The 55825-nt window shown below is 72.3% G+C and carries 53 protein-coding genes (1 of these 53 cut by a window edge); 25 read left to right on the plus strand and 28 right to left on the minus strand.

Going from position 1 to position 55825, the window contains the following annotated elements; translation table 11 throughout:
- Positions 1-82: 82 nt before the first annotated feature.
- Genes ACFWY5_RS47465 through ACFWY5_RS47475 form a run of 3 tightly spaced genes read right to left on the minus strand, consistent with a single transcriptional unit; the run spans position 83 to position 3437 of the window.
- Positions 83-1024 carry an ABC transporter permease gene (locus ACFWY5_RS47465; protein WP_379638832.1) on the minus strand — a complete coding sequence of 314 codons (942 nt, stop codon included), beginning with the start codon at positions 1022-1024 and terminating at the stop codon, positions 83-85.
- A 6-nt stretch (positions 1025-1030) separates the two neighbouring features.
- The gene (locus ACFWY5_RS47470; protein WP_379638833.1) at positions 1031-2563 is read right to left on the minus strand and encodes an ABC transporter substrate-binding protein; all 1533 of its coding nucleotides are present in this window, start codon (positions 2561-2563) and stop codon (positions 1031-1033) included.
- 10 nt (positions 2564-2573) lie between these two features.
- Positions 2574-3437 (minus strand): serine hydrolase, encoded by an 864-nt coding sequence (locus ACFWY5_RS47475; protein ID WP_379624882.1) that lies wholly within the window; start codon positions 3435-3437, stop codon positions 2574-2576.
- 82 nt (positions 3438-3519) lie between these two features.
- Here ACFWY5_RS47475 and ACFWY5_RS47480 point away from each other — a divergent pair, with 82 nt between their 5' ends.
- The 4 genes from ACFWY5_RS47480 to ppk2 all read left to right on the plus strand — a co-directional run bounded on the left by ACFWY5_RS47480 (position 3520) and on the right by ppk2 (position 7617).
- Entirely contained in the window at positions 3520-4560 is a 1041-nt protein-coding gene (locus tag ACFWY5_RS47480) for a LacI family DNA-binding transcriptional regulator (protein WP_379638834.1), read from the plus strand.
- Positions 4561-4648: 88 nt separating this feature from the next.
- Positions 4649-6067, plus strand: coding sequence for an LCP family protein (locus ACFWY5_RS47485; RefSeq protein ID WP_379638835.1), 1419 nt, complete (start codon positions 4649-4651; stop codon positions 6065-6067).
- Between the two features lie 49 nt (positions 6068-6116).
- Positions 6117-6596 (plus strand): hypothetical protein, encoded by a 480-nt coding sequence (locus ACFWY5_RS47490; RefSeq protein ID WP_379624888.1) that lies wholly within the window; start codon positions 6117-6119, stop codon positions 6594-6596.
- 67 nt (positions 6597-6663) lie between these two features.
- Positions 6664-7617, plus strand: a complete 954-nt coding sequence (gene ppk2 / locus ACFWY5_RS47495) for a polyphosphate kinase 2 (RefSeq protein WP_379638836.1) — start codon at positions 6664-6666, stop codon at positions 7615-7617.
- Positions 7618-7623: 6 nt separating this feature from the next.
- Here the strand turns inward: ppk2 and ACFWY5_RS47500 are convergent, their stop codons facing one another.
- A complete protein-coding gene (locus tag ACFWY5_RS47500) occupies positions 7624-8658 on the minus strand; it encodes a dipeptidase (RefSeq protein WP_379624892.1) in 1035 nt (344 codons plus the stop codon).
- 171 nt (positions 8659-8829) lie between these two features.
- Between ACFWY5_RS47500 and ACFWY5_RS47505 the strand changes: the two genes are divergently transcribed.
- The 3 genes from ACFWY5_RS47505 to ACFWY5_RS47515 are packed head-to-tail and all read left to right on the plus strand — an operon-like array spanning position 8830 to position 12200.
- Entirely contained in the window at positions 8830-10359 is a 1530-nt protein-coding gene (locus ACFWY5_RS47505) for a gamma-glutamyltransferase (protein ID WP_379638837.1), read from the plus strand.
- A gap of 16 nt (positions 10360-10375) precedes the next feature.
- Positions 10376-11047, plus strand: a complete 672-nt coding sequence (locus tag ACFWY5_RS47510; protein WP_379624896.1) for a pyridoxamine 5'-phosphate oxidase family protein — start codon at positions 10376-10378, stop codon at positions 11045-11047.
- Complete coding sequence (locus ACFWY5_RS47515) at positions 11037-12200, plus strand: dipeptidase (RefSeq protein WP_379638838.1); 1164 nt, start codon at positions 11037-11039, stop codon at positions 12198-12200. Before ACFWY5_RS47510 ends, ACFWY5_RS47515 begins: the two co-directional genes overlap by 11 nt.
- Here the strand turns inward: ACFWY5_RS47515 and ACFWY5_RS47520 are convergent.
- A complete protein-coding gene (locus ACFWY5_RS47520; protein ID WP_379638839.1) occupies positions 12190-13053 on the minus strand; it encodes a proline racemase family protein in 864 nt (287 codons plus the stop codon). The genes ACFWY5_RS47515 and ACFWY5_RS47520 overlap by 11 nt on opposite strands.
- Positions 13054-13273: 220 nt before the next feature.
- Here ACFWY5_RS47520 and ACFWY5_RS47525 point away from each other — a divergent pair, with 220 nt between their 5' ends.
- From ACFWY5_RS47525 to ACFWY5_RS47550, 6 genes are all read left to right on the plus strand, one after another.
- Positions 13274-14503: a PucR family transcriptional regulator gene (locus ACFWY5_RS47525; protein ID WP_379638841.1), complete on the plus strand. Its 1230-nt coding sequence runs from the start codon at positions 13274-13276 to the stop codon at positions 14501-14503.
- Positions 14504-14633: 130 nt separating this feature from the next.
- Positions 14634-16217, plus strand: a complete 1584-nt coding sequence (locus ACFWY5_RS47530) for an ABC transporter substrate-binding protein (protein ID WP_379638842.1) — start codon at positions 14634-14636, stop codon at positions 16215-16217.
- A complete protein-coding gene (locus ACFWY5_RS47535) occupies positions 16214-17164 on the plus strand; it encodes an ABC transporter permease (RefSeq protein ID WP_379624906.1) in 951 nt (316 codons plus the stop codon). The genes ACFWY5_RS47530 and ACFWY5_RS47535 overlap by 4 nt, the downstream gene beginning before the upstream one ends.
- Positions 17164-18996, plus strand: coding sequence for a dipeptide/oligopeptide/nickel ABC transporter permease/ATP-binding protein (locus ACFWY5_RS47540; protein WP_379638843.1), 1833 nt, complete (start codon positions 17164-17166; stop codon positions 18994-18996). Before ACFWY5_RS47535 ends, ACFWY5_RS47540 begins: the two co-directional genes overlap by 1 nt.
- A complete protein-coding gene (locus ACFWY5_RS47545) occupies positions 18989-19714 on the plus strand; it encodes an ATP-binding cassette domain-containing protein (RefSeq protein WP_379638844.1) in 726 nt (241 codons plus the stop codon). The genes ACFWY5_RS47540 and ACFWY5_RS47545 overlap by 8 nt, the downstream gene beginning before the upstream one ends.
- 165 nt (positions 19715-19879) lie before the next feature.
- The gene (locus ACFWY5_RS47550) at positions 19880-20254 is read left to right on the plus strand and encodes a thiol-disulfide oxidoreductase DCC family protein (protein ID WP_379624912.1); all 375 of its coding nucleotides are present in this window, start codon (positions 19880-19882) and stop codon (positions 20252-20254) included.
- Here the strand turns inward: ACFWY5_RS47550 and ACFWY5_RS47555 are convergent.
- Entirely contained in the window at positions 20159-21103 is a 945-nt protein-coding gene (locus ACFWY5_RS47555) for a hypothetical protein (protein WP_379638845.1), read from the minus strand. The two genes, ACFWY5_RS47550 and ACFWY5_RS47555, sit on opposite strands and share 96 nt — an antisense overlap.
- On the minus strand, positions 21088-21501 hold the full coding sequence (locus ACFWY5_RS47560; RefSeq protein ID WP_379624916.1) for a hypothetical protein: 414 nt from the start codon (positions 21499-21501) through the stop codon (positions 21088-21090). Before ACFWY5_RS47560 ends, ACFWY5_RS47555 begins: the two co-directional genes overlap by 16 nt.
- A gap of 231 nt (positions 21502-21732) precedes the next feature.
- Here ACFWY5_RS47560 and ACFWY5_RS47565 point away from each other — a divergent pair, with 231 nt between their 5' ends.
- The gene (locus ACFWY5_RS47565) at positions 21733-23982 is read left to right on the plus strand and encodes a LuxR C-terminal-related transcriptional regulator (protein ID WP_379624918.1); all 2250 of its coding nucleotides are present in this window, start codon (positions 21733-21735) and stop codon (positions 23980-23982) included.
- Between the two features lie 40 nt (positions 23983-24022).
- On the opposite strand, the gene ACFWY5_RS47570 is transcribed toward ACFWY5_RS47565, so the two are convergent.
- The 3 genes from ACFWY5_RS47570 to ACFWY5_RS47580 form a co-directional block, all read right to left on the minus strand.
- A complete protein-coding gene (locus ACFWY5_RS47570; RefSeq protein ID WP_379638846.1) occupies positions 24023-25279 on the minus strand; it encodes a hypothetical protein in 1257 nt (418 codons plus the stop codon).
- Positions 25280-25451: 172 nt separating this feature from the next.
- Positions 25452-25997 carry a TetR/AcrR family transcriptional regulator gene (locus ACFWY5_RS47575; protein WP_379624922.1) on the minus strand — a complete coding sequence of 182 codons (546 nt, stop codon included), beginning with the start codon at positions 25995-25997 and terminating at the stop codon, positions 25452-25454.
- A gap of 36 nt (positions 25998-26033) precedes the next feature.
- Positions 26034-27254 (minus strand): MFS transporter, encoded by a 1221-nt coding sequence (locus ACFWY5_RS47580; protein WP_379638847.1) that lies wholly within the window; start codon positions 27252-27254, stop codon positions 26034-26036.
- A gap of 90 nt (positions 27255-27344) precedes the next feature.
- On the opposite strand from ACFWY5_RS47580, the gene ACFWY5_RS47585 reads away from it, so the two are divergent.
- Both ACFWY5_RS47585 and ACFWY5_RS47590 read left to right on the plus strand, forming a co-directional pair.
- Positions 27345-27986, plus strand: a complete 642-nt coding sequence (locus tag ACFWY5_RS47585) for a TetR/AcrR family transcriptional regulator (protein ID WP_379638848.1) — start codon at positions 27345-27347, stop codon at positions 27984-27986.
- A gap of 7 nt (positions 27987-27993) precedes the next feature.
- Positions 27994-28545 carry a hypothetical protein gene (locus tag ACFWY5_RS47590; protein ID WP_379638849.1) on the plus strand — a complete coding sequence of 184 codons (552 nt, stop codon included), beginning with the start codon at positions 27994-27996 and terminating at the stop codon, positions 28543-28545.
- Here the strand turns inward: ACFWY5_RS47590 and ACFWY5_RS47595 are convergent.
- On the minus strand, positions 28520-28906 hold the full coding sequence (locus tag ACFWY5_RS47595; protein ID WP_379638850.1) for an RrF2 family transcriptional regulator: 387 nt from the start codon (positions 28904-28906) through the stop codon (positions 28520-28522). The two genes, ACFWY5_RS47590 and ACFWY5_RS47595, sit on opposite strands and share 26 nt — an antisense overlap.
- Positions 28907-29012: 106 nt before the next feature.
- Complete coding sequence (locus tag ACFWY5_RS47600) at positions 29013-29942, minus strand: sulfite exporter TauE/SafE family protein (protein ID WP_379638851.1); 930 nt, start codon at positions 29940-29942, stop codon at positions 29013-29015.
- A 148-nt stretch (positions 29943-30090) separates the two neighbouring features.
- Here ACFWY5_RS47600 and ACFWY5_RS47605 point away from each other — a divergent pair, with 148 nt between their 5' ends.
- The 3 genes from ACFWY5_RS47605 to ACFWY5_RS47615 are packed head-to-tail and all read left to right on the plus strand — an operon-like array spanning position 30091 to position 31845.
- Positions 30091-30960: an MEDS domain-containing protein gene (locus ACFWY5_RS47605; RefSeq protein ID WP_379624757.1), complete on the plus strand. Its 870-nt coding sequence runs from the start codon at positions 30091-30093 to the stop codon at positions 30958-30960.
- The gene (locus ACFWY5_RS47610) at positions 30950-31672 is read left to right on the plus strand and encodes an ATP-binding protein (RefSeq protein ID WP_379638852.1); all 723 of its coding nucleotides are present in this window, start codon (positions 30950-30952) and stop codon (positions 31670-31672) included. Before ACFWY5_RS47605 ends, ACFWY5_RS47610 begins: the two co-directional genes overlap by 11 nt.
- 29 nt (positions 31673-31701) lie before the next feature.
- Positions 31702-31845, plus strand: coding sequence for a hypothetical protein (locus ACFWY5_RS47615; protein WP_379638853.1), 144 nt, complete (start codon positions 31702-31704; stop codon positions 31843-31845).
- A 54-nt stretch (positions 31846-31899) separates the two neighbouring features.
- Here the strand turns inward: ACFWY5_RS47615 and ACFWY5_RS47620 are convergent, their stop codons facing one another.
- Positions 31900-33057: an alkaline phosphatase PhoX gene (locus tag ACFWY5_RS47620; RefSeq protein WP_379624761.1), complete on the minus strand. Its 1158-nt coding sequence runs from the start codon at positions 33055-33057 to the stop codon at positions 31900-31902.
- 189 nt (positions 33058-33246) lie between these two features.
- Here ACFWY5_RS47620 and ACFWY5_RS47625 point away from each other — a divergent pair, with 189 nt between their 5' ends.
- Positions 33247-33570: a hypothetical protein gene (locus ACFWY5_RS47625; protein WP_379638854.1), complete on the plus strand. Its 324-nt coding sequence runs from the start codon at positions 33247-33249 to the stop codon at positions 33568-33570.
- Positions 33571-33607: 37 nt separating this feature from the next.
- On the opposite strand, the gene ACFWY5_RS47630 is transcribed toward ACFWY5_RS47625, so the two are convergent.
- The gene (locus tag ACFWY5_RS47630) at positions 33608-34210 is read right to left on the minus strand and encodes a DUF998 domain-containing protein (RefSeq protein ID WP_379638855.1); all 603 of its coding nucleotides are present in this window, start codon (positions 34208-34210) and stop codon (positions 33608-33610) included.
- 110 nt (positions 34211-34320) lie between these two features.
- Here ACFWY5_RS47630 and ACFWY5_RS47635 point away from each other — a divergent pair, with 110 nt between their 5' ends.
- Entirely contained in the window at positions 34321-35082 is a 762-nt protein-coding gene (locus ACFWY5_RS47635; protein ID WP_379638856.1) for an SDR family NAD(P)-dependent oxidoreductase, read from the plus strand.
- 6 nt (positions 35083-35088) lie between these two features.
- On the opposite strand, the gene ACFWY5_RS47640 is transcribed toward ACFWY5_RS47635, so the two are convergent.
- The 3 genes from ACFWY5_RS47640 to ACFWY5_RS47650 form a co-directional block, all read right to left on the minus strand.
- Positions 35089-36312 carry an MFS transporter gene (locus ACFWY5_RS47640; RefSeq protein WP_379638857.1) on the minus strand — a complete coding sequence of 408 codons (1224 nt, stop codon included), beginning with the start codon at positions 36310-36312 and terminating at the stop codon, positions 35089-35091.
- Complete coding sequence (locus tag ACFWY5_RS47645; protein WP_379638858.1) at positions 36309-37487, minus strand: cytochrome P450; 1179 nt, start codon at positions 37485-37487, stop codon at positions 36309-36311. The genes ACFWY5_RS47640 and ACFWY5_RS47645 overlap by 4 nt, the downstream gene beginning before the upstream one ends.
- A 111-nt stretch (positions 37488-37598) precedes the next feature.
- Positions 37599-38594 (minus strand): hypothetical protein, encoded by a 996-nt coding sequence (locus ACFWY5_RS47650; protein ID WP_379638859.1) that lies wholly within the window; start codon positions 38592-38594, stop codon positions 37599-37601.
- Between the two features lie 182 nt (positions 38595-38776).
- Here ACFWY5_RS47650 and ACFWY5_RS47655 point away from each other — a divergent pair, with 182 nt between their 5' ends.
- Both ACFWY5_RS47655 and ACFWY5_RS47660 read left to right on the plus strand, forming a co-directional pair.
- A complete protein-coding gene (locus ACFWY5_RS47655) occupies positions 38777-39172 on the plus strand; it encodes a hypothetical protein (protein WP_379638860.1) in 396 nt (131 codons plus the stop codon).
- A 153-nt stretch (positions 39173-39325) separates the two neighbouring features.
- The gene (locus ACFWY5_RS47660) at positions 39326-39850 is read left to right on the plus strand and encodes a choice-of-anchor D domain-containing protein (protein WP_379638861.1); all 525 of its coding nucleotides are present in this window, start codon (positions 39326-39328) and stop codon (positions 39848-39850) included.
- 57 nt (positions 39851-39907) lie between these two features.
- Here ACFWY5_RS47660 and ACFWY5_RS47665 read toward each other — a convergent pair whose 3' ends face one another.
- Genes ACFWY5_RS47665 through ACFWY5_RS47705 form a run of 9 tightly spaced genes read right to left on the minus strand, consistent with a single transcriptional unit; the run spans position 39908 to position 51284 of the window.
- A complete protein-coding gene (locus ACFWY5_RS47665; RefSeq protein WP_379638862.1) occupies positions 39908-41818 on the minus strand; it encodes a S9 family peptidase in 1911 nt (636 codons plus the stop codon).
- Positions 41815-43215: a serine hydrolase domain-containing protein gene (locus tag ACFWY5_RS47670; protein WP_379638863.1), complete on the minus strand. Its 1401-nt coding sequence runs from the start codon at positions 43213-43215 to the stop codon at positions 41815-41817. The genes ACFWY5_RS47665 and ACFWY5_RS47670 overlap by 4 nt, the downstream gene beginning before the upstream one ends.
- On the minus strand, positions 43191-44192 hold the full coding sequence (locus ACFWY5_RS47675) for an ABC transporter ATP-binding protein (RefSeq protein WP_379624782.1): 1002 nt from the start codon (positions 44190-44192) through the stop codon (positions 43191-43193). Before ACFWY5_RS47675 ends, ACFWY5_RS47670 begins: the two co-directional genes overlap by 25 nt.
- The gene (locus tag ACFWY5_RS47680; protein WP_379624784.1) at positions 44189-45133 is read right to left on the minus strand and encodes an ABC transporter ATP-binding protein; all 945 of its coding nucleotides are present in this window, start codon (positions 45131-45133) and stop codon (positions 44189-44191) included. Before ACFWY5_RS47680 ends, ACFWY5_RS47675 begins: the two co-directional genes overlap by 4 nt.
- A complete protein-coding gene (locus tag ACFWY5_RS47685; RefSeq protein ID WP_379638864.1) occupies positions 45133-46011 on the minus strand; it encodes an ABC transporter permease in 879 nt (292 codons plus the stop codon). Before ACFWY5_RS47685 ends, ACFWY5_RS47680 begins: the two co-directional genes overlap by 1 nt.
- Entirely contained in the window at positions 46008-46976 is a 969-nt protein-coding gene (locus tag ACFWY5_RS47690) for an ABC transporter permease (protein WP_379624788.1), read from the minus strand. Before ACFWY5_RS47690 ends, ACFWY5_RS47685 begins: the two co-directional genes overlap by 4 nt.
- Positions 46973-48622: an ABC transporter substrate-binding protein gene (locus tag ACFWY5_RS47695; protein ID WP_379624790.1), complete on the minus strand. Its 1650-nt coding sequence runs from the start codon at positions 48620-48622 to the stop codon at positions 46973-46975. Before ACFWY5_RS47695 ends, ACFWY5_RS47690 begins: the two co-directional genes overlap by 4 nt.
- 30 nt (positions 48623-48652) lie before the next feature.
- Positions 48653-50224, minus strand: a complete 1572-nt coding sequence (locus ACFWY5_RS47700) for a hydantoinase/oxoprolinase N-terminal domain-containing protein (protein ID WP_379624792.1) — start codon at positions 50222-50224, stop codon at positions 48653-48655.
- Entirely contained in the window at positions 50214-51284 is a 1071-nt protein-coding gene (locus ACFWY5_RS47705; RefSeq protein ID WP_379624794.1) for a DUF917 domain-containing protein, read from the minus strand. Before ACFWY5_RS47705 ends, ACFWY5_RS47700 begins: the two co-directional genes overlap by 11 nt.
- A 73-nt stretch (positions 51285-51357) precedes the next feature.
- On the opposite strand from ACFWY5_RS47705, the gene ACFWY5_RS47710 reads away from it, so the two are divergent.
- Positions 51358-52839 (plus strand): helix-turn-helix domain-containing protein, encoded by a 1482-nt coding sequence (locus ACFWY5_RS47710; protein WP_379624796.1) that lies wholly within the window; start codon positions 51358-51360, stop codon positions 52837-52839.
- Positions 52840-52892: 53 nt separating this feature from the next.
- Here the strand turns inward: ACFWY5_RS47710 and ACFWY5_RS47715 are convergent, their stop codons facing one another.
- Together ACFWY5_RS47715 and ACFWY5_RS47720 are read right to left on the minus strand one after the other, a co-directional pair.
- A complete protein-coding gene (locus ACFWY5_RS47715) occupies positions 52893-54389 on the minus strand; it encodes an amidohydrolase (RefSeq protein ID WP_379638865.1) in 1497 nt (498 codons plus the stop codon).
- Positions 54386-54994 carry an FMN-binding negative transcriptional regulator gene (locus tag ACFWY5_RS47720; protein WP_379624800.1) on the minus strand — a complete coding sequence of 203 codons (609 nt, stop codon included), beginning with the start codon at positions 54992-54994 and terminating at the stop codon, positions 54386-54388. Before ACFWY5_RS47720 ends, ACFWY5_RS47715 begins: the two co-directional genes overlap by 4 nt.
- A gap of 167 nt (positions 54995-55161) precedes the next feature.
- Between ACFWY5_RS47720 and ACFWY5_RS47725 the strand changes: the two genes are divergently transcribed.
- Positions 55162-55825, plus strand: partial view of a serine hydrolase domain-containing protein gene (locus tag ACFWY5_RS47725; protein ID WP_379638866.1) — the 5' portion only. It continues 659 nt past the right edge of the window; the window shows 664 of its 1323 coding nt (coding positions 1-664); it begins with the start codon at positions 55162-55164; its stop codon lies beyond the right edge, outside the window.

The following is a 55825-nucleotide window of genomic DNA, read 5'->3' on the forward strand; positions in this document are numbered from 1 at the left end:
TCAACGTCCTGCACGCCATCTTGCGCACCCGCAAGCCCTACGACCCCGGGCACCAGATCCGCACCGCAGCTTGACAGAAGCATTAGGCAGCCTCCCCGGGGGTGAGCCAGCGGTAGGCGAGGTCGACCGCGAGGTTGGCGGCGACCACGACCAGCGTGCTCGCGATCACGATGCCCTGCAGCACGGGCAGGTCCTGGCGGGTCACGGTGGACTCGGCGAGCGTGCCGAGGCCCGGCAGCCCGAACACCGTCTCCACCACGACCGCGCCGCCGAGCAACTGGCCCGTCTCCAGCCCGATCACCGTCACGTACGGCACGGCCGCGTTGCGCAGCGCGTGTTTGCGCAGCACGGTGACCGCGAGCAGCCCCTTGGCCCGCGCGGTCCGCACGTAGTCGGTCTCCAGCACGTCGGCCAGCGCCGCCCGGAGCTGGCGGGTCGGCTCGACCGCGGCGGCCAGCCCCAGCGTCAGCGCGGGCAGCGCCAGATGCGCGGCGAAGGCGCCGATCCCGTCGCCGATCGGCCGGTAGCCCGTGGCGGGGAAGAGCGGATAGGTGATCGCGAGGGCGAGGATCAGCAGCAGCCCCAGCCAGAACGACGGCGTCGCCACGGCCAGCGCGGTGCCGGAGGAGATGACCCGGTCGAGCCGGCCGCCGGGCCGCAGCGCCGCCAGCGTGCCCAGCGGGATGGAGATGAGCACGGCGACGGCCATCGCGGCGAGTGCCAGCGACAGCGTCACCGGCAGCCGCTCGGCGAGGATCTCGGTGACCGGCTGCGAGTTGTACAGCGAGGTGCCGAGGTCGCCGGAGAGCGCCGCCGCGGCCCAGTTCACGTACCGCACCGCCACCGGCTGGTCGAGCCCCAGCCCGGCGCGGACGGCGGCGATCTCCTCGCGCGTGGCGTGCTCACCGGCGATGTGGATGGCCGGATCGCCGGGCACCAGCAGCGACAGGCCGAAGGTGATGATCGAGACCACGAACAGCACCACCGCCGCGCCGGCGAGCCGTTTGAGCAGGAAGACGGGCATCACGGCTCAGCCCATGCCGACGACGCGGATGTCGTCGTATCCGGTCAGCAGCCGCTCGAAGTCGCGCACCTTGTCGTTGGTGGCGAAGTACAGCTTGCGATTGCAGATGGGGACGTTGTAGGCGTGCTCGGACGCCAGCTTGACGATCTCCCGGTAGCCGCTCTCCCGCTCGGCGGGCTCGGTCGCGCTCCGCGCCCGCTCGGCGAGCTCCTCGATGCGCGCGACGCTCAGGTCGCCCGGGTTGTTGAGCCCGCCCTTCAGGTAGTCCTGCTGGGTGATGAGGCCGGGGTCGGGCGCCGCGGCGCCGATCTGGCTGAGCAGGGCGTCGGCCTCGCCGCGGTTCTGGTAGAGGTCGATGGACTGGTCGGCGCTCATCGGCCGCAGCTTCATGTCGACGCCGACCTGCTTGAACTGATCCTGTACGGCCTCGCCCACCTGCACGTACGCGGTGTTGTTCCACACCAGCGCGGTGAAGGAGAAACCGCCGGCCAGGCCCGCTTCGGCCAGCAGCTTCCTGGCCTTGTCCGGGTCGTAGGGGTAGGCGCCGTCGAGCGTCGCCTCGTGCGCCCAGTGGCCGGCGGGGGCGGGCTGCACGGTGGGCAGGCAGGAGTTCAGCAGGAGCTTCTCGGAGATGGTGCGCCGGTCGACGGCGTGGTTGAGCGCCTGCCGTACGCGGGGGTCGGCGAACTTGGAGCGGGCGGTGTTGATGTTGATCTGGTAGACCAGCCCGGTCAGGAACTCGTTCACCTTCAGCCCGGACTCGCGGGCGGTGTCCACCTGTTCCGGGCGGATGAGCGTGGCGTCGTACTGGCCGGAGCGCACGCCGTTCAGCCGGGTGTCGTCCTCGTTGACGAACGACATCTCCAGGCCCTTCATGCGCTGGGCCTTGGGGTCGTAGTAGCCGGTGAACGGCTGGTAGACCACACGGTCGTCGCGCCGGTAGGAGGTGACCCGGTAGGGGCCCGAGCCCACCGGGGCCCGGTCCAGGTCCGGCTTGTCGAAGGCCGCGGGGCTGATGAGCGCGCCGCCGCGATGGGCGAGGGCGTTCAGCAGGGCGCTCTCGGCGCCGGTGAAGGAGACGACCACCTTGGCGTCCGCGACCTCGACAGCGGTGATCATCTTGAGCAGCGCCTTGGCCGTGGAGCCCTGGGCGTTCCTGGCGCGCTCCAGGTTCGCCCGCACGGCCTCGGCGTCCAGGGCGCTCCCGTCGTGGAAGCGGGCGCCGGAGCGGAGCGTGAAGGTCGTCTTCTTGCCCTCGCGGCTCCAGGACTCGGCCACCATGGGGCCGATCCGGCCGTCGGGGCCAACCGTGACCAGGCGGTCGTAGATCGGGAAGAGGTAGAGCTCGTCCCAGGCGGTGGAGGCCTTGTGCGGGTCGAGGGTCGAGGGGAAGGCGGTGTAGGCGAAGCGCAGGACCCCGCCGCCGCCCGCGGCGGAGCGGGCGGGTTCCCCGCCGCCGCGCGCACATCCCGCGCCAAGGGCGCAGGCGGTGAGCACGGCCAGGGAGGCCGCTGCGACGCGGCCGGTCAGACGTGACATCTGAGCCTCCTTACGGATGCAACTCCTCCCAGCACGCACGGCTGAGATTGGCAATGTGGCCCCGTGCCCCCGCGACTCCCGGCAGCCCGCCGGGCAGGATCGCGGGTACCTCGTCGGTGTAGACCGCCAGGACGTAGCGGGGCTCCCCGCCCGCGAAGAAGACACCGGCGTCGCTGACGTCCCGCCAGCCGGCGCCGCTTTTGTGCGCGACCGGCGTGCCGTACGGCAGCAGCGCCGGCAGCGCGTCCCTGAACTGCTGGCGGCGCAGCACGTCGAGCGCGAACGCGCACAGGCCGGGCGGGCACCCGAGGCGCTCGGCGGCCGCCTCCTCCCCGGCGGCACCGCGCGCGATGAGCTCCAGCAGGCGTGCCTGGTCGTCCGGCGTCGTCGCGTTCGTCGCCTCCACCGGATGGTCGGGCGCGAGCGGGGGGATCAGCGCGTGCCGGTGGCGGGTGGCGGTGAGCCCGGCCGTCTCGCACCATTCGTTGACCGCGTCGAGCCCGATCCGGTCCAGGACGTGCGCGGTGGACAGGTTGTCGCTGAGGATGATCATGAGGGTGATCGTGTCGCGCAGCGACAGGGACAGCCCGGTGTCCAGGTGTTGCAGGAGGCCGGTGAACACGCGGTCGCGGTAGCGCCCGTCGATGGTGACGCGGTCCTCCAGGTCCAGCTCGCCCCGGTGGACCGCGCGCAGGACCGTCATCATGACCGCGACCTTGCGGGTGCTGGCCGCGGGGAACGGCCGGGACCCGTGCCGTGAGGCGGCCCCCGCCTCCTCGCCCCGGCCGAGGCCGATGAGCGACCAGCCCGTGACGAAGTCCTGAGCCTCGCACAGCTCGTCGAGACGCCTGGCCGCTCGTTCCAACTGATGCATGACGGGGACTCTAGGCCAAATCGATTTGGCATCACAAGGGTCGATGACAAATCGATTTGGCAGAAGGGCTTAAGGTGGCCCCATGAAGACCTCAAGGGCGCGCCCGAGGATCCGTGACGTCGCCGAGGCGGCCGGTGTGTCGGAGACGACGGTTTCCCACGTGCTCAACAACAAGGGAAGGGTCGACGCCGCGACGCGGGCCAGGGTGGCGGAGGTGGCCGAGCGGCTCGGTTACCGGCCCAACAGCAACGCCAAGAGCCTGCGCTCCGGGCGCACCGACACGATCGCCCTGCTGCTGCCGGTCGGCGTGGACACCACCAACAGCCACCACATCCTCGCCGTGGACTTCTACCTCTCCCTCACCATGAACTGCGTGGAGGCCGCCTTCGACCGCGACCAGGCCCTGCTGCAACTGCCCCCGCTGCGCAAGCTCGGCGACCTGCGCAGGTTCAGCATCGACGGCGGGATCGTCGTGGACCCCGTGCCGCAAGATCCGCGGGTCGCCATGTTCCACCAGCTCAACGTGCCGGTGGTCACCATCGGCAGGGACATCGCCCGCCCCGGGGACCCGTGGTGGGTGGCGGCCGACAGCGCGGCCAGCACCACGGCGGTGCTCGACCATCTCGCCGCCGCCGGGGCCGAGCGCGTCGCGATGCTCTCCGTCGACATCGAGTGGTCGTGGTTCACCGACGCCGAGCGCGCCTACGCCGAGTGGTCGCGGGCGCGCGGGCGCGACCCGCTGCTCGTGCTCGCCAAGCCCGACAAGCTCCCCGGCAGCGCGGCCGAGGCCGCGAACGCGCTGCTCGACCTGCGGCCCGACGCGGTCTACGCGCCGCCGCAATGGCTGGCGACCGGGCTGCTGCGCGCGGCGCGCGAACGCGGCGTACGCGTGCCCGGCGACCTGCTCGTCTCGGTCGGCGTCGACAGCCACCTCGCCCGCACCAGCGAACCGCCGCTGACCGCCGTCGACCTCGACCCCGCCCGCACCGCCAGGGAGGCCGTCGACCTGCTCGTCCGCCGGATCGAGGACGGCGAGCCCGCCGGTCCCCGCCTCATCCCGGCCGGCCTGCGCCCCCGCGCCTCCACCCTCGGGCGGGAAGGAGCCGGAACCGTCGTCTCGTGAGGGGTGAAACCCCTGCTAGCTTATTTGCCCACATATGTACGTTTGTCGGGAAAGCCGAGGCGGCGTGGGCAAGTCGAGCGTTCTGTCAGTGATCGGCTGGACGCTGCTGTCCGTCCTCGTGCCGGGTGCCGCCCATCTGCGCGCCGGCAGGCGGCGCGCCGGAATCGTGATCCTCGTGGTCTACGCCCTGGTGCTGGCGACGCTGACGACGGTCGTCCTGGTCAACGGCAAGCAGCTCGCCGGACTGGTGGCGGACCCGTCGATGCTGACCGGCCTGATCGCCGGCTGCGTGGTCGCGGGACTGGCCTGGTCGGCCGTGGTGGTCGCCTCGTACGTGGCGATGCGGCCGGGGAGCCTGCCGCGCAGGGCGCAGGCCGCCACCGGGGCGGTCGCCGGGGTGCTGGCCGTGGCGGTGGCGGTGCCGTTCACCTTCGTGGCGGCGACCGCGCGCACCTCCAACGAGGCGATCGGCGAGGTGTTCAAGGAGACCGCCACCAAGCCGATCGACCCCAAGGACCCCTTCGACGGGCGGCGGCGCCTCAACATCGCCCTGCTCGGCGGTGACGGCGCCGCCTCCCGGCAGGGCGTGGGCATCAGGACCGACAGCATCAACGTCGTCAGCATCGACGTGAAGACCGGGAACTCGGTCCTGTTCGCGCTGCCCAGGGAGATGGAGAACGCCCCGTTCCCGCCGGGAAGCGCCATGGCCAAGCGGTTCCCGCCGCCCAAGAACTTCTGGCTGCCCCCCGGTCAGGGCCGGGGCAGCGCCGACCTGCTCAACGGCGTGTGGGCGTACGCCGACACCCACCCCGAGGTCGCCGGCCACACGCGCACCCGCGCCGGAGACGCGCTCAAGGGCGCGCTCGGCCAGATCCTCGGCATCAAGGTCGACTACTACATGATGGTCAACATGTGGGGCGTGGCCCGGCTGATCGACGCGCTGGGCGGCGTCACCATCAACGTCGAGCGCGACATCTGCTACGGCGTCGGCCGCAGCGACGGCGGCGTGGTCAAGGCCGGCACCCACAAGCTCAACGGCGAGCAGGCCCTCTGGTACGGCAGGGCCCGCGACCACCCCGGCAGCACCTGCGCCGGAGGCGACAACAGCACCCGGATGAAGCGCCAGCAGTGCGTCATGAACGCGATGCTCAGCCAGCTCCAGCCGGCCAACGTGCTGCTGAAGTTCAACGCGCTGGCCCGCGCCGCCAAGAGCACGTTCGTCACCGACATCCCCCGCGACCTGCTGGGCGAGCTCGTCCCGCTGGCCGACCGGGTCAAGTCGGGGCGGGTCTCGACGATGAACTTCGTGCCTCCCGCCTACAACCCGGCCTACCCGGACTTCCCGCGCATCCGCCGGGCCGTACGGACCGCCACCACCGGCGCGACCACGCCCCGGCCCACACCGTCGTCCACGGGCACGTCCACGCCGTCGCCCTCGGCGGGTGTCACCAAGAAGCCCAAGCCGACCGGCGGGGTGTCCAGGCTGGGCTCCACCTGCGCGGCCTGACCCTCGGGAGGGGGTCGTTTTGTCGCCGCGCCCGGCTACTCTCCGGGTTGTGGATGCTGTCGAACCGCTCCAGATGCCGCCGATGGTTCTGTACCAGGGCAAGACTCCCGCGTTCCTGCTCGCCTGGCGACGGGGCGCCGGCCACTGGGAGGCCCGCCTGGCCGTCCCGCAGTCGCAGGTCGACGTGCGCGGCGAGCCGGTGCACGGGCTCAACTACCGCTGGGCGCCGGCCGCGGAGCTGAACAACCTGCCCCGCGTCGACTACTCGGCCGTGCCGCGCCCCGGTCCCGGCGAGGCGGAGCCGCGGCCGTTGCGGATGCCGCCGATGGTGCTGGTCAAGGGCGGCGACCCGGCCTTCCTGCTGGCCTGGCGGCGCGGGACGGACCACTGGGAGGGCTTCCTGGCGGTGCCGCCCGGCGCCGGAGCCCAGGGTGAGGGCGTCGTCCACGTGCGCGTGGGCGCCGGGGCCATCACCAAGCTGCCGGAGGTCGACTACAGCGAGGTGCCCGCCCCGCCCCGGGAGGCCTGAGCGGTGTTTGCCCAACGTTCGCCTGGTTCGCCGGAAGGTCTTGGGCGTACGCGGGTACCTGGGTGACATGGGAAACACTGAGGCCGGAGAATCTGTCGTCGATCCGCAGGCCGCCGCCGAGGACAGCCACCTGCTGGAGATCACCCCCGGGCTGAGCGTGGACAGCTCCGACGACGACGACCCGGTCCTGATCCGCCCCGACGGCCAGGCGGTGTCCACCTGGCGCGAGCACTATCCGTACGCCGAACGGATGGACCGCGCGCGCTACGACCACGACAAGCGGCTGCTGCAGATCGAGCTGCTCAAGCTCCAGTACTGGATCAAGCACACCGGCGGCCGGCTGGTGATCCTGTTCGAGGGGCGTGACGCCGCGGGCAAGGGCGGCACGATCAAGAGGTTCACCGAGCACCTCAACCCGCGCGGCGCCACGGTCGTCGCCCTGGAGAAACCCAGCGAGCGCGAGCGGACCCAGTGGTACTTCCAGCGCTACGTCGCCCACCTGCCGTCCGCGGGGGAGATCGTGCTGTTCGACCGCTCCTGGTACAACCGCGCCGGGGTGGAGCGGGTGATGGGGTTCTGCACGGATGAGCAGTACCTCGAGTTCGTCGAGCAGGCGCCGCTGTTCGAGCGGATGCTGGTCGAGTCGGGCATTCACCTGGTCAAGCTGTGGTTCTCGGTCTCGCGCGCCGAGCAGCGCACCCGGTTCATCATCCGGCAGGTCGACCCGGTCCGGCAGTGGAAGCTGTCGCCCATGGACCTGGAGTCGCTGGACCGGTGGAACGAGTACACGGCCGCCAAGGAGGACATGTTCCTGCACACCGACACCGAGATCGCCCCCTGGACGGTGATCAAGAGCAACGACAAGAAGCGCGCCAGGACCGAGGCGATGCGCCACGTCCTGAGCCTGTTCGGCTACGAGGACAAGGACGAGAGCGTGGTCAAGACCCCCGACCCGCGCATCGTGATCTCCGCGGCCGACATCGTCGACGAGGACCACACCGGCATGAACGGCTCCCGCTGACCCCGATCAGAGCGGGCGGCCCATCACCTCGCGCAGGACCCGCATGACGTTCCCGCCGAGGATCTTCCTGATGTCGGCCTCGGCGAAGCCCCGGCGCACCATCGTCTCGGTGAGCTTGGGCAGGTCGGCGGGGCGTTCGATCTCGGCGGGGGTGAAGCCGTCCCCGATGCCGGGCGTCTGCGCCGGCCAGCCGCCGAAGACCTGCCGGAAGTAGTCCTCGATGAAGTCGGGGCCGAGGCCGACGTGGTCGGCGCCGGCCACGTTCACCAGGTGTTCGATGTGGTCGACGACCCGCTCGGCGCTGGAGTCGGCGGGGTCGATGAACATGGGGATCGCCGCCGCGACGCTGATGACGCCGCCGCGTCCGGCGATGGCCCGCAGCTGGGAGTCGCCGAGGTTGCGATGGATCTTGGTGATCTCCAGGCAGGCGGAGTGGGTGGCCAGGAACGGGCGCGTGAGCACGTCCAGCACCTCGTCCACGCCGTTGGCGCCGAGGTGGCTGATGTCGAAGACGACGCCGAGCCGTTCCATCTCGCGCAGCACGTCGATGCCCTGCGGGGTCAGTCTGCTGCCGGAGCTGTCGTCGAGACCGCTGCCGTCGGCCAGGAAGGTGCGGCCGTAGTGGGCCAGGGAGACGACGCGTACCCCGGTCCTGGCCAGGGCGTTGATCAGGCGCGGGTCCTGGCCGATGGCGTGCGCGCCCTCCAGCGCGATGATCAGCGCGATCCTGCCCGCGGCCACCGCCGCGTCGACGTCGGCGCCGGTCAGGCAGACGGCGACCTCGTCGCGGTGCTCCTCGGCGAGTTCGTGGATGCGCTCGATCAGCAACAGGGTACGGCGCAGCGCCCCCTCCGACTGGAACTGCTCCTCGATGCAGATGGGCAGCACCTGGACGTTCACCCCGCCGGCCCGCAACTGGGGCAGCCAGTATTCGGCGAAGTGATCCCGGTCGCCGCGCCGGTCGTGGTGGTCGACGAGGAGGATCAGGTCGTTGTGCGTGTCGGCGACGGTGGCGTGCCGGTGCAGGGCCATGGCGTCCATGCGGGGAATCTCCTCGGCCGGTGGGATTTCGACCGAGGCTACGCCGGCGCCCGCCGGGGGCGTCATCGGCAGGTGTAGCAGATCGCGGGCCGTATTTCCGACCACCGTCCATCGGAACCGCACCGGCGCCGAATCAGACTCGGACAGCACCGAGCTTGAGGAGGAGACCAGATGAGTGGGGTTCCGGCGCGTCCCGCGCTACCCGATCCGGAGCACATCTCCGCCACGGGCCGCCACGGGATGATCTCGACGTCGCATCCGGCGGCGACGCGGGCGGGCGTGGCGGCGCTGCGAAGGGGCGGCAGCGCCGTCGACGCCTACCTGGCGGCGGCGGCCGTGCAGACGGTGGTCGAGCCCACGATGACGACGCTCGCGGGCACGATGTTCATCTCGGTCTACGACCCGGCCGACGGCCGCAGCCGCTTCCTCGGCCATCTGGGCACGATCCCGGCGGCCGAGGACGGCGACCTGGACGAGGCGGCCCGCCTGTCGGGCCGCACCGTGGTGGCACCCGGATGGCCCCGCGCCGCGCACGAGGCGTGGTCGCGCTGGGGCCGGCTGCCGTGGGCGGAGCTGTTCGGCGAGGCGCGGGTGGCGGCGCGCGAGGGGTTCGTGGCCGACGAGCTCCTGTGGGGATGGGCCTTCGAGTTCCGGCGGGCGGCGGGCCGCTTCGAGGCCGGGCGCGACATCTGGTTCCCGGGCGGCCGGCTCTTCCGGGTGGGCGAGGTACTGCGTCAGCCCGCGCTGGGCCGTACCATCGAGCAGCTCGCCGAGCAGGGGCCCGGCTACATCTACGAGGGCGAGTTCGCCAGGAGGTACGTGGAGACGGCCAGAAGGGCCGGCGGCCGGATCACGCTCGACGACATGGCCGCGAGCACGGTCACCGAGGGCGACCTGACGCCGCTGCCCGTGGCCGGCGGGCTGGAGCTCCACACCAGCGGCCCGCTGTACGCCCTCCTGCTCAGCCTGTCGGAGCTGGCCGGAACCGACGACCTGTACACGCGGATGCGCATCGTCGAGGAGGCCTGGCACCACGGCCTGGCCGACGTCTCGGCGGGCTACCGCGTACGCGAGCCCGGCGACATGGCCGCGGCGGTCTCACCCGAGACGGCGGAACGGCTGCTGCTCCAGGTGCTCAAGGGAGAGCCGAGGCCGTTCGAGGCCATGAACCTGGGCACCAACGCCATCGTCGCCGTCGACGAGCGCGGCATGATCGCGCACGGCACCCATTCGGCGACCTCGACCCCGTTCGGCGCCGGGCTGACGGTGGACGGGGTGATCGTGCCGCGCCCGATGTTCATGTGCGCGGACCCGGTGGTGCCGATCCCGGACGGCTGGTCGACGTCCCTGCTGGCCCTGCGCGACGGGCGGCCGGTGTACGCGGCGGCCTCGCCCAGCATCTCCGCGCTGCAGAACGTCTTCCAGAACGCGGCGAACGTGCTGCGGCACGGCATGTCGCCGAAGGAGTCGGTGCTGCGGCCGATGTTCGGCGCGTCGATGTACCCGAGCAGGCGGCCGATGGTGGAGGCCACGATCGGCGAGGACGTCATCGCCGAGGTGGAACGGCGAGGGCTCGGCGTCACCCGCGTCTCGCCGTGGGAGGTGGAGATGGGCAGCTGCCAGGCCGTCGCCATCGACGAGGACGGCACCTTGCACGGCGTCGCCGACCCGCGCCGGCTCGGCAGCGCGGCAGGTCACTGATGGGAAAGGAAGGCCCGTGACGAGTAACGACGAGGTTCCAGGACCGGCGAGCCCGAGGGTACGGGTCCGGCGCAAGGCGGATCGGGGATCGTACGATCCGGAGCTGGTGCGGCGGATCCTCGACGAGGCGCTGATGTGCCGGGTCGCCTTCGCCGACGGCGGGCAGCCGTACGTGCTGCCGACCCTGCACACGCGCGTCGGCGACCTGCTCTACTTCCACGGCTCCCAGCGCAACCGGATGCTGGAGCGCATGCTGGGCGAGCCCATCTGCGTCGAGGCGACCGTGGTCGACTCGCTGGTGCTGGGCCGCTCGGTGATGGAGAACTCCATGAACTACCGCTCCGTGGTGGTGCTCGGCGCCGCCCACGAGGTGCTGGAGCGGCAGGAGAAGCTGGAGGCGATGCACGCGCTGGTGGAGCGGATCGCGCCGGGCCGCATCCCGGAGCTGCGCCCGCTGACCGACGCCGAGCTGAACAGCACCCGTGTGCTGGCGGTGCCGCTGACGGAGTGCTCGGCCAAGGTGCGCACCGGCCCGCCGATGGACCGGGCCGGCGACTACGACCTGGACGTGTGGGCGGGCGAGGTGCTCCTGCGGGTGTCCGCGACCACACTGGTGCCCGACCCGCGGCTGAAGGCGGGCATCGAACCCCAGCCGGCTTTGGTGGAGTGGAGGCGTGATGGGCTCTGAGGAACGCGTGTACGGCCGCTTCGACTTCGGCCTGACACCGGAACAGGAGGAGCGGGCACGGCGGCTGCACCACGACGGCGTCGTCATCGACCTGCTCTACCAGGGCCCCTGCTCACCCGACGTGTGGACCGCCGAGCTCGTCGCCGAACTGGACGCGCTCGGCTCCGACGACCTGTTCACGGTCGCCTTCTTCCTGCAGAAGAAGGCGCTGGCCGGGCAGTTCCCGAGGTACAAGGAGGTGATGGACGCCTCCGGGGTCACCGCCCCGGCCACCGGCGGTTACGTGCTCCGTGACAAGGCGTCGATCCTGGACGCCGCGCACCTGGCCGCCCGCGCGCTGGAGGCCTTCCCGTGGATGCGCCGCGCCCGTAGGGCCGGCGACATCCGGGCCGCGCACGCCGCCGGCGGCCAGGCGATCTGGGGCCTGGTCCAGACGAACATGCTCGCCCCCGGCGACCTCGACCTCATCGACATCGCCCACGACCTGGGCGTGCTCAACACCGTCGACTGCGCCTACAACAGCATGAACTTCATCGGCGCGGGCTGCACCGAGCGCTACGACCCCGGGCTGAGCCACTTCGGGCTGCAGTTCGTGCGCCGCTGCGACGACGTCGGCGTGATCGTCGACACCGCGCACTCGGGCCGCCAGACCACCCTCGACGCCTGCGCCGCCTCCCGCAAGCCGGTCATCGCCACCCACACCTCCGCCGCCGCCGTCTTCGCCCACGACCGCGCCAAGAGCGATGACGAGCTGCGCGCGATCGCCGGGACCGGCGGGGTGATCGGCGTCTACGTCGTGCCGTTCTTCCTGGCCGCGCCGGACGACCCGAATCCGACCATCGAGCTGTTCCTCGACCACGTCGACCACATCAGCGACCTCGTCGGCTGGGAGCACGTGGCCATCGGCACGGACTGGCCGCTGGCGCTGCCCCCTCACGTGATGGAGGCGGCCTTCGCCGGGAAGCAGGCCGACTTCGGGTTCCGGCCCGAGCACGGCATCGACAAGGTGACCAGGACGCTGGACGGCTTCCGCGACTACCGCGACCTGGTCAACCTCACCCGCGGCCTGGTCTCGCGCGGCTACGACGACGACCAGGTCCGCGGCATCATCGGGGAGAACTTCCTGCGCGTGTTCGAGGCGGTCAACGGCTGAGGTCCACCCGGCCGCGCAGCAGGATGCTCCAGCCGGAGGCCCGGTCCAGCCGGGCCTCGAAGGCGCTGCCGTACGGGCTGAAGTGGCGCAGTGTCTCGTTCTCGGCCAGCTCGCCGTCGGCGAGCGCGAGGACGAGACGGGCGCAGGTGCCGGTCCCGCACGGTCCGACGTTGACGATCCGCTCGCCCCAGACGACCGCGCTGCGGGTGTCGCCGTCCACGACGGGCTCGGTCAGCAGCAGCAGGCCGGGCCGCTCGCCGGTCCGCGCGGCCAGCTCCGCGCCCGCCTCGCGCAGGAACGCGTCGCCGGGACCCGCCAGCTCGTCCGGGCGGCCCAGGTCCAGGCCCGCCGCGGCGGCGGGCAGCGCGAGGAAGGAGTTGCCCGCGACGCTCACCGCCCGCACCGTGTACGGTCGCCCGCCCACCTCGACCACGTACGCGCCCGGCGGCCGCGCCGCCGCCGGCATGCGCAGCGTCATCGTGCCGTCACCCCGGTCGGTGGCGCGGATCAGCCCGCCCGCGGTGTCGAAGACGACCGTGGCCCCGTCGCCGGGGGAGCGCACCGCACCGGCGAACATCGACGCCTCGCCGCACCCGCCGAGCGGCCCGTCGGCCGCCACGAACAGCAGCCCGTCGTCGGCGTCGGGACGCGGCGGGCGGGTCACCACCGCCACGATCGCGCCCGGATCGCCCGCCATCGCGGTGAAGAACTGCGCCCGCACCTCCTCCAGAGCCGGGCCGAGCGCCGCCCCGACCCCGGCCATCGAGTCGGCCCCGTGGGCGATCGAGGTGAGGTCGGCGCAGGCGACGGGCTGACCGGATGTCGAACCGCTGGCCAGGAACCTGTGAGTCATGCCGCCCATCGTCGGCTCGCGCGGGCCCGCCGCTCGACGGACGGACGCAGGAAAGAGCGGGGCCCGGTTGCGACGGGCGGCGGTTGCTTGGACAGCCGTCGAAAGCGGGTCACGCGGGCTTCGTCCGGGCGCGGAGGAAGCCGGGGCCCGGCGCGCGTATCGTGCGGAAATGAGCGTACTTCCAGCGGGCAGTGGTGTTTCGGGTTATAGGCTCACCGCTGTGACCAGCGAGTTGCAGCGTCTCGTGGACGGCCTGGGCCGGCGGCTGCAGCGCAACGTCACGGTCGACGACCGGCGGCTGCGGCAACTGGCCTTCTCCTCGCACGAGTACGGCGAGATCGACCGGCTGCGCGAGCAGTCCATCTTCCGGCGCGACGTCCCGGACGGGGCGCTGGAGTGGACGTTCGGCGCCGGCGCCCGCTCAGCGCCGGGGCCCTTCCGCCCGCCGGTGGCGCCCGAGATCGGCGCCACGATCCAGCGCCTGTGCGTGCCGATCCGGCAGGAGGGAGCGCTCCTGGGGTTCATCTGGGTCCTGGAAGGCGACGACCCGCTGTCGGAGGAGGAGCTCGGGAGCGTCCTGGCCACGCTCGACACGATCGCCATCGTCATCCAGCGCGACCAGCTCGCCCAGGAGCTGTACCGGAGCCGGGCCAGGGAACTCGTGCGCGACCTGGTCGTGGGCGACGACGCCCGGCTGCGCGAGCACGCCGCCGAAGAGCTGATCGACGCCGACCTCTTCGTGGCCGCCGAGCCCGTCGTGGCCATCGTCGTCACCGTCCACGCCGGCGAGCAGGCGCTGACCGACATCGAGCGCTCCACGCTGGAGGGCTGGCTCGAACGTGTCAGCGGCCGCCTGTCCGACCGCCGCCACATCAGCCTGGTCCGCCGCGACCACGGCCTGCTCCTGCTGTCGGACAAGGACCCGCTGGTCAGCGGTGACGCCAAACGCCACCTCGCGCAAGAGCTCCTGGACCACCTCGACCGCGACCTGTCGGGCGCCGACGTGGCCGCCGGCATCGGCGAGCCCGTGGGCGAGCTGTCGGCCTTCTTCCAGTCCTACGGCCAGGCCCGGCGGGCCGCCCGGGTCACCCGCCTGGTGGAGGGGTTCGGCCGGGTCGCCGGCTTCGACCGGCTGGGCGTCTACGGCCTGCTGGTCCGCATCCCGCTCGACGAGCTCACTCCCCAGGCCCTCCCGCCGGGCCTGCGCCGCCTGCTGGACGCCGGGGCCAAGGGCGAGCAGCTCGCCGACACCCTCGAAGCCTTCCTCGACCACGCGGGCGACGTGCAGGCCGCCGCCGAGCAGCTGTACGTGCACCGCACCACGCTCTACTACCGGCTGCAGCGGATCGAGGAGTACACCGGCGCGCACCTGGCCGACGGCGAGGACCGCCTGGCACTCCACCTCGGCCTGAAGATCGCCCGCCTGATGGGCCTGCGCCACCACCTCTGACAGTTCCGACAATCTGCCGAAGCGCCGGGTTCATTCTTGCGACTGCTGTCGTTAGGACGGCGGCCTCCGCTGTATGAAACTGAGCCGCAACCAGCTCAGACCGGGGGACGCCGGCCGATTGGAACCACCCATGCGCAAACCGCTCACCCTCCTTGTCTCCATCGCCCTGGCCACCGGTTGCGCCGGCGCGTCACCGCCGGGCGGCGGCGGGCTCACCTTGGCCAAGGACGGCACCTTCACCTTCGCCATCCCCGCCGACCAGGGCATCCTCGACCCCTACCGCAACCTGCTCCCGCTCGGCGAGATGGGCAGCCTGGCCTACGACCCGCTCGTCAACGTCACCCCCGAGGGCAAGGTCGTCTCCGGGCTGGCCACGTCCTGGAAGGCCGACGCCGAGACCGCCACCTTCACCCTCAGGAAGGGCATCACCTGCTCCGACGGATCCCCGCTCACCCCGAGCACCGTCGCGCGCGTCTTCGGCTTCCTCAAGGACCCGAAGAACCAGTCGCCCATGTACGGCCTGCTGGTGCCGACCACACCCTTCGAGGTCAGCGCCGACGACGCCGCGGGCACGGTGAAGGTGACGATGAAGAAGCCCTTCGCCCTCCTGGTCGAGACGCTGGGCCGCGTCCCCATCGTCTGCGACAAGGGCCTGGACAACCCCGAACTTCTGGGGACGACCTCGGCCGGCAGCGGCCCCTACGTCCTCACCAAGGTCGTCCGCGGCGACCACTACACCTTCACCCGCCGCGACGGCTACACCTGGGGCCCGGACGGCGCCGCAGGCAACGCCCCCGGCAGCCCGGCCACGATCGTGGTCAAGGTCGTGCCGAACGAGACCACCCGCGCCAACCTGCTGCTGTCCGGCGAGATCAACATGGCCGGCGTCGGCGGCCCGGACCGCGACCGCCTCCAGGCCCGCAAGCTGGAACGTTACGACGTGTCGACCATCCTCGGCGAGCTCTGGTACAACCAGCGCGACGGCCGCCCCGGCGCCGACCCGCTCGTCCGCCAGGCGCTCACCGCCGCCCTCGACCTCGACGAGCTGACCAGGGTCTCCACCACCGGCACCGGCAGACGGGCGGGCAGCCTGGTCGCCAACCTCGCCCAGCCGTGCGCCGCCGACTCCGCGACCGGCCGCCTGCCCGCCGCCGACCCCGTACGGGCCGCCGCCCTGCTCGACCAGGCCGGATGGGCCAAGGGCGCCGACGGCACCCGCGCCAAGAACGGCAGGAAGCTCCTCATGGACCTGCACTACAGCCCCAGCGAGGGCGAGGGCAGCGTGGCCGCCACCGAACTCGTGGCCAAACGCTGGCAGGCGGCCGGCGTCACCGTGAAGCTCACCGCCGACGACCCGGCCGCGCTGTCCAGGACCATGTTCGAGACCGGCGACTTCGACGCCTACTGGGCCGGGTTCAAGTTCGACCTGCCCAGCCACATCCTGCCGTGGGCCTCCGGCGAGGCCCCGCCCAAGGGCCAGAACTTCGCCGGCATCGACAACCCAGACTTCGTCAGGCTGGCCGCCGAGGCCGCCGCCACCCCCGGCGCCGCGGGCTGCAAGCTCTGGAACGAGGCCGAGCGGGCCCTGTTCAAGGCGGCCGACGTCGTCCCGATCTCCATCGCCCAGCAGCCCTACTACTTCCACAAGGCCAAGGCCGCGACGGAGGGCTGGCTGCAGCAGCCGATCCCGACCAGCATCAGGGTGCTGCGGTGAGGAGCCCCTGGGTGGCCTTCGCGCTGCGCAGGACACGCCGGTTCGCCGTCTCGCTCTGGGTCCTCGTCACCGCCGCGTTCCTCATGATCCACCTCATTCCCGGCGACCCGGTGCGCGGCGCGCTCGGGCTGACCGCGCCGGTCGAGCTCATCCGCGAACGCCGCGCCGCCCTCGGCCTGGACGACCCGCTCTGGACGCAGTACCTCGACTTCCTGCGCGGCCTGGTCACCGGCGACCTCGGCACGTCGATGGTGAGCAACATGCCCGTGGCCCAGACCATCGGCGAGCGGCTGCCCGAGACCGTCAAGCTCGCGCTGCCCGCGTTCGCCCTGGTGCTCGCCACGGCCATCCCCATCGGGCTGGTCATGGCCGTCCTCACCAGGGGCGGGCGGCGCCGGGCCGGGGAACTGGCCTTCACCTCCGGCAGCGTCTTCCTGGCCGCCATCCCCGAGTTTCTGCTGGCCGTGGGGCTCGTCTACGCCTTCGCCGTACAGCTGCCGTGGTTTCCCGTGGCCGGGCGGGACGGGCTCATCTCCTACGTCCTGCCCGTACTGGCCCTCGCGATCGCGCCCGCGGCCATCCTGTCCAGGATCGTGCGCGTCGAGCTGCTGTCGGTCCTGGGCGACGACTACATCCGTACGGCCCGCGCCAAGCGCCTGACCGCCCGCCTGGTCTACCTCCGGCACGCATTGCCGAACGCGCTCACCGCCACCCTCACCGTCGCCGGCCTCACGCTGACCGGGATGGTCGTCGGCACCGTGCTCGTGGAGAACGTCTTCGCCTGGCCGGGGATGGGCTCCACGATCGTCGAGTCGATCCTGCAGAAGGACTACCCGATGGTCCAGGGCGTCGTCCTCGTCTACGGGGCCGGCGTGCTGCTGGTGAACCTGCTGGTCGACGTGCTCCTCGCGGTGCTCGACCCCCGATCCGCGATCAAGGAGGGCTGATGGCCCGCAAATGGCTCGCCGCCGCCCGCACCCCGATCGGGGCCTGCTCCGCCGTCCTGCTGGTCCTCGTCGGCGCGCTCGCCGTACTCGCGCCCGTCCTCTGGGGCGAGGCCGCGGAGCTCACCGACACCAACGCCATCCAACAGGGCCCCTCCGCGGCCCACCTGCTGGGCACCGACTCCCTGGGCCGCGACCTGTTCCTGCGCGTCGCCGTCGCCACCCGGCTGTCGGTCTCGCTCGCGCTCGCCTCCACCGCCATCGGCCTGGTCGCCGGCGTCATCCTGGGCCTGGCGCCGTCGGTGCTGCCCCGGCGGGCCGGACGCCTGGTCACCGCCGCCGTCGACATCGCCGTCGCCTTCCCCGCCCTCCTGCTCGCCCTGTTCCTCGCCGTCATCTTCGGGGTCGGCGTCAAGGGCGCCGTGCTCGCCATCGGCCTGGCCGGCGCCCCGGCCTTCGCCCGCCTCACCCAGACCCTCGCCGCCTCCGTCTCCGGCCGCGACTTCGTCTCGGCCGCCAAAGTGGCCGGAGTCGGCAGGATCCGGCTGATGACCCGGCACATCCTGCCGAACATCGGCGAACCCCTCGTCGTCAACGCCACCATCGGCGCCGGCGCCGCCCTGCTCGCCTTCGCCGGGCTCTCCTTCCTCGGCATCGGCGTGCAGGCGCCCGGCTACGACTGGGGCCGGCTGCTCGGCGAAGGACTCGACCGCATCTACACCAACCCCGCCGCCGCCCTGGCGCCCGGGATCGCCGTCGTCGTCATCGGGCTGGCGTTCAACCTCTTCGGCGAGACGGCCGCCGCCGTGATCGGCATCCGCGTGCCCAGGACCCGGGTGCGGGAACGGCCGCCGCCCGCCCCGGCGACCACCGCCCGCGGCAAGGACGAACTGCTCGTGGCCGAGAACCTCGAGGTCGCCTTCCCCGGCGTCACCCCCGTCCGCGGCGTCAGCTTCACCATCGCCCCCGGCGAGGCGGTCGGCATCGTGGGGGAGTCGGGCTCCGGCAAGAGCCTGACCGCGCTGGCCGTCTCCCACCTGATCGAGGCGCCCGGCGTGGTGCGGGCGGACCGCCTCGACTTCCTCGGCGTCCCCCTGCTGTCGGCCCGCCCGGGGGAGTTGCGTACGCTCCTCGGACCCTCGCTGTCCATGGTCTTCCAGGACCCGATGACCTCCTTCAACCCGGCCCAGCGGATCGGCCGCCAGCTCGCCGAGGTGGCCGAGGCCCACCAGGGGCTGTCACGGCGGGCCGCCATGGAACGCGCCGTCGACCGGCTGCGCGCCGTCCACGTGGGGGAGCCGGAACGCCGCGCCCGCCAGTACCCGCACGAGTTCTCCGGCGGGATGCGGCAGCGCGCGATGATCGGCATGGGGCTGATGGCGCGCCCGCGCCTGGTCGTGGCCGACGAACCCACCACCGCGCTGGACGTCAGGGTCCAGCGCGAGGTGCTCCGCCTGCTGTCGCGCATCCGGGCGGACGGCGCCGCCGTTCTGCTGATCAGCCACGACATCTCCGTGGTCAGGAAGACCTGCTCGCGGCTGCTGGTCATGTACGCGGGACGCGTGGTCGAGGACCTGCCCGTCATCGCCACCCCGCGCCACCCCTACACCCGGGCCCTGCTCGCCACCGTCCCCGACCTGGACACCGACCTGGACCGGCCGCTGGCGACCATCCCCGGCCGCCCGCCCGGCCCGCACGAGGTCCCGCCGGGCTGCGCCTTCGCCCCGCGCTGCGCCCTCGCCGCCGAGCGGTGCGTCCGCGAGGATCCCGCCCTGGCGCAGGCGGCGCCCGGCCACCTCCTCGCCTGCTGGAACCCGGAGCCGCCCCATGAGTGACCTGCTCTTCGACGACGTGACCGTCCACTTCGGCGCCGCCCGCGCCGTGCACGGGGTCACGCTCGCGGTGCCGTCCGGCACGACCGTCGGCCTCGTCGGCGAGTCCGGCTCCGGCAAGTCCACCCTCGCCCGCGCCGCCGTGGGCCTGTCACCGATCACCTCCGGCCGCGTCCTCCTGGACGGCGCCGACGTGACGGCCGCCCGCAGGCGCCCGCTGCAGATGGTCTTCCAGGACCCCTACTCCGCGCTCAACCCCCGGATGACCGTCGGCGAGTCCATTGCCGAGCCCATGCCGCGCGAGACCTACAAGGGCGCCGCGGGCAGGCGCGCCGCCGTCGCCGACCTGCTCGCGCGGGTCAGCCTCGACCCCGGCCGCGCGTCCATGCTGCCCGGCCAGCTCTCGGGCGGCCAGCGCCAGCGCGTGGCGCTGGCCCGCGCCCTCGCCGGCCGCCCCAAGGTCGTCATCGCCGACGAGATCACCTCGGCCCTGGACGTCTCGGTGCAGGGCGCGATCCTCAACACGATCAGGGACCTGCGCCAGGAGCTGAAGCTCACGATGCTGTTCATCTCCCACAACCTGGCCGTCGTCCGGTACGTCAGCGACCACATCGCCGTCATGTACCAGGGCGCCATCGTGGAGTCCGGCCCCACCGACCAGATCATCACCGCCCCCGCCCACCCCTACACCCAGGACCTCCTCGACGCCGCCCGCCTGTGACCCACCCGGCCCGCCATCACCACCGCCCCCGCCTGTGACGCGCCCGGTCCCCGTGACCCGCCCGGTCCGGTATCGCCACCGCTCCCGCCGGTGACCCACCCGGCCGGTATCACGACCGCCCCCGCCCGTGACCCACCCGGTCCGGTACGGGGCTAGGTTGGATCCATGACAGCCGTGCTCGTCTACGACGGAGACTGCGGGTTCTGCACGACGTGCGTGCGCTTCATCGAGCGGCGCATGCGCGTCCGGGCGCGGATCACCGCCTGGCAGGCGGCCGACCTGGCCGCCCTCGGCGTCACGGAGCGGCGGGCCCGCTACGAGCTGCTGTGGGTGTCCGGCACCGGCGTGTACGGCGGCGCCCAGGCCGTGGCCAAGCTCCTCCTCCACGCGGGCCTGCCCTGGAGCCCGCTCGGCGCGATCCTGCGGCTGCCGCCGATCCGCTGGCTAGCCCACGGCGTCTACCGGCTTGTCGCCGGCAACCGGCACCGGCTGCCCGGCGGCACCGCGGCGTGCGCGCTGGAAGATCCGCTCAAGAGGTAGGAACGCGGCCAGGCAGATCACGTGCGGCAGGAAGTGGATCGTGATGGCCGCCCAGGTGAAGAAGTGGAAGGCGAGAAAGAACGCCACCCCGGCGTACAGCGCCCTGCCGCGCAGGAACAGCAGGATCGGCGAGGCCGTCTCGGCCAGCAGCACCACCCACTGTCCGATGAGCAGCGCGCCGGGGATGCCCGCCACGAAGTGCCCGAAGAACGTTCCCCGCCGGGTGACCGCCCACTGGAAGGTGGCGCCGTTGGGCCACTCCCACCCGCCGTGCCGGATCTTCGCGTAGGCGGACAGGAAGTAGGTGGCCACGACGGCGATCTGCACGCAGCGCAACGCCCACCCCGCCGCCTGCCCGCTCGGCGCCGCCTCGGCCGTACCCGCCCCGGCCGTACCTGCCCCGGCGGTACCCGCCCCGGCCGTACCTGCCCCGGCGGTACCCGCCCCGGTGGTACGCCCCACGGTGGGCAGGACGAACAGGGTGACGATCAGGGCCAGGTGGTCGTGGTCGACCTTGCCGTACGACATCGCGAGCACGGCCCAGTAGGTGTAGCCGAGCGCGACGACGTACCCCGCCGCCCTCGGCAGCCGGCCGGCGGCGGCGATGAGCGCGCCGAGCACGACGAGCGCGAACAGCGTGTACACCAGCGCCGTACTGGCCCCGGGCAGGTGGAGCAGGCGTGCCACCAGGACCGGCCGGTAGATGGACGAGCCGTGCGCGTGCCCCCACACCCCGCCGGTGAACAGCATCATGTCCACCGGCAGGAACAGGTAGACGATGACCCCCAGGAGACGGACCCGCCGCAGCGGCTCCTGCGGGAACCACCACCTTGTCAGCGGACCTGCCATGTCACCCTCTCCACGTGGTGCGTCGACGCCGGGCGCCGGTCCTTCAGCGTGATGACCTTGGTGATCACGTAGATCTTGGTCAGCCGCGGGTCATCGGGGCGGATCCTGGCGTGGTTGCCGGCCAGTTCCTGCAGCAGCGACGGATCGGCGACGTAGCGCCCGAGCTGGCCTTCGAGCTCGGCGCGGCGGATGCCGACGTAGTACGGCTCGATCGGGATCTCCACGCGCGTGCCCGCGGCGGTGTCGGCCTCCATGATCAGCGATCTGATCTCGCCGTCGGGCGGGATGCTGAACGCGTACTGCACCATAGGCCCGAAAGGGAAAAGGTCGTCGTCACCGGCGACCGTGCCATAACCGAGCGCCACGAGCACGGCAGTAGCCGCGACCAGGCGCCACATTCTTCTCCCCCGGGTAAGAATTGCCCCCATGCGCCCAGGAAACTATCAGGATCAATCGCCGATATCCCGAAAAATACAAATATGTCAACCAAAGGCGACGTTCAGCGGGTGGTTCACCGAAGGTTCAATCGGGAAATTCGGCCTTCCCATTCAGAGCCGTTCGATACCCTATCCGCCCCGTGACCGGCCGGTTACGATCCCGGAGTGATGATTTCGGGGACAGAGCGGCGAATGGGGCGGCTGCCTGCGGAATTCACGAGCTTCATCGGCAGGAATGCCGAGCTGCGCGAGATTCTCCGGCTGTTCGGTCAATCCCGGCTGATTACACTGGCCGGACCGGGTGGCGTCGGCAAAACGCGGCTGGCCGTCCAGGCGGTCGCGCAGACGGCCGACAACTACGCCGACGGCATCTGCTTCATCGACCTCGGCGCCCTGCACGAGGCCGACCTGATCGCCGCCACGGTTTGCGAGTCGCTGGGCCTGAGCGCGCAGAACGTCGGCGCCCCCGGCACGATCCTGGTCGAGTACCTGGCCGGCCGGCACCTGCTCCTGATCCTCGACACCTGCGAGCACCTCGTCGACGCCTGCGCCGACCTCACCGAGCACCTCCTGCGCGCCGCCCCCCGCCTGACCATCCTGACCACCACCCGCATCCCGCTGAACATCCCCGGCGAGCACGTCCTCGGCATCGGCCCGCTGACCTGCGTGCCGCCCGCGGCCGACGACGAGCCCGAGCTGTCGGAGGCGGCCAGGCTGTTCGCCGACCGCGCCACCGCCGTCGCCCACGACTGGCGGCTGACCACCACCAACCTGCAGCCGGTGCACCGGCTCTGCGAGCGCCTCGACGGCATCCCGCTCGCCCTCGAACTGGCCGCCGCCCACGTACGCACCCTGTCGGCCGAGCAGATCCTGGCCAGGCTCGACCACCGGATCCTGGAGGTGCCCGGCAGGCGCGGCCGCCGCGGCCGCCACCAGACCCTCGACGCCACGATCGGCTGGAGCTTCGAGCTGTGCTCGCCCCGCGAGAAGCTCCTGTGGGCCCGGCTGTCCGCGCTGACCGGCGACTTCGACCTCGACATCGTCGAACGTGTCTGCGCCGACGAGCACCTGCCGCTCCACGACGTCGTCGCGACGCTGTCCAGCCTCGTCGACCAGTCCATCGTGCTGCGCACCGGCAGCCAGGACGACGCCCGCTTCCGCCTGCTGGACACCGTCAGGGAGTTCGGCGCCCGCGAGCTCGAACGGCGCGGCGAGCGCGACACGCTGCGCACCAGGATCGCCGGCTGGCTGGTCGAGAACGCCGGACAGGCCCGGCGGGACCTGCCGACCGGCGCGCAGGTGGGCTGGCTGGACTGGTACGCACGCGAGCAGCACCAGATCCGCGAGGCCTGCGACCACCTGCTGCGCGGCGGCCGGCACGAGGAGGTGTTCCTCACCGTCGCCCGGCTCATCGCGATGCACGGGCTCATCGGCGAGGCCCGCTACTGGGCCGGGCGGGCCTTCCCCGGCGCCACCGCCTCCGGCGAGGGCCTGGTGATGCACGCGCTGTTCATCGTCATGCACGACGAGGCCGACGCCGCCCGGCCGCTGCTCGACCGGGCCGCCGCCCTCGCCGAGTCGACCGGCGACGAGCCGCTCAAGGGCTACATCGCCCTGGTCGACGGCATCGCCGGCCTGTTCGCCGGTCAGCTGGCCGAGGCGCGTACCCGGCTGGAGGAAGGCAGCGCGATCCACGCGCGCCTGGACACCCGCGACGTCCTCGTCCCGCTCGGGCCGGTGTTCATCGCGGTGGTCGCCGCCCTGCAGGGCGACTTCGACGGCGCCGTCGAGCGGGCCGCCGCGGTCGTGGCAGCGGGGGCGGAGGCCGGCGAGCTGTGGGCCCGCTCCTACGCCGAGGCGGTGTGGGGCATGACGCTCATGCTCAGCGGCGAACCGTCGGCGGGCCTGCTGCGGCTGCGCGAGGCCCTGCGCGTCAAGCACGACCTCGACGACATGCTCGGCATCGCCCTGGCCCTGGAGTTCTACGGCGGCTGCCTGCTCAACCTCGGCACCCCGGAGGCGGCCGCGCGCCTGATCGGCTCCGTCGAGGACGCGCGCACCGTCAGCGGCGTCTCCATGTTCGGCCCCCAGCACACGCTCATCAGGGAGATCATGGAGCAGCAGTGCAGGGACGCGCTGGGCGAGGAGATCTTCGACGCCCAGCGCCGCATCGGCCACCAGATCGGCCTCGAACGCACCCTGGCCGGCATCCTCGCCGAATCCGACCCGTCCGCACCCGCGCGGAGCGTCCAGGAGCCGCTGACCAAGCGTGAGTACGAGATCGCCCGGCTGGTGTCCGAGGGCCTGACCAACCGGCAGATCGCCGAGCGGCTCGGCATCGCCAAGCGCACCGTGGACACCCACATGGAGAACATCCTCACCAAGCTCGCCATCTCCTCCCGGGTCCAGATCGGCGCCTGGATCCAGCGCGACGCGCCTTGACGGCTCCCGCCGGCGGGAGCCGTACCGGAGAGAAGGGGGGTCAGGCGCAGGTGGCGAGCAGGACGGTGACGACCGTGCAGGGGGCGGCGTCGCTGTCGTTGGCCGGGTCGGGGTCGGCGGGGGACGAGGCGGTGCGGGTCGCGGTGACGGTCACGTTGCCGAGGCTGAGCAGGCCGAGCGGGAGCCGGAAGGTGGCGGTCGCCGAGGCGCCGGCCGCGAGCGCGGTGTAGGAGCAGGTGACGGTGCCGGGGACCGAGGTGCAGCCGGGGGAGAGGTGGGTGGCGGTCCGGCCGGGCGGCAGCGTCGCGGTCAGCGTGGCCGAGGTGAGCGGGCCGGGACCGGCGTTGCGCGCGGTCATGCGGTAGCTCAGGTAGGGGACCAGCAGGCCGAGGCGCGGCTGCGCGGCCAGGTCCACGGCCACGTCGGTGGCGCCGGCGGGGGCCCAGTCGATCGTGAACTGGAAGCCGGGGACGACGGCCAGCGCGCTCTTGCCGGTGCCGTCGGTGTTCATGGTGAACAGGTCGTTGTCGGAGGTGTAGGCGATCTTGGTGCCGTCGGGCGACCAGCGGGGCGCGCCGCTGAAGGTGGCGTCGTTGGAGAGGTTGGCCTGGCCGCTGCCGTCGGCGTTCATCACGTAGATCTGGGCGAGGTTGGGGGCGAAGCGCGTCCAGCCGTAGGTGATCTTGCTGCCGTCGGGCGACCAGTCGGGCAGCCCGGCGCCGTCGTTGCCGCTGTAGGCGGTGAGCTGGGTCTCGCCGGAGCCGTCGGCGTTCATGACGGAGATGTTGCGGGTGGGGTCGCGGAAGGCGATGCGGTCGCCGCCCGGCGACCACGCGGGGGCGTCGCCGTACACGCCGAGCGAGGTACGGCCGGAGCCGTCCGGGCCGATCACGGTCAGGGTGCTGTCGCCCGCCCGGTAGATGATCTTCGTGCCGTCCGGCGACCAGTCGACGGGCGCGTCCACGACGGGGCCGCCGGTGTCGACCTGGGTCTGCCCGGTGCCGTCCGGGTTCATCGTCCAGAGCTGGTGGGAGCCGCCGGCGAAGCGGGTGAAGGCCACGCGCGTGTTGCCGGCATTGGCCGCGGCGTTGGAGTCGGCGACGTCGTTGTCGGTGAGCTTGGTCAGGCCGCCGCCGTCCGGGTTGATCCGGTAGATCTCCTTGTCCGGGTCGGTCGTCTGGTCGACGAAGTAGATGGGGCCGTTGGCGCCGGGGAAGGCGGCCTGGGCGGGCGCGGCCAGCACCGCCGACACCAGCGCGACCACGCCGGCGAGCACCGGTAACGGATGACGGAGCATGCATACCTCCAGGCAGGACGAGACCGTCGGTGGACCCAGCGATGACGGCGGCCTGCTGGAGCACCCGATCCGGGACCGGGGAAGCCCACCCAGCGACCTTTTCCCGTCAGGAGCGCCGGTCAACCGCCGTCACCTGGCCGACAGCGGACACCTCGGCCCCACCGGTGGAGGTCTAGAGCGTGACGAGGGCGCGGCACAGGCGCGCGGCCTCGGCCATCAGCCGGTCCCGGTCCCCGGGGAAGTGGTAGACGTGATCGGCGCTGCCGTGCATCACGTGGTAGAGCACGATCGCCGTCGCCTCCGGATCGGGTACGGCCGCGCCCGCCTCGGCCAGCAGCGCGACGATCGCGTCCACGGCCGGGTTGGGCCCCGGCCGCTCCGGCCGGGCGGAGCTGTGGAACAGCACGTCGTGCAGCCGGAGGTCACCGAGATACTCCGCGATGCCGGCCAGCATCCATCGTTCGATCCGCTCGACCCCGTCCGCCGAGCCCGCGACCTGGCTCTGCCGGGCGGCGAACCGCTCCACGTAGCGGTCCCTGAGCGCGCCGACCAGGTCGTCCTTGCTGGAGAAGTGCAGGTAGAAGGTGCCCTTCGCGACACCGGCCCCGGCGGTGACGTCATCGACGGTCAGCGACCCGACCCCTGCCCTGAGGACCAGCGCCTCCGCCGCGTCGAGTAACTGCGCGCGCCGTTGTCCCGCCGGCCTGGTCCGAGCCACCCGCGTCCCCTCACTCTCGGTCGTCGGCCAGCCACTTTATCCCTGCCGCGCCGCCGCGGGCTCCTCGGGCCGGGCCCCGTCCCTCCGGAAGAGCGGGTGGGTGTAGAGCAGGACGATCACCAGGCACATGATGGCGACGGCGGTGACGAGCGGGACCAGGGGCGACAGCGCGTACAGGGAGGTGGCGAGGGTGGGCGCGAGGACGAACGTGAGCGCGTTGTTCGCGGCCACCACCCCGGCCAGGCCGCCCTGCTCCTCCTTCGTCATCGCGAACGTCGGGCCCGCCGTGTAGCCGGGGATGGCCAGCCCGAGCCCGAGCCCGATGATCAGCACGGCGGCGACGAACACCGGCAGGCCGAGGTCGGGCAGCAGCAGCGCCAGGCCGCCCAGCGCGACCAGGGCGCCGACGCGCATCAGCCGCCGCGCGGGCCAGCCGACCCTGGGCACGATGACCACCTGCGCGAGCAGCATGCCGACCCCGGCGGCGAGCAGGGTGCCGCCCGTGGCGCCCGCGGTCTGGGTGGCCGACAGGCCGTTGCGGTCCTGGAGCAGGAAGCCGATGAGGATGTGCACGAAACCGAGCGCGGTGAACATCCCGAACCCGGTCAGCAGGTACGGCCACACCCGCCGGTCCAGCGGGTGCACGCGGGGCGGCGCGGCCACGAGTTCGCGGGCGCCCTGCGGCTTGACCAGGACCGCGACGAGCACGGCGCCGACGGCGAGGATCAGCGGGACGGCGTAGAGCGGGGTCAGCATGCCGAAACCGCCGAGCAGCCCGCCCACACCCGCTCCGGCGATCATCGCGATGCCCTGGGCGGCCCCGATCGCCGCCATCGCGGCCAGGCGGTCGCGCTCGGTCTCGGTGGCGTCGGCGGCGTACGCCTGGGCGGTGGGCGGCACCGCGGCGAACGCGACGCCGAACAGCACGCCCCTGGTCAGCACGAGCAGGCCGAACAGCAGCGCGCCCGAGAGCAGCGCGGCGATCCCGAGGTGCGCGAGGACGGCGAAGGCCAGCATCGCCACCGTGGCCCCGGTCAGGGCGCCGACCAGCACCGGCTTGCGGCCCCACTGGGCGGACTTGCGGCCCCAGAACTGGCTGGTGAGCACGACGACGACGGCCGAGGTGCTGATCATGACGCCGACCTGCCAGTCGGCCAGGCCGACCTCGCGGGCCAGCGGCGCGATCAGCGGGTTCAGGGTCTGCTGGCCCAGGAAGATGATGAAGACGCTCAGGTAGAGCACGCGTAGCCGCGCCATGACACTCCTCGGGGGACTTAGGTAAGCCTTACCGTAGTGGCGGCTCGCGCTGTTTTGCAACGGCATTCGCAAAACCTTCATACTGGACCCATGCGCGAACCGACCAGAAAGGGCGGCCGCCCCCGGGTGGTCGACCGGGAGGCCGTGGCCAGGGCCGTCGTCGAGCACGGGTTCGTCGAGCTGTCCGTGAGCGCGATCGCCCAGCGGCTCGGGGTCAACCAGGCGACCCTCTACCGTCACATCGGCGGCCAGGACGACCTCGTCGACACCGGCGTGACGCTGCTGATCAGGCAGGCCGCGTGGCCGGCCGGGGGCGCCCACTGGCGCGACCTGCTGGAAGGCGCCGCCTGGACGGTCTGGGGCATCCTGCGCGACAACCCGGGCCTCATGATGGCGGCGGGCCGGCGCCTGCTGGCCAACGACGAGCTCATCGCCGCGTTCAACCGGCTGTGCCTCGACCTGATCAAGCAGGGGCTGCCGCCGGACAAGGCCACGCTCGCCGTCGACTTCGTCCTGGATCTGGCCTGCAACACCGTCCTGTCACGGGACTTCATGCTGGCCGGCGCGCTGGAGGGCGACCGCGAGCCGCCGCGCGCCTGGACCGGCAACTTCGACCCGCGGGTGCTGGAGATCATCACCCGGGCCGCCGGTCCGGGCCACGAGGAGTGGTTCGCCGGCAAGCTGACGATCGCTTTGGATGGGATCGAGCGGATGTTCGTGGATATGAGATAGTCGCCCGGTGAAAGCGATCATCCGGTGGGTCATGCCCGCTCTGGTCCTGCTGGGCTTCGCGATCTTCTTCAACGACCGGGGTGGCAAGAGCGAGCCGGACTTCACCATGGCCGAGGTCAAGGTGGTCGAGGGGATCGTCGCCACCTTCGACGTCTCCAGGACCCAGGCCGGCAGCGGCAACCGCCAGTCCAGCCGCGTCGACTACCTGCTCACGCTGACCGGCCGCCCGCGGAACGTCGCGTTCCGGCTGGACACGACTCCGGCGGGCGGGGTCAAGGCGGGTATGCGCGTACGCCTGGAGATCCTCGAGGACGCCGAGGCGGCCTTCACCTCGGCCACCCGCTACCCGGACGGGAGCAACCGGATCCACGCGGTCGGGGCCGTGGTCGACGGCAGGCCGGTCTACACCGCCGCCGAGTACGTCGCCAGGAGCGAGTCGGCGGCGTCGGGCAACGGCCGGATCGCGCTAATCTTCCTCCTGCTGGCCCTGGCCTGGGGCGCGGTGGTGTACTTCGTCAAGATCCGGCCGTACGTCAGGAGCGGGAAGGCCGCTTGGTGACGTCGGCCAGCGTGACCTCGCCCAGCAGCGCCGTCTCGTAGTCGTGCAGCCGCTCCCACACCTCGGTCAGCGGGGCGGCGGCGCCGGGGAAGCGGGCGGCGGGCGGCTCGGCCCCCTCCGTCACGGCGATCACGTCGGCCAGGGTGATGTCCCCGGCCGGGCGGGCCAGCCAGTAGCCGCCCTCGGGGCCGCGCTGGCTACGGATCAGCCCGGCGCGGCGCAGGTGCAGGAGGATGCTGTCGCAGAAGCGGCGCGGAATGTCCTGGCCGGCGGCGATCTGGTGGGCGTGTACCGGTGCCGGGGCGGTGGCCAGGGCGCACATGGCGCGCAGCGCGTACCGGGTTCTGGCGGAGATCCGCATCAGCGTTCCCCGCGGCGGTGAGCTGATCTCAAGGAGGCACTCCTTCGGAAAAAGCGCGATGCCCCCGGCTCGCGTCCGGGGGCATCGTGGGCGAATCACGGGTGGCTCAGGCCGGGGTGGGCTCGTCCTGCCGCTCCAGCTCGGAGTCCACGGCTTCCACCGACTCGTTCGCCTTGTCGCGGTGGTACTCGCGTACCGAGTAGACGATGGCGCCGACCCAGAGGAGCGCGATGAGGACGTAGGCGATGGCCTGCACGTTGCCGGGCGCGTCGATCCAGTCGCTGCGCAGCAGGGTACGCACGTTCGTCAGGATGATCACACCGCCGACCGCCGAGCCCAGGATGCGCGGTGGGATGTGGCGCACCAGCCAGGCGGCGATGGGTGCGGCGATCACGCCGCCGAGCAGCAGGACGCCGACCCAGGCGAAGTTGATGTTCTCCGAGCCGATGCCGACCAGGAAGCCGACGCTGGCCGCGATGGCCACCAGGAACTCGCTGGCGTCGATCGAGCCGATCACCTTGCGCGGGGGGATGCGGCCGCTGGCCAGGATCGCGGGGGTGCCGACGGGGCCCCAGCCGCCACCGCCGGTGGCGTCCACGAACCCGGCGACCAGGCCGAGCGGGCCGAGGAAGCGCTTGCGCAGCGGCTTGCCCAGGTTGCCGCGCGGCAGCCCGAACGCGGTGAAGCGGATGAGGATGTAGACGCCGAGGGTCAGCAGGATGACCGACATGATCGGGGCGGCGAGCTCGGTGGACAGGCTCGACAGGAACGTGGCTCCGGCGAAGGCGCCGATCGCGCCCGGGACGCCGATCTTGGCGACGACCTTCCAGTCGACGTTGCCGAAGCGCCAGTGGGAGATTCCGGAGGCCAGCGTGGTACCGATCTCGGCCAGGTGGACGGTCGCTGACGCGGCGGCGGCGTTGGTGCCGATGGCCAGCAGCAATGTGGTGGAGGTGACGCCGTAGGCCATGCCCAGGCTGCCGTCGACGAGCTGCGCGGCCAGGCCGACCAGGCCCAGCAGGATGAGTGATCGCACTGCATCCGCCTTTCCCGCTTTTCCTGCTATATCGGTCGGGATTATCATGAATGCTGGGAAGGGGTCAGGTCAAGTCACCGGGCGCAACTCGGCCGTCTCCATCACTAAGCTGTGACAGCGGCACGCCGGAGCGAGAGTGGGTGGGGTCTTGGGGTCGATCGACGCGGACTCGCAGATCACGGATCTGACGCTGGACGACCACGCCTGCCTCACCTTCGGCGAGCGCGAGGAGTACCTCGACCTGACCGCCGCCTACATCCGCGACGGGCTGGCGGAAGGGCTGCGGGTGGTGTGGCTGAGCGAGGAGCCGCAGGCGGCCCGCGCCGAGCTCGACCGGCGCGGCCTCGCGGTCCGGCACGCCGGCGAGAACGGGCGGATGCGGATCGTGGCCTGGCAGGACGGGCTGCTGTCCGGCCGGCAGTTCGCGCTGGAGGACGCCATGCGGTGGCTGCGCGCCCAGCGCGACGAGGCCGAGCAGGCGCACAGCGGACTGCGCGTGGCGATCGACATGGGCTGGGCGCTGAGCCCGGTCCAGGGCGTCGAGCAGCTGCCCGCCTTCGAGCGGCAGATCGCCGAGACGCTGGCGGGCACCCGCGTGTCGGTGCTGTGCCAGTACGACCGCGAGCGCTTCGACCCGGTCACGCTCGCGTCGGTGTCCGCCTTCCACACGCGCTCGGTCGCCGCCGCCACCTACCACGACGATCCGCTGCTGCGCATCTGCCGGCAGTACGCGCCGCCGGGCGTCCGGCTGGCCGGGCAGATCGACTCCACGGCGGCGGAGTCCCTGGCCCTGGCGCTGGCGGAGGTCATCCGCGGCGACGCGGACGTCACCGTCAACATGACCGAGCTGTCCTTCATCGACGTAGCCTGCACGCGGATGATCCTCGACTGCGCGCGCAGCATCTGCCCGGACCGCAAGGTGGTGCTGCGCTGCCACTCCACGATCAGCGCGCGTTTCGTGCTGCTCGGCGCGACCGATATCGCGGGTGTTACGGTGGAAACCGCCGATGAACGGTGACCAGCCCCTTGACCAGCCGGCCGGCGCGGAGCAGACAGGTCCGCCCGGCCGCGACGTCCTGCTCAGACAGGACTTCACCGGCGACTCCCTCTACGCGCTGAGGGCGAGCGCCGAGGCCCACGCCACCGAGGCGGGACTGCCCGCCGGACGGGTCGCCGACCTGGTCATCGCCGTCCACGAACTGGCCATGAACGCGGTGCGACACGGAGGCGGGCACGGCACGATGACCCTCTGGACGCGGGACGGGATGTTGTGGTTCCGGGTCAGCGATCCCGGCCGCGAGGACGCCGGCCCGCCCTCCGAGCCGTGGCCCCGCGCGCACGGTCACGGCCTGTGGATCGTGCGCACGCTGGCCGACGAGCAGACGATGTCCACGGGCCACGGCGGGACGCACACCACCGTCGCCATGGCGCTGCCCGGCGCCGCCGGGCAGCCCGCGAGCATCCGGCCGGACCACGACAACGGGCGTGTGGTGCTGCGCCTGTCCGGCCTGTTCGACCGGAGCGCGGCGCTGGAACTGCTGGAGCGTACGCGGACGCTGCCCAGCCTCGTGCTGGACCTGACCGACGCCGGCCCGTGGGACGCCGACGGTCTGGCCGCCCTGGTCACGTTGCGCCAGCGCAGCGAGCTGAGCCTGACCGGTGTGCCGGCCTACCTTCGCGGACGTCTCGAAACCCTGGACCCCGCACTGTCGGAGTCCATCGACGAGTGAACCCGCGGCGTCTGTCCCCGGGTATGGGCATGACTGAGCAGACCTGGAAGAAACATGCCAACCCCTGGAGCGTGTGGACCGCTTCGCCGCCCCGTCGAGCCCACCACCTGGGCGGCCAAGCCCAGCTGTGGCGGATCGACCGGTACGGGCTGCTGTTCGACCAGCGCGGCTGATGCGCCGGGCGCCCGGCACATCAGCCGCGTCATGGACCTGAGGCGCCGGACCGGTCAGGGACGGAACGGGCCGGTCACGCAGTAGGTGATGCCGCCGGAGGACGAGCCGCTGGTGCCGCGCTGGGAGGAGAAGTACAGGCGGTTGCCCGCGGGGTTGAACGCCGGGCCGGTGATCTCCGACGAGCCCTGGCCGCTGATGCGCAAGAACACCGAGATCTGGTCGTTCGGGGTGATCATGCAGATCTCCATGTTGCCGCCGTCCTCGGCCACGTACAGGTCGCCGCCGGTCGAGCCGGTCACGTTGTCGACGCCGGTCAGGGGCGGGCTGCCGGGGCTGACCAGGCTGTCGTCGTAGGCCAGCTCGTAGGTGTTGTTCGCCAGGTTGAGCTGCCAGAGCCGGTTGTCGCCCTTGGTGGTGAACCAGACGGTGTCGTCGGCGTAGTGGCAGCCCTCGCCGCCGTTGAAGGACTTGGAGCCGGAGACCTGGCTGCGGGTGGCGGTGGGGGAGCCGTCGGGGTCGGGGACGTTCGCCCAGCTGAAGGAGCCCGAGGTGGAAGACCCGGCGACGAGTACCTGCAGGGTGCCGCTGGACAGGTCACCCCAGGTCGTGGGGACGAAGCGGTAGAACCTGCCGTTGCTCTCGTCCTCGGTCAGGTAGATCACCCGGCGGACCGGGTCGGCGGCCGCGGCCTCGTGCTTGAACCGCCCCATGGCGCCCCGCTGTACGGCGGCGCCGCCGAAGGGATAGGACTCGTAGACGAACCCGCGGCTCACCTCCTCGCACGACAGCCAGGTGTTCCACGGCGTCTTGCCGCCCGCGCAGTTCTGCCGGGTGCCGGTGAGGATGCGCTGGGCCGACTGCACGGCTCCGGAGGAGTTGAAGCGGATCGCCGAGGCGCCGCCGCCGGGGTTGATCTCGGAGTTGGAGACGTAGATCCAGCCCGCGCCGTCGGCGAAGCAGGCGCCGCCGTCGGGGGCGTTGTGCCAGGTCAAGGAGGTGCCGGGGACCGTCTGGCCGGAGCGGGCGATCACCTGGCTGGTGAAGCCGGCGGGCAGCAGGATGCCGTTGGCGTCCGCGGAGCCCAGCGGGCCGTAGGGGCTTGGCGCGTTCTGGGCGGGCGCGGCCAGCGCCGTGCCTTCCCAGAGGGTGAAGGGCAGCGCCATGGTGCCGGCGCCGAGTACCGAGGCACGCAGGAAGTTGCGTCTCTTCATCGGTGTGACCCTTTCCTGGCCGGGGGTGTCAAAACCCGAGAGTAGGCACCATCCGTGAACGCCCGGTGTCCCATTCTGGTCGAGGCCGCGCCGATGCGCCGGTGCATCCGGAAAGTCATCTATTGCATAGGAAAGTTTCCTATTTAATACTGCGATCAAGCACCATTCCCCCTGGTCCATGGAGGTTCCATGCTCCGTCGTCTCGCCGTGCTCGCCTCCGCAGCCCTGCTCGCCCTGTCCGCCGCCCCCGCCCAGGCTCATGCCACCGCCGTCGTCGAGGACGTCTTCAGCCCGCTGGCCCTCGGCGGGTACTGCGCCGCCCAGGTCAACCCCACCTCGGGGATCGGCTTCTACAACGGCTGGCTCAACTGTTACCGCTTCGGCACGCCCGGCCTGGTCTTCACGGGCGCGGGCAACCCGGGCCAGGCCTGCGTGTACTTCCACCCGACGTGGAACTTCATCGGCTACTCCCAGGGGGTGAGCCAGGCGCTGCTCTGCAGGTACTCGGTCTGACCCGCGGGGCCCCGCCGTGCCTGTGGCGCGGCGGGGTTCACCGGGCCTCGCGCAGGAAGCGCAGGCCGGTGGCGGCGATCCAGGACCACGACAGCACCACGGCCAGCGCGAAGGCCACGTTGATCAGGGCGGAGGCGTTGCCGGAGGCGATGCCGGCGAAGGCGGCGAGGAACAGCACGCCGGTCAGCGCGGAGAAGAGGGCCCAGCCGGTCCGGCGCTCGGCGGCGTGGCGGCGGGCGTGGAGCAGGCAGGCGGCGATCATACACAGGAAGCCGATGCCGCCGGCGACGAAGTGCAGCATGCCGTGCCAGGTGATGGCGGCGGGCGGGCCGTCGGGGGTGCCGGCGGGGAAGCCGAGCGCGGGGTCGGCGACGAAGACCCCGGCGCCGATGAGGGCGAGGCCGTAGACGCGTATGAGCCAGGGGGCCCAGGGCCGCTTGAGCGCGTACGAGAAGGCGATCACGAGCGCCCCCGTGATCACGAAGTTGGCGATCTGGATCCAGCCGAGGTCGCCGTTGCTCAGCAGGCTGGCGGCGTGGCGGGTGAGGTCGAAGGGCTCACGGGTGAGGGCCTGGGCCAGGGAGACCAGGACGTAGAGGGGGCCGGCGAGGACGCCGCACATCAGAAGGGTTCTGTTCATGCCTCAGAGCATTTCGCCGACAAAAACTTTTGTCAAGACGATTCTGATCGTCGGCGTTCCAGGTGGCTAGGGTGTCGTCAAACGATCTTCTACAGCGGACGGGCGGACACATGGACAGGTTGAAGGGGCGGCGGGCCATCGTCACCGGCGGCGCCAACGGCATCGGGCGGGCCATCGCCGTGGCCTTCGCCCGCGAGGGCTGCGAGGTGTTCCTCACCGCACTGCGCGACGAGGAGGCGGCCCGCGACACCCTCGCCGAGCTACGCGGGTACGGCGTGCGGGCGCACTACATGCTGCTGGACGGCGCCGACCCCGGCGGCGTCCGGAAACTGATGGAGGCCGCGGGCCGGGCCCTGGGAGTCGCCGACGTCCTGGTGAACAACGCCGCCACGACGACCAGGACCGGGTTCCTGGACCTCACGCCGGAGGAGTACGAGCGGGTGATGGCGGTCAACCTGCGCTTCCCCTTCTTCGCCACCCAGGCCTTCGCCGCGCGGCTGCGCGAGGAGGGCGCGCCGGGCAGCGTCATCAACATCAGCTCCATCAGCGCCTTCAAGGCGGTCAGCGCGATGGCCCACTACCAGTCCAGCAAGGCCGGGCTGTCGATGCTGACCCGCAGCGCCGCGTACGAGCTGGCGCGGTACGGCATCCGGGTCAACACGATCTCTCCCGGCCTGACCGCCACCAAGGCCAACTCCCCGCAGTGGCGCGACGACCCCGACCTGTGGCACGAGCGCAGCAAGGACATCCCGCTGGGCCGTCCCGGCCGCCCGGCCGACTTCGCGGGCGCCGCCGTGTTCCTGGCCTCGGACGAGTCGTCCTGGATGACCGGCGCCGACCTGGTGCTCGACGGTGGCGACGCGGCCGTGTGAACGCGCTCAGGCGGCTGACGGCGTGCCGCTCGCCCGCCGCAGCGGCGACAGGATCAGCCACAGCGTCGAGGCGACCGCGCCCAGGACGCCGATCAGGATGGTGGGCCGCACGCCCAGCCAGGTGCCCAGCGCGCCGCCCAGCAGCCCGCCGGCCGGGGCCATGGCGAAGGCCAGGAACCGGTTGGCCGCCTGGACCCGGCCGAGCAGATGATCGGGGCAGGCGCTCTGGCGGTAGCTGACCTGGACGACGTTGTAGAGCGTCCCGCCGTACCCGCAGGCGAACCAGCCGCAGACGAACAACACGACCCCCCAGCCGCGCGAGGACAGCGCCATCAGCACGCCGAGCGGCTCGGTGAGCAGCAGCGACAGCACGATCGTGCGGGTGGGACCGAACGCGCGCGTCCACCTCTTGACGGTCACGGCCGCGAGCACCCCGCCCGCGCCGGACGCGGCGGCCACCAGACCGGTCATCACCGGCGAAAGCCCCAGCTCGCGGGTCAGGAACAGCACCAGCAGCGCCGCGACCATCGACATGAACAGGTTGACGCTGCCGGTGCACAAGCCGATCGCGCGCAGCGCCGGGTCACGCAGCAGATAGCGCAGCCCCTCGCCGATGTCGGCGAGCGTCCCCTGCCCGCTCGCCGCCGCGGGCGCGGGGTCGGGGGTGCGGATACGGCGCAGCAGCCCGGCCGAGGTCAGGAACGTCACCGCGGTGACCGACACCGTCGCGGCCGCCCCGGCCAGCCCCGCGATCAGCCCGCCGAGGCTGGGCCCGGTCACCACGGCGACGGAGTAACTGGCCTGCAGCTTGGCGTTGGCCTCGATCAGCCGCTCACGCTCGACCAGCGCCGGCACGTACGCCAGGTGGGCCACGTCGAAGAAGATCGTCCCGATGCTCACCAGCAGGGCGACGGCCAGGAGCTGCCAGACTGTGAGCACCCCCGCGGCGTACCCGAGGGGGATCGACAGGAGCAGCAGCGCCCGCGTGACGTCGGCGGTGAGCAGGACGCGCCGGCGCCGCATCCGGTCCACCCAGGCGCCCGCGGGCAGCCCGAACAGCAGCGCGCCGACCGTGCCCGCGGCGTTGAGCAGCCCCATCTCCAGGGGCGTGGCCGCCAGCGCGGTGACCGCCACCAGCGGGACGGCGATCGCGCCGGCGCGGCTGCCGAGCTGGCTGACGGTGTTCGCCGACCACAGCCGCACGAAGTCGGCGTGCCGCCAGAGACTCACCACCGCACCGGCAGCCGCACCGGTCCGATCGTGATCGCCGTGGTCAGCCACTCGACCTCCTCCTCCGGTACGGCCAGCCGCAGATCGGGACAGACGCGCACGAGCGCCCGGACCGCCTCCTGCAGTTCCATCCGCACCAGCGAGGCGGCCAGGCAGTGGTGCAGCCCCGGCCCGAACGTCAGGTGCGCGCCTCCTTCACGCTCCACGTCGATCCGATCGGGATCGGGAAAGGCGACGGGATCGCGGTTGGCCGAGGCGAAGGAGACGAGCACCGCCTCGCCCTCGCGGATGGTCCGCCCGCCGATCTCGACGTCCTCGGTGGCGATCCTGGCGATGCCGAGGCCGGGGCTGATGACGAGGTAGCGCAGCAGTTCCTCGACCGCGCCCGGGATCGCGCCGGGCCGTTCGACCAGGTCGCGGTAGAGGCCGGGCTCGGTCAGCAGCGTGTAGGCCATGTTGCCGACCTGCTTGGCCACGTTGTCCTGGCCGGTGGTCAGCGAGCTGCCGAGGAAGGTGACCAGCTCCTGCTCGCTGAGGCTCCGCTCGCTGTCGCGGGCGTGCACGAGCTCGCTCAGCAGGTCGTCCCGCGGTACGGCGCGCCGCCGCTCGACCAGTTCCAGCAGATATTGGGCGAACTCGCCCAGGACGCGCTCGACCTCCTCGGCGGTGTAGGCGGTGGTGGTCACCACGACCTCCGCCCACCCGCCGAACCGGTCGCGCTCGCCGTACGGGACGCCGAGCATGTCGCAGATCGTCATCAGCGCGAGCGGCGTGCCGAAGTCCCGCATGAGGTCGGCGGGCGGGCGCAGGTCGCGCAGGAGCGTCTCGGCGCGGGCGGTCACCGAGGGCCGCAGCTCCTCGATCCGCCGCAGGGAGAACGCCCTGGAGACCAGGCGGCGCATCCGGGTGTGCTCGGGCGCGTCCATCATCGCCATGGAGCCGGCGCCGCCGGGCAGGGGCGTCATACGCGGCACGTCGGCGCCGGCCGCCCGCGCCCGGCTGAAGCGGGGGTCGGAGATGATCGCGCGCACGTCCTCGTAGCGGGTCGCGAGCCAGCCTTCGCGGCCGTAGGGCATCCGGACCCGCGAGAGCGGCTCGCTGTCGCGCAACTGCGCGAAACGGGGATGAAGGCGCAGCAGGTCGGGTGGGCCGAAGGGGTATGAGCCTGCCGTCATGCGTGATCTCCAGGGGGTGACGAGGGGCGGTCGCTCCCCAGCGGCCCGAGGAGCGTCCCGCCGTCGCGCTACTTGCCGGGTTTGACCGTGACAGTGGTCATGATCTTGAATTCAGCGGTCACGATGTGACGCATGGGATTCACCTCCTTCTGCGGCGAGTGTCCGTGCGTGGCCGAGGGCTTCGGCCACGACGTCCTCGGTGAGCACGGGGGTCTCGACCAGCAGGCAGCTGCCGAGCGGGGTGGTGGCGACGTCGCCGCCCGCCCTGCGGTGGACGGTGGCCCGCATCTCGCGGCTCGGCACGGTGTCCAGCGGGAAGCCGAACCGCACCCGCGCGACCCCCGCCCGGCCGGGCCGCCTGCGCGCCTTCTCGGCCTTGGCCGGTGGGCCTAGTTCGTCCAGGGTCGCGCGCCAGCGGCGCGAGAGGGGTGACCAGGGCTCGGTCTTCCTGATGAGCGCGCGCAGCTCGGGGGCGAGCGCGAGCGCCTCGGCGTGCTCGCGGACCACGCTCACCAGCGCGTCGCCCAGACGCCGCTCGGCGAGGCCGGCGAGCACCGAAAAGTCGAGGAGGTCCTTAATCCGGAATTTGCGCTGGAACCTTTCCTCGGCCACGGCGAACAGTCCGCATAAATCATCATGTTCCGGCGGAACGGCCCTTACCGGAACTCCCTTCAGGTCGCCGGTGAACGCACAGGTGGAGACGTCGGCGCCCATCGGTTTGTCGAGATGGGGTTCCTCGGCCGGCCACTTCATGGCCACGCAGATATGCCGTCCGAATTCTCCGTCCATGACGCTCACGCCCTGCGGGACGGCGTCATAACGCGCCGACAGGTCCAGGACGCAGCGCCACAGCGCCTCCTCGCCGGGCGCGACCAGGTCGGCGTCCCCCGACTGGCGCAGCATCCATCCGGGCATGTGGGCGGCGATCCTGCGCCCCTTGAGCACGGTCAGCCCGTGCGCCGCGGCCTGTTCCTCACCCACTCTGGCCAGCTCGGCGACCCGGCGGCGGGCCCGTTCCAGATAGGCCGTCGCCGCGCCGGTGAGCTCGATGTCCCGGGCCTGCGCCGAGGACAACCAGGTGGCCAATATCCCCGCCTTCGCGGCCATATGCGCGACCCGCCATGCCGGATATGCGGGTGGCGCGCCGAGGATTCTGTCTATGGTGTCAAAATCCATCATCACCGATAAGAAACCCGATACTAACAAGATCAACTCCATGAGTAAACATTCGTTCTGGAGGAGGTCATGAAACAGGTTTCACCCCGGCCCGTCCCGGCCATGTTGGTGTCATGAGCGAACGTTTGCCCCCGGCGCCCGTGATCGGCGCGGTGGTCGCCGTCGGCGTCGTCGCCGCGCTGCTCCTCGGCACCGGCGCCCTTCTGATCGCGGGCGGCCTGCCGCGCGGCGCCGTCCTGCCGGTGGCCTTCGGGCTCCTCGGCGCGGCGATCGCCCGCGGACTGTGGCCGGGATGGCGTGGCCCCCGCCTCCTGGCCGCCTTCTTCGGCGCCTTCGTCGTCCTGTACGGGGGCACCACGCTGGCCGACGCGCTGGCGGGCACGGGCGCGCCGCCCGCCGTCCTCGCGGGCGCGTCCGTGATGGCGCTGGCCGGCGCCGCCGTCATCGTCCTGCTGTTCGTGCCGCCGTCGTCGCGGGCGTGGTTCGCCCGCCGGCGCCGGGCGGAATGAGTAGGGCCTACTCATTCGCGGGCCCCGGCGAAAAGCGAGAATGCGCTCAAGGCGCGGCCGGACAAACCTGCGGACGCCGCGCCTTCGACGTCGGAAAACTGAATCCGCCGGATTCGTGGCAACGTTCGGAGGGGCATCATGTCGACCCGAGGTGTGGCGATCGCCGCGGCATTGATCGCCGCCGCGGCGACGATCACCGGCGCACTGATCACGTCCCGTCAGGTGCCGCTGCCCTGGGGCTCCGGAGAAACGGGAAGCGCGGGAACGCAACGCGAAACGGTACGTGAGAGCTTTCCCGGCGGGCCGAAAAAAGCCCCTGGCATCGCCGTGACACCGAAATCACTGACCTTTTCCTGCGAGGGCGACAGCTGCGCGCAAGAAGTGCGGGTGCTGAGCACGGGAACGGCCACGCTGAAAATCACCGACATCGAGTTCGAGGGCGACAACCCCGGCGATTTCCAGCACGACAACGCCTGCGCCGGCCAGGCTCTTGACGTCGATGACGAGTGCGCGCTCAAGGTGTGGTTCGCTCCGGCGAGCACCGGATCGAGCGGCTCGGCGACCCTGGTGATCCACCAGAACCTCAAGGGCGACGCCACCTACGTCAAGGTCACCGGACAGGGCACCCAGCAGCCCACCGACGAGCCCACACCCGAGTCGAGCCAACCGGCCGGATAGCCGAGCCCGCCCGGGACCCGGCGCCCGGCCGGGTGGCATCCGCGCCGGTCTGAGGTGTCAGTGGACGTGGGTGGTGAGCCAGCGGACGATCTGGCGGCTGTAGTCCACCCGGTTCGAGGGGCGGCCGTCTACCAGGAACTGGTGGGACTCGTCGGGGTAGAGGACCATTTCGGTGGGGACGCCGAGCGTGCGCAGTGCCGTGAACCATTCCTCCGACTGGCCCACCGGGCAGCGGTCGTCGTTGATCGCGTGCACGAGCAGGGTCGGGGTGCGCACGTGCCGTACGCGCTCGATGGGTGACTGCGCCCGCAGGAGCTCGCCCCCGGCGTAGACGTCGCCGCCGAACTCCAGCGCGGCGAAGACGTGGCTGTCGTCGGAACTGCCGGACATGCTGAGCAGGTTGGTCACCGGCCCTCCGGCCACGGCGGCGGCGAAGCGGTCGGTACGCGTGGTCAGGTGGCAGGTGGTGAAGCCGCCGTAGCTGTAGCCGCAGATCGTCAGCCGGTCGGGGTCGGCCACGCCCTCGTCGATGAGCTGTTCCACGGGGTCGAGGAAGTCGCGCTCGTCGCCCGTGCCCCAGTGGCCGACGCTGGCGGCGTAGAAGTCCTCGCCGTAGCCGTCGCTGGCGCGCGGGTTGAGCAGGAGCACGGTCCAGCCCTGGGCGGCCAGTAGCTGGTGGTAGGGGTGGGCGGGTTCGAGGTGGGGCGCCCAGGCCAGGTGCGGGCCGCCGTGCGCGTCCAGCAGGAGCGGTCCCGCGCCGGTGGCGCCGGGCTCGCGCAGGATCCAGCCGTGGACGGTGCTCCCGTCGCCGATCGTGAACTCCCGCTCCTGCGGCTGGATGAACTCCACGTCCGGCAGCGCGGTCGCGGTGTGCGCGGTCAGCTCACGCACCTGCCCGGTCTCCAGGTCGGCCAGCGCGATCTCGCCGTGGGAGCGCGTGGTGACGGTGACGACCGCGGTGACGTCGCCGGGGGAGGTGCTCAGTCCGGAGACGCTGCCGGTCAGGACCGGTTCCGGACGGCCGCCGTCCGCGGGCACCCGGTACAGCAGGGTGCTGCCGCGCTCGCGGGCGCAGAAGAGCACGTGCGCGCCGTCGCGGGTGAAGCGGGGGGCGCCGCCGGGCCACTCCGGGCCGCCCGGCATCACGTTGCGGTCCAGGTCCCGGGTCAGGTCGACGGGCGGGCCGCCGTCCAGGGGGAGCTTCACCAGCCGCGTGTGCCCGATGCGCACCTCCGGCAGGCCGACCGCGAGCAGCGCCGAGCCGTCCGGGTACCAGTGGACGCCGCCGAACCAGCCCTTCTCGTCGCCGACCGGCCGCGGCCGCCCGCCGTCGAGGTCCACCACGTACGGCGCCGCCGTCAGCGTCAGGTCGGCGTTCTGCCCGGCCCCCGAGGTGTAGGCCAGCCGGGTTCCGTCCGGTGACCAGGCGGGCTCGCCGGCGTCCCAGTCGCCGGAGGTGATCTGCCGCACCTCGCCGGTGTCCACGTCGAGGACGTGCACCTGGCTCCGGACGGTGGCGCGCAGCCCGGCGCCGTCGGCCTTGTAGCCGAGCCGGTCGACGACCACGGGGCCGCCCGGCCAGGATTCGGCCACGCGTACCGCCGCGGAGAAGGCGATCCGCCGGCCGTCCGGGCTCCAGCGGGGCGCTCCGGCGCCGAGCGGCAGGTCGGTGAGCCGCTCCGGCTCGCCGCCGTCCGGGCGCAGGGCGAACAGCTGGCCCTCGCGCAGGAACGCCAGCCGGGAGCCGTCCGGCGACCAGGCCGGCGCGCCGTCGGACGGGCCGTTGGTCAGCCGGCGCGGCCCCGCCGTACCGGCGGTGCCGACGATCCACAGTGCGCGCACGTTGCGGTCGGGCTCGCGCTCGGCGGTGCGCAGCGCGTAGACGACGCGCGAGCCGTCGGGGGACAGGGCGGGGGAGCTGGGGATCGCGAAGTCCCACAGGTCGTCGAGCGTCAGGCGGCGCTTCACGCGGTACCTCCTTGGTAGAGAAAGACACGGCCGGCGATGCGGAGCCCGAGCAGGCCGCCGGTGGGTTCACGCAGGAACGCGAGGGGCTCGTCGCGCCACGGGCCGTCCAGGAGCGCGAACTCGTCGGCCTCGACGCGGCCCGCGCCCATCTCCAGCGGCCGGTCGTAGTGGACGGTCGACACCCGCAGGCGCAGGGTGCCCGGCCCGGCGGTGACCTCGACGCGCGAGGACGTGTCCTGCCGCTCGGGGGTGCTGTAGGCGCCCGCGTAGGGGGCGAGCTCTCGTTCGCCGGTGTCCCGGAAGACCTTCCGGTCGGGTTGGCCGATCCCGGCCAGCTCGGCCAGCAGCGCGTCGCTGATCTCCCGGTAGGCCAGCTGCCCGTCGTCGGCGTTGGTGAGCACCACCACCGCGAGGTCCGCCTCGGGCACGAAGCGGCAGACGGTGGCGGTGCCGTGCAGGCTGCCCTCGTGGTAGACGGCGCTCACCCGCGACGCCCCGCGCGGCAGGTAGTCGAGGTGCCAGCCGAGCCCGGTCGCGGCCTGTCCCGCCCGCACGGGCACCGGGTCGGAGATCATCGCCTCGCGGGTACGCGGCGACAGCGGCCCGGCCACGTCCAGTTCGCCCAGCCACCAGCGCATCCAGAGCAGTTGGTCGCCGGCCGTGGAGATCAGGCCGCCGGAGGGGTTGACGCCGCGGGGCAGCAGCCACGCGTCCTGGACCGGGTACGGGGCGCCGTCGTCCTCGCGGGTGTGGCCGGCGGCGGCGGGCTGGGAGACCACGCGTTCGGCGAAGAAGGTCGAGCCGGTCATGCCGAGCGGGGTCAGGACGCGGTCCTCGACGAACGACTCGTAGCTCTGCCCGCTCACCACCTCGACCAGCCGCCCGGCCACGTCCAGGCCGGTGTTGCAGTAGGAGAAGGTCGTGCCGGGCGGCAGGAACTGCGGCAGCGCCGAGAAGGCGGCCACCTGCGCGGCCAGCGCGCCGTCCCCCCGGTCGGTGACGAACTCGGGCTCGTCGCCCAGCCAGCCCGTCAGATGGGTGAGCAGGTGCCGCACGGTCACCGACGCGGTGGCCGAGTCGTCGGCGACGCGGAAGCCGGGCAGGTAGCGGCGTACCGGCTGGTCCAGGTCGACGGCACCGGCCTCGGCCAGCGCCAGGACCGCCGTGGCGGTGAACGGCTTGGTCATCGAGGCGACCGGGACCCGCGTCTGCGGCAGGAACGGCTGCTCGGGGTCGGTCCTGGCCAGGCCGTACGCGCCGGTCCAGTGCCGCCCGCCGTGCGCGATCGCGACCGAGCAGCCGGGCACCCGGTGGCGGGCCAGCGCGGACACCACGATCTCGTCGAGGCCGGCGGCGAGGACGGGGGGCGGGTTCATCGGGGACGGGACGGGGCGCACTGCTCCTCCTCGGTCGGTACGGCAGGCGGCAGGTTCACTGGGCACGCGGCACGATGCGCCCCGGAGACCACGGCCAGGGCCGGATCGTCGCGGCGGCACTCCTCCCGCGCGACCGGGCAGCGCGGATGGAAGCGGCACCCGGCGGGGATGGCGGCCGGGTCCGGCGGCTCACCGGCCTTGATGGGGATCGGGCGGCGTTCCTCGCCCGCCCGGGGGACGGCGGCGACCAGCGCGCGCGTGTAGGGGTGGACCGGGTTGGCGATGACCTCGGCCGCGGGTCCTTCCTCGACGATGCGGCCCAGGTACATGACCGCGATCCGGTCGGCGTGCGCGGCCGTCGTGGACAGGTCGTGCGTGATCATCAGGATGCCCAGGCCGGCGGCCCGCAGCTCGTCGAACAACGCCAGCACCCCGGCGCGTACGGACACGTCCAGCATCGAGACGGGCTCATCGGCGACCAGCAGGTCGGGCTCCAGGACCAGGGCGGCGGCGATGGCCGCCCGCTGCCGCTGGCCGCCGGACAGCTCGTGCGGGAAGCGGTCGGCGAAGGCGGCGGCCGGTGACAGGCCGGCGCGTTCGAGGGCGGCCAGGACCAGGCCGCGGCGTTCGGCGCGGGTGCCGACGCCGTGGACGGCCAGCGGCTCGGCCACCGAGCGGCCGATGCGGAAACGCGGGTCCAGCGACTCGTAGGGGTCCTGGAAGACGACCTGCATGCGGCGGCGTACCGGTTTGAGCCGGCGCCTGCTCAGGCCGGTGATGTCCTGGCCGGCGAACCTGACCGTGCCCGCGGTGGGGTCGGCCATCCGCAGCACCGACTGGGCGGTGGTCGTCTTGCCCGACCCGGACTCGCCCACCAGGGCAAGCAGTTCGCCGGGCCCGACGGTGAAGGAGACGCCGTCCACCGCGCGCACCACCCGGCGCGGCCGTCCGCGCAGGCGGAAGTGCGTGGCCAGGCCGTCGACTTCGAGCAGGCTCATGCCGTACCTCCGGCGATCGATGCGGCGAGATGGCAGGCGCTGGACTGCCGCGCGCCGAGCGGGACCAGCCGCGGCGCCTGGGTGCGGCAGCGGTCCTCGGCGTGCTCGCAGCGCGGAGCGAACGCGCAGCCCGGCCACTCCTCGTCCAGGCGCGGCGGCGCGCCGGCGATGGCGCCGCCGGAGAACAGCGCGCGGCTGTAGGGGTGGCCGGGGCGCAGGTGCAGGTCGCCGATGTCGGCGTTCTCGGCCACCCGGCCCGCGTACATGACCGCGGCCCGCCCGCACACGCGGCCGACCACGGGCAGGTCGTGGGTGACCAGGACGACCGCCAGCCCCAGCTCCGTGCGCAGCCGGTCCAGCAGGTCGAGCACCTGGGCCTGCACGATCACGTCCAGGGCGGTGGTGGGCTCGTCGGCGAGCAGCACCTTCGGCTCGCAGGCCAGCGCCATCGCGATGGCCGCGCGCTGGCGCATGCCGCCGGAGAACTCGTGCGGGTAGCGGCTCGCCTTGTCGGGGTGGATGCCGACGAGTTCCAGCAGCTCGCGTACGCGGGCCGTGGCCCGCTTGCCCTCGGCGACGCGGTGCAGGCGCATCGGCTCGGCGATCTGGGCGCCGACGGTGGCGACCGGGCTGAAGGCGTTCATGGCGCCCTGGAAGACCATGGCCAGGTCGGTCCAGCGGTGCCGGCGTACGCTCGCCTCGCCCTTGGCCAGGATGTTCTCGCCGTTGAGCAGGACCTGCCCGGCGACCGTCGCCGAGGGCGGCAGCAGTCCCATCATGGCCAGGATCGCGGTGGTCTTGCCGCAGCCCGACTCGCCGACCAGGCCCAGGCCCTCGCCCGCGCCGACCGTGACGTCCAGGCCGCGCAGCGCGTGCACCCTGCCCTGGGGCAGGTCGAACCAGACGTGCAGGTCGCGGACCTCCAGCAGCGGAGCGGACATCAGCGCTCACCTCCCGACGGAACCGGAGCCAGGCGGAAGGTCCGCACCGACAGATGCCCGGCGCGCAACCGGGGGTTGAGGTGGTCCTCCAGCGCCCGGCCGATGAGCGTGCACGCCAGGATCAGGCAGCCGACCGCCAGACCGGGCGGCACGATCGCCCACCAGGCGTCGCGGGAGACGGCCTGCCCGGCAAAGGCGTTCTGGATGAGCCGCCCCCAGGACAGGGCCGACGGGTCGCCGAGGCCGAGGAAGGCGATGGCGGTCTCGACCAGGATGGCGTTGCCCACCGCGAAGATCGCCAGCGTCAGCAGCAGCGGCACGACGTGCGGAAGCACGTGGGTCGCCACGATCCGCAGGTTCCCCGCGCCGATGGTCAGCGCCCTTTTCACGTACGCGCGTTCGCGCACGCTCAGCGCCTCCGCGCGCACCACCCGCGCCAGCCGGGGCCACGACAGCAGCCCGATGATGGCCACGACGCCGGTCATGCTGCGCCCCCACACCGCCGCGACGATCAGCAGCAGCGGGATGTCGGGGATCACCAGCATGTAGTCGGTCAGCCGCATCAGCACGGCGTCGGTGCGCCCGCCCGCGTACCCCGCGGTCAGGCCGATCACGCCGCCGACCACGACGGCGATGAGCGCGGCGGCGAACCCGACCAGCAGCGACGTGCGGGCGCCCCAGAGCAGGAGCGTCACCATGTCGATGCCGGCGTCGTCCAGGCCGAGCGGATGCGCCGCCGAGGGCGGCTGGTAGACCGCGCCGACCTTCTCGTGGCTCGCGTAGGGCGCGATCCACGGGGCGAGCACGGCCAGGACGACGATCGCGGCGAGCATGACCGCCCCGAGCGCGCCGCCCGGATACCTGCGCAGCACGTTCATGTCCTGATCCTCGGATCGAGCTTGAGATAGAGCAGGTCGGCCAGCAGGTTCGCGACCACGATCGCCGCCGTCAGGAGCAGGAACCCGCCCTGGAGCACGGCGTAGTCGCGGTTCTGGACCGCCTGGTAGAGGGCCAGCCCGATGCCCGGATAGGAGAACACGGTCTCCACCAGCAACGACCCGGCCACGATGTAGCCGAACGTGAGGAAGATCAGCGTGGTGATCGGCAGCAGCGAGTTCGGCAGCGCGTAGCGGCGGACGATCCGCCAGCTCGTCAGGCCCTTGGCGCGCGCGGTGAGGATGTAGTCCTCGCCGAGCGCCCCGACCAGTGCCGAGCGCGCGATCAGCGCCCACGAGCCGCACCAGGCCAGCCCGATCGCCAGCGACGGCAGCGCCAGGTGCTCCAGCCGGTCGCCCAGCACCTGCCACCACGTCGGATCGCTGAAGCGCAGGTACGGGTCGGAGATGCCGCCGGTCGGCAGCGCGCCGCCGAACAGCAGCAGCAACATCAGCCCGATCCACTGGATGGGCAGCACCGACAGGAACATCGAGGCCGACAGCGGCGCCCAGTCGGCCGCCGTGCCCCGCCGCCAGGCCGCGACGACCCCGATGACCAGGCCGAGCGCGAGCCCGAAGGCCAGCCCGAGCCCGACCATCGGCAGCGTGTTGGCCAGCGGGCCCGCCAGCTCGTCCCACACGGGCCGCCGCGTCTGGAAGGAGTGGCCGAGGTCCCCGCGCAGCAGCGCGGTGACGTACAGCCAGAACTGTTCCAGCAGCGGCCGGTCCAGGCCGAGCTCCGCGCGCAGGTAGTCGCGGAACTCGGCGCTGCAGGTCCGGCACATCTGGTACTGCGTGGCCGCGTCGCCCGGCGCGGCCCGGAAGAGCACGAAGTTGATCACGGCCGCCGCCGCGACGGTGGCGAGGGCCGAGGCGAGGCGCCGGACCAGGTAACCGCCCCGGTTCATGACACGCGGTGGATCTGGGTCCAGAGACCCGGTCCGAAGCGCTGGGTCTCGATGCCGGCCCAGTCCTGGCGGACGACGTGCACGGTCTCGGCGTGGTAGAGCGGCAGGACGGCCCGCGTGTCGCGCAGGAGCGTCTTCTGCAGCGTGCCGACGGCCGCGGTCCGCTCGGCCGGGTCGAGCATGCCGCGCTGCTTGGTGAGCAGCGTGTCGTAGTCCTTGTCGCAGAACCCGGCGAAGTTGACGCTGCCCCAGCTGTCGCAGCTGTAGACCCTCAGCGTGCCGCCCGGGTCGGGGGAGAGCGTCCAGTAGGAGTAGGCCAGGTCGAAGTCCAGGTACTTGCCGTCGGGTTTGGTGACGGCGGCCGTGTAGTCGGCGGCGATGTCGGGCTTCAGCTCGATGCCGACCTCCGCCAGGTTCTTCTGCAGGATCTCGGCCACGCGGCTGATCTCCTTCCAGACCACGACGGAGTAGGACATGCGGTCGCCGGCCGGGGTCACGCGGATGCCGTCGGCGCCGCGCTTGTAGCCGAGACCGTCGAGGATGCCATTGGCCTTGGCCGGGTCGTGCGGGTCGGCCTGCAGGTCCTTCGGGATCCACTCGTCCTGGAAGGGGGCCAGGACGCTGCGGCCGGGCCTGCCGTACCCGTTGAGCACGACCTCGACGAGTTCGGCGCGGTCGAGCGCCAGCGACATCGCCTCGCGGACCTGGACCTGCTTCAGCTCGGGGTTGTCGCGTTTCTTGGGGTTGGTGTTGATGTTGAGCATGGCGACCTCCTGGGAGGGGGAGGCGGCCACCTTCAGGCCGGCGGCGCCCTTGACCGAGGCGGCCACGGCGGAGCCGCCGCCGTAGCCCCAGGCGACGGTCCCGGCGCGCAGGGCCTGGGCCAGGCCCTCGTCGTTCTGGAAGACCTGCAGGCCCACGGCGCCGACCTTCGGCGGGGTGCCGAAGTAGCCCTTGTTGGGCTCGAAGATCGTGGTGCCGTCGCCGGCGAACTCGGTCACCGTGAACGGCCCGCCCGAGACCGCGGGAAGCTTGTCCTCCGGGCGGAAGGCCAGGATCTTCGAGCCGTCGCCGCCCGCGTGCGGCTCGTAGACGTGCTTGGGCAGCACGTGGAAGTTGGCCAGCAGGGTGAGCACGCTCTCGGGCATCGCCTCGGCGTAGGTGACGACCAGGGTCTTGTCGTCGGTGGCCTTGACGCTCTTCACCCCTTCGAGGGCGAAGGAGACCAGACCGGCGGCGTCACTGGCGTGCTTCAGCTCGAAGTTCGCCGTCCAGGCGGCGTCGTGCGCGGTGAGGGGCTTGCCGTCGGACCAGGTGCCGGGCTGCAGGTGGAAGGTGTAGACGCGGCCGCCCTCGGAGACGTCCCACTTGCTCGCCCATGACGGCTCCAGCTTGGTGCCGTTGAGCTGGACGAGCGCGGGATAGATCAGCTGCCGGGCGATCCACGAACCGTAGAGGTTGTCGGCCAGGGGGTTGAGCGAGGTCATCCGGCCCAGTGAGGCGGTGACGCCGACGCTCAGGATGCCGCTGGTGGAGGGGGACGAGGCGGCGGGCTTGGCGTCCGAGCCGCACCCGGTGGCCACCGCGGCCAGCACTGTTACGGCACACCACACCTGAGCCGCACGCCGGCGACGAGATTTGGACATGGCATTCCTTTCCGATCCCTAATGTCCGATTCACAACCAGCCCAGCCGGCCCGCGGCCTTGACGTTGACGCGGACCGCCGGCTCGTGCAGGTATGACAGGGGTGTCTCGGTGATCTCGACCACCTGCACCGTGGCGGGGTCGGCCCCCGCCTGGACGGCCCGGTGGACCGCCTTCTCACTTGCCTCTTCGATGGCCTGCTTACGGCCTTCGCCGGCCGGGGCCAGCGTTTCCCACCTGCCGCTGACCAGGGCGATGGCCGCGCCCACGGCGTTGGCCACGTCCGCGTTGTCGGGACGCAGCACCTTGGCGGCGCCGGTCACGACGTCCGGCACGAGGAACGCGCCGCCGCCGACCGCGACGACGGGCCGGTCGCGCCGGCCCAGCGACATCTGATCCACCGCGTCGCTGATGACCGCGTCGGCCACCCGCAGCGCGGAGTCCAGCAGGGCCCGGGTACGCGCCGGGGGCCGGAGCCCGTCGCCCAGCGCGACCCGGCCCGCCAGGGATCCGGCGTCGCTGAGTGTCGGTGTGCTTCCGCCGAAGGACAGGCCCTCGGAGGTGATGCGGAAGCCGACCGAGACCGGCCCGACGACCGGCTCCTCGGGGGTGCCGCCGACGATGGTGCCGCCGCCGACGGCCACGCTGAGGATGTCCGGCATGCGGAAGTTGGTGCGCACGCCGCCGATGTCGGTGGCGAACGACGACTCGCGGGGGAAGCCGCGTACCAGCACGCCGAGGTCGGTGGAGGTGCCGCCGACGTCGACCACGATGGCCTCGTCCACCCCGGACAGGAACGCCGCCCCCCTGATCGAGTTGGCCGGGCCGGAGCCGATGGTCAGCACCGGGTAGCGGGAGGCGTACTCCAGGGCCATCAGCGTGCCGTCGTTCTGGGCGAAGAAGGCCGCCGCGTCCAGGCCGCGCTCGGCGAGCACGGCGTCCAGGGCCCGGGTCACCTCGCCCGCCGCGCGGTAGAGCGCGGCGTTCAGCACGGTCGCGTTCTCGCGCTCCAGCAGGCCGAGCGAGCCGATCTCGTGGCTGAGCGACAGCGCCACGTCGGCGCCGAGTTCCTCGCGGACGATCTCGGCGACGTGCTGCTCCTGCTCGCCGGAGGCCGGGCTGAAGATGCCGGTGACCGCCACCGCCTCCGTCCGGCCCGCGACCGAGCCCAGGAAGCGGCGGATGCCGTCGCGGTCGAGCGGGGCGATCGGCCAGCCGTCGACGAAGTGGCCGCCGCCCAGCATCACCGACCCCGCCTCGACCGCCTCGCGCAGGTCCGCCGGCCAGGTCGTCAGTGGCGCCACGGCGGTGGCGGCGGGCGCCCCGAGGCGGATCACCGCCACCCGGCTCAGCCCTCGGCGCTGCAGGACGGCGTTGGTGGCGTGGGTGGTGCCGAGCATGATCCGGCCCACCTGCCGCTCGCGCTCGCCGAGCTCGCCGAGCACCACCGCCAGCGCGCTGCGGATGCCGTCGGTGACGTCCCGCGTGGTCGGCTGCTTGGTCCTGGCCACGATGGCGTCCGACCGGTCGAGCACGACGGCGTCGGTGTTCGTGCCGCCGACGTCGATGCCGATCTTCAGATCGCGCTTGGGATCAGCCGACATGCACGTGCTCCTCAACAGGTCGGTAGTCGATGTGGTAGCCGAAGGCGCGCGGGCCCACGACGGCCATGCCCTCCGGGGTACGCCAGAGCGGGTCGCAGGCCCAGGCCAGGACGCTGACCCGCTGGCCGTAGCGCAGCGTCTCGGTGGAGACCGCCTCGGCGGTCTGGGTGTCGACCACGGTGATCAGGTCGGGGACGCTGGCCAGCACCTCGCCGGACTCGAAGACGACGAGGTTCTCGTTCTGGATCTCGATGCGCACCATGCGGCCCGCGTAGGAGCCGGTGCCGTCGACGACGACGGCGCCGCGGACGAAGCCGCCGCCGGTGTTCCGCTCGACCTCGACGATCTTGCCGTCGAGCAGGCGGCGGGCGGCCAGCCGTTCGGTGAGGGCGGCGACCGGGTCGGCCTGGCCGATGGTGGCGCGCCCGATGTCGAGCGCGGCCGAGACGCTGCCCTCGATGACCGCGCCCCTGGCCTGCGCGCCGGACATCAGGTAGTTGGCCATCATCGTGCTCGCGCCGCTGGCCACGCAGAGCGCCCGTGCCTGCCGTTCGGACCAGATTGCGTCGATCGGGCGCAGCGCGGCCACGTTGCCGACGACGTCGGCCAGGATCACCAGGTCGGAGGTCAGGCCCGCCACGTGCATCGAGACCATCTGAAGCTCGGGGAAGGCGCGGCCCATGCCGTCGGCGTCGAGCATCGGCAGGCCGAGCTGCGCCGCCCAGGCGAGCGGCTCGACGCCGTTGCTGCCGCCGATCTCGCCGGCCATGATCGCGGAGATCGGGCGCCCGGCGATGCGCTCGACCTCCTCGCGCAGCCGCTTGGGCTGTTCGGCGCTGGCGAGCATCTCGTGCCCGACGGTGGGGGCGCCGATGCTGGACATCGGGACGATGAGCGCGTCGTCGTCGAGGTCGGCCAGCCGTACCAGCGGGACGGGGCCGTGCTCGCGCAGCGCCTGCAGGGCGCTGGGGATGGCGGTCTCCACCGAGCCGCCGCCACCGGTCCCCAAGACGGCACAGCCACGCGCCAGCGCTGGAAGGTCACTCTCGGTCAGCTGCATGGGATGAGTATGGCCATCGGCCCCTCCGCATCCCATATGGCGCAATCACAAGGTTCCGCCCTAATCTGTGGTCATGCCACAGACGATCGCCGAGATGTTGCGCCGCCAGTCAAGGTTCGGGCTGACGCTGATCGCCGGGCCCGCGGCGGAGGTGCCCATCCGGCACGTCGCGGGCGCCGACACGCTGGGCGCCATCGAGCGGGTTCCGGCCGACAGCCTGATCGTGGTCCTGGGCGCGGAGTCCATCTCCGGGTACGAGGTCGACGTGGCGATCCGGCAGGCCACCTCGCGGGGGCTGACCGGGCTGGTGTTCGCGGCGCCGATGCGGCTGCCGATCACCGCCACGCGGCTGGCCGACCGGGCGCAACTGCCCGTGCTCGCCCCGGACAAGGCCCGCGACGGGGCCGGGCTCCTGCTGGACATCGACCGGTTCGTCAGGGGCGGCGCGTCGGACGCGCTCGCGCGCGCGGAGAGCGCCATCCGGCTCGCGCAGCAGGCGGCGGAGGAAGGCGGCGCCGAGGCGGTGCGGACGCTGCTCGGCCACGCGGCGGAGGCGCTGGGCTGCCGGGTGCGCCTGGACGAGACGATGCCGGTCGGCGAGTCCGACCCGGGCGCGGTCGTGGTGGGCAGGCAGGCGGTCGCCCGCGTGGTGGCCGATCTGGACGACGACGCGACCAGGGTCGCCCTTCCGGCGATCGCCGCGCTCGTCTCCCGGCTGCGCCAGCGTGAACTCAACCGCCGCTTCGCGCCCGCGCTCACCCGCGCCGGGCTGATCGTGCAGATCGTGCTGTGCGACCGGGCCCAGCTGCCGCAGCTCGTGGAGCAGGCGTTCCAGCTCGACCTTCCGGTGGAGCAGACGCACGTGGCCGTCTGGCTCAAGCTCGAGGACGCCGCCACCCGCGGCGAGGCGTCGCTGGACCGGGCCCGCCAGCTGCTCGACGAGGCGGAGCTGTCGGCGCTGCAGGTGCTCCACTCCAAGCCGGGCGACTGGCACGTGGCCACGCTCGGCGGCGACCTGGTGGTCGTCTGCACCGGACCGGCCGGGACCGACCTGCACCGCCGGGCGCGGGCCGAGGTGCAGCGGCTGATCGAGACGCTGACCGGGCGCGGCGACGTCGTCATCACCGGCGGGATCGGCACCCCTCAGGCGGGGCCCGACGGGCTGCGGCAGTCGGCCGCGGAGGCGCGCGTGGCGGCGGACTCGGCGCGCGCGGCGGGCCGCCACGGAACGCTGGCCGAGACCGACGCCACCGGCCTGCGCAGAATCCTGGCGGGGTTGTCGTCCTCGCCGCTGAGCCGTGACCTGCTGGCCGAGATGCTGGGCCCGCTGGACGCCATGGGGGCGGCGCGGGCCAAGGTCGGCGTCACGACCCTGTCGGCCTACCTGGACGCGCAGAGCTCGCCCACGCGTACCGCCGAGACGCTGCACCTGCATCCGAACGCGGTCGCCTACCGGATCCGGTGGATCACCGAGGCGCTCGGCGCGGACCTGGCCGACCCGGACACCCGCTTCGCCCTGCAACTGGCGTGCCGGGTCAGGCTGCTCAACGCCTAGAAGGCCCGTGACGGCGGGCGTACGCCGTCACGGGCCGTGGTTTCCGGCAAGGGTCAGACGGCCTCGCGCCACGTCCACCGGCCGGCGAGCATCGTCGCGGCCACGGGCATCGCGCGCAGGTCCGCGCCCGAGGCGGTGAACGGGTCGGCGCCCGTCACCACGAGGTCGGCCGCGTCCCCGGTCGCCAGCTCCGCCCGGCCCGTCCTGGTCGAGGCCGCGATGGCCGCCTCGATCGGGATGGCCTGCTCGGGATGCCAGGGCTGCCTGCCGTCCCGGCCGCGGTCCACCGCCGCGGCCATCGTGATCCACGGGTCCAGCGGCGAGACCGGCGCGTCCGAGCCCAGCGCGAGCCGCGCCCCGGCGGCCAGCAGCGCGCCGAACGCGAACGCCCGGCCGGTGCGCCCGGCCCAGATGCGGTCGGCCACGTCGCGGTCGTCCATCGCGTGCTCGGGCTGCACGCTGGCCACCACGCCCAGCGCGGCGAACCGGCCGAGGTCGGCGTCGTCCAGGAGCTGCGCGTGCTCGATCGCGCCCTGCGCGCCCACCCGCTCGAAGGCGTCCAGCGCCAGGTTGTTGGCCCGGTCGCCGATCGCGTGCACCGCCGGCCGCAGCCCGGCCGCCCACGCCTTCTCCATCATCGGCACCAGCTCGTCCGGCGGCACGAGCAGCATGCCGTGCGGGTGCGCGGCGTCCTCAAGACCGGGGTAGGGGTCGTGGCAGTAGGCGGTGCGGGTGTTGAGCGAACCATCGGTGATCACCTTGAACGGGCCCATCTCCACCAATCCGCCGGTCCCGTCGATCTCCTCCCCGGTACGCAGCCCGCGCGCCACCGCCTCCTCCAGCAACGCCGGCCAGACCCCGCACACCACGCGCAGCGCCCGGTTGCCCGCCCGCACCCGCCGCGTCCAGGCGTCCAGCCGCCAGGGCGCCTCCAGCTCGACCACGCCGACGACGCCACGGGCCGCCGCCTCGGCGGTGGCCACCTCGGCCCAGCCGTCCAGCAGGGGAGCGGGGACGTTGGTGATGTCCTGCTGGATGGCCTGCCACTCCGACTCGCGCAGAATGCCGGTCGGATGCTCCGACCAGCCGTAACGTCGCGCGGCCGCCGAGTTGATCCAGCAGCAGTGCAGGTCGCCGCTCATCAGGATCACGGGCACGTGCGCCGCCTCCGGCGCCGCGGCGTCCAGGAGGTCGCGGTGCGGCGCGTCCGGCCAGAGGGCGTCGCGGAAGCCGTAGCCCACCAGGGGCAGGCCGGGCTCCGGCGGCCGCGTGCGCAGACGCTCGGCCACGAGGGCCACCGCCTCGGCGGCCGAGCCGGCGCCCGAGAGGTCCAGCCGCTGCCTGGCCATGATCCACTGGTCGAAGTGCACGTGGTGGTCCCACAGCCCCGGCAGCACGGTACGGCCCGCCACCTCCACCACCTCCCAGCCGGGCTCGGCCGGGATGCGCTCGGCGATGTTCGCGACGCGTCCTCCGGAGACGAGCACGTCGCGAAGGGGGCCGGAGGGGCCGGTCCGCGCACCGCGCAGCAGGGTCGTCGTCGTGGTCATCGAGTCTCCTCCAGGGTCCAGACCTCGCGCATCTCCCGCGCGAGCGCGGGATTGGCGTATGAGGGGTCCGCGTCGAGCGCGCGGATGATGTTGTGTGCGATCTCCGGTGACTTGTCCTGGCTGAGCTTCGCCTTGCCCTCGACGCGTTCGGCCCGCAGCCGGAATCCCGCGACGCCGGGCGCGATCCTGCGCGCGTAGGACTCGTCCATCCGGTACGGCGCGGGCAGCACGTGCTCGAACCGGTCCACCGTGTCCACCAGGACCTGGTAGGTCTCCTCCGGGCTCAGGACCTCGGGGCGGCCGTAGAGGTGGACGGCCAGGTAGTTCCAGGTGGGTACGGCCGGGCCGGTGCCGTACCAGCCGGGAGAGATGTAGCCGTTGGGGCCCGCGACGATCAGCAGCGCCTCGCGTTCGCCGAGCCGGTGCAGCTCGTCGTCGGGGCGGCCGAGATGGCTCACCACCGACAGCCCGGGGCCGTCCTCCAGCAGGACGGGCAGGTGAGAGGCGGTCAGACCGTCGCTGACCAGCGTCGCCCACGGGTTCTCGCGGATCAGCGCGCGGATGCGGGTGTGGTCGTCGAGCAGGTAGTCAGGGTTGTGGCGCACGGCACGACTATCGCCGCCCGTGCCACCCCAGGCCAAGGTGACGGGGCGACAAGACGGCGGGTTCGTTTGTGGCCGGAGCACAAGGGGACGCTGCCGCACGAACGGCCGGGCGGAAATGGTGCGCGGCGACGAAGCCCGCTCCGGCCGCCGGGCAGCAGGATGAGCGAATGGCTGACCTCACCCACCTGCAGAGCCTGCTCGACAGCGAGGCGACTTCCCTGCACGTTCCCGGAGCCGCCGTGGGCGTGCTGTTCGACGGCGCGGAACACGTGCTCACCACCGGCGTCACCAGCGTCGACGCGCCGGCGCCCGTGACGGCCGACACGTTGTTCCAGATCGGGTCGACCACCAAGACGATCACCGCGACCGTGATCATGCACCTGATCGAGGAGGGCCGGCTCGACCTCGACGGGCGCGTACGCAAGTACCTGCCCGAGTTCCGGCTCGCCGACGAGAGCGCCGCGGGGGAGGTGACCATCCGGCACCTGCTCACCCACACCGGCGGGTTCCTCGGCGACATCGACGACGGACAGAGCTGGGGCGGCGAGGCGCTGGCCGAGGCGATCAAGGTCTACGACCGGCTGCCCCAGCTCTTCGCCCCCGGCACGCTCGCCTCCTACAGCAACGCCGGGTTCCGGCTGCTCGGGCGGGTCATCGAGGTCGTGTGCGGCGAGCCGTACGAGAGTGCCGTCGAGCGGGTCGTGCTCCAGCCGCTGGGCATGCGCGACAGCTTCTTCTTCCCCTGGGACGCCGCCACCCGCCCGCACGCCGTCGGCCACGTCGTGCGTGAGGACGGCGCGCGCGTCTCGCACGGCTGGGGCCTGTTCCGCG

Source organism: Nonomuraea sp. NPDC059007 (assembly GCF_042740555.1).
In the GTDB taxonomy this organism is placed as follows: domain Bacteria; phylum Actinomycetota; class Actinomycetes; order Streptosporangiales; family Streptosporangiaceae; genus Nonomuraea.

Coding starts and splice junctions, on each gene's coding strand:
- ACFWY5_RS47465 (WP_379638832.1), bottom strand. CDS start 1,024: ATGCCCGTCTTCCTGCTCAAACGGCTCGCCGGCGCGGCGGTGGTGCTG.
- ACFWY5_RS47470 (WP_379638833.1), bottom strand. CDS start 2,563: ATGTCACGTCTGACCGGCCGCGTCGCAGCGGCCTCCCTGGCCGTGCTC.
- ACFWY5_RS47475 (WP_379624882.1), bottom strand. CDS start 3,437: ATGCATCAGTTGGAACGAGCGGCCAGGCGTCTCGACGAGCTGTGCGAG.
- ACFWY5_RS47480 (WP_379638834.1), top strand. CDS start 3,520: ATGAAGACCTCAAGGGCGCGCCCGAGGATCCGTGACGTCGCCGAGGCG.
- ppk2 (WP_379638836.1), top strand. CDS start 6,664: ATGGGAAACACTGAGGCCGGAGAATCTGTCGTCGATCCGCAGGCCGCC.
- ACFWY5_RS47500 (WP_379624892.1), bottom strand. CDS start 8,658: ATGGACGCCATGGCCCTGCACCGGCACGCCACCGTCGCCGACACGCAC.
- ACFWY5_RS47505 (WP_379638837.1), top strand. CDS start 8,830: ATGAGTGGGGTTCCGGCGCGTCCCGCGCTACCCGATCCGGAGCACATC.
- ACFWY5_RS47515 (WP_379638838.1), top strand. CDS start 11,037: ATGGGCTCTGAGGAACGCGTGTACGGCCGCTTCGACTTCGGCCTGACA.
- ACFWY5_RS47520 (WP_379638839.1), bottom strand. CDS start 13,053: ATGACTCACAGGTTCCTGGCCAGCGGTTCGACATCCGGTCAGCCCGTC.
- ACFWY5_RS47530 (WP_379638842.1), top strand. CDS start 14,634: ATGCGCAAACCGCTCACCCTCCTTGTCTCCATCGCCCTGGCCACCGGT.
- ACFWY5_RS47540 (WP_379638843.1), top strand. CDS start 17,164: ATGGCCCGCAAATGGCTCGCCGCCGCCCGCACCCCGATCGGGGCCTGC.
- ACFWY5_RS47545 (WP_379638844.1), top strand. CDS start 18,989: ATGAGTGACCTGCTCTTCGACGACGTGACCGTCCACTTCGGCGCCGCC.
- ACFWY5_RS47550 (WP_379624912.1), top strand. CDS start 19,880: ATGACAGCCGTGCTCGTCTACGACGGAGACTGCGGGTTCTGCACGACG.
- ACFWY5_RS47555 (WP_379638845.1), bottom strand. CDS start 21,103: ATGGCAGGTCCGCTGACAAGGTGGTGGTTCCCGCAGGAGCCGCTGCGG.
- ACFWY5_RS47560 (WP_379624916.1), bottom strand. CDS start 21,501: ATGTGGCGCCTGGTCGCGGCTACTGCCGTGCTCGTGGCGCTCGGTTAT.
- ACFWY5_RS47565 (WP_379624918.1), top strand. CDS start 21,733: ATGGGGCGGCTGCCTGCGGAATTCACGAGCTTCATCGGCAGGAATGCC.
- ACFWY5_RS47570 (WP_379638846.1), bottom strand. CDS start 25,279: ATGCTCCGTCATCCGTTACCGGTGCTCGCCGGCGTGGTCGCGCTGGTG.
- ACFWY5_RS47580 (WP_379638847.1), bottom strand. CDS start 27,254: ATGGCGCGGCTACGCGTGCTCTACCTGAGCGTCTTCATCATCTTCCTG.
- ACFWY5_RS47585 (WP_379638848.1), top strand. CDS start 27,345: ATGCGCGAACCGACCAGAAAGGGCGGCCGCCCCCGGGTGGTCGACCGG.
- ACFWY5_RS47595 (WP_379638850.1), bottom strand. CDS start 28,906: ATGCGGATCTCCGCCAGAACCCGGTACGCGCTGCGCGCCATGTGCGCC.
- ACFWY5_RS47610 (WP_379638852.1), top strand. CDS start 30,950: ATGAACGGTGACCAGCCCCTTGACCAGCCGGCCGGCGCGGAGCAGACA.
- ACFWY5_RS47615 (WP_379638853.1), top strand. CDS start 31,702: ATGACTGAGCAGACCTGGAAGAAACATGCCAACCCCTGGAGCGTGTGG.
- ACFWY5_RS47620 (WP_379624761.1), bottom strand. CDS start 33,057: ATGAAGAGACGCAACTTCCTGCGTGCCTCGGTACTCGGCGCCGGCACC.
- ACFWY5_RS47625 (WP_379638854.1), top strand. CDS start 33,247: ATGCTCCGTCGTCTCGCCGTGCTCGCCTCCGCAGCCCTGCTCGCCCTG.
- ACFWY5_RS47630 (WP_379638855.1), bottom strand. CDS start 34,210: ATGAACAGAACCCTTCTGATGTGCGGCGTCCTCGCCGGCCCCCTCTAC.
- ACFWY5_RS47635 (WP_379638856.1), top strand. CDS start 34,321: ATGGACAGGTTGAAGGGGCGGCGGGCCATCGTCACCGGCGGCGCCAAC.
- ACFWY5_RS47645 (WP_379638858.1), bottom strand. CDS start 37,487: ATGACGGCAGGCTCATACCCCTTCGGCCCACCCGACCTGCTGCGCCTT.
- ACFWY5_RS47650 (WP_379638859.1), bottom strand. CDS start 38,594: ATGGCCGCGAAGGCGGGGATATTGGCCACCTGGTTGTCCTCGGCGCAG.
- ACFWY5_RS47655 (WP_379638860.1), top strand. CDS start 38,777: ATGAGCGAACGTTTGCCCCCGGCGCCCGTGATCGGCGCGGTGGTCGCC.
- ACFWY5_RS47675 (WP_379624782.1), bottom strand. CDS start 44,192: ATGAGCCTGCTCGAAGTCGACGGCCTGGCCACGCACTTCCGCCTGCGC.
- ACFWY5_RS47680 (WP_379624784.1), bottom strand. CDS start 45,133: ATGTCCGCTCCGCTGCTGGAGGTCCGCGACCTGCACGTCTGGTTCGAC.
- ACFWY5_RS47685 (WP_379638864.1), bottom strand. CDS start 46,011: ATGAACGTGCTGCGCAGGTATCCGGGCGGCGCGCTCGGGGCGGTCATG.
- ACFWY5_RS47690 (WP_379624788.1), bottom strand. CDS start 46,976: ATGAACCGGGGCGGTTACCTGGTCCGGCGCCTCGCCTCGGCCCTCGCC.
- ACFWY5_RS47695 (WP_379624790.1), bottom strand. CDS start 48,622: ATGTCCAAATCTCGTCGCCGGCGTGCGGCTCAGGTGTGGTGTGCCGTA.
- ACFWY5_RS47700 (WP_379624792.1), bottom strand. CDS start 50,224: ATGTCGGCTGATCCCAAGCGCGATCTGAAGATCGGCATCGACGTCGGC.
- ACFWY5_RS47705 (WP_379624794.1), bottom strand. CDS start 51,284: ATGCAGCTGACCGAGAGTGACCTTCCAGCGCTGGCGCGTGGCTGTGCC.
- ACFWY5_RS47710 (WP_379624796.1), top strand. CDS start 51,358: ATGCCACAGACGATCGCCGAGATGTTGCGCCGCCAGTCAAGGTTCGGG.
- ACFWY5_RS47715 (WP_379638865.1), bottom strand. CDS start 54,389: ATGACCACGACGACGACCCTGCTGCGCGGTGCGCGGACCGGCCCCTCC.